Origin of the sequence: [Erwinia] mediterraneensis, assembly GCF_900604315.1 — a bacterium.
Taxonomy (GTDB): domain Bacteria; phylum Pseudomonadota; class Gammaproteobacteria; order Enterobacterales; family Enterobacteriaceae; genus Pantoea; species Pantoea mediterraneensis_A.
This window is the reverse complement of sequence record NZ_LR026978.1, coordinates 3,106,629-3,157,995: the sequence shown is the minus strand read 5'-3', so window position 1 is coordinate 3,157,995 and position 51,367 is coordinate 3,106,629. Positions and strand designations below refer to the sequence as shown.

The 51,367-nt window shown below is 50.1% G+C and carries 51 protein-coding genes and 3 pseudogenes (1 of these 54 running past the window's edge); 26 read left to right on the top strand and 28 right to left on the bottom strand.

Annotated features, from left to right (window positions below; translation table 11 throughout):
* Both E0E17_RS14860 and E0E17_RS14855 read right to left on the bottom strand, forming a co-directional pair.
* Window positions 1-1,355: pseudogene (locus tag E0E17_RS14860) on the bottom strand (IS3 family transposase); the annotation flags it as partial.
* A gap of 366 nt (window positions 1,356-1,721) precedes the next feature.
* Window positions 1,722-2,729 carry an NAD(P)-dependent oxidoreductase gene (locus E0E17_RS14855; RefSeq protein ID WP_130834788.1) on the bottom strand — a complete coding sequence of 336 codons (1,008 nt, stop codon included), beginning with the start codon at window positions 2,727-2,729 and terminating at the stop codon, window positions 1,722-1,724.
* A gap of 99 nt (window positions 2,730-2,828) precedes the next feature.
* Between E0E17_RS14855 and E0E17_RS14850 the strand changes: the two genes are divergently transcribed.
* The gene (locus E0E17_RS14850) at window positions 2,829-3,443 is read left to right on the top strand and encodes a TetR/AcrR family transcriptional regulator (RefSeq protein ID WP_130834787.1); all 615 of its coding nucleotides are present in this window, start codon (window positions 2,829-2,831) and stop codon (window positions 3,441-3,443) included.
* A gap of 268 nt (window positions 3,444-3,711) precedes the next feature.
* Here the strand turns inward: E0E17_RS14850 and E0E17_RS14845 are convergent, their stop codons facing one another.
* The 3 genes from E0E17_RS14845 to E0E17_RS14835 all read right to left on the bottom strand — a co-directional run bounded on the left by E0E17_RS14845 (window position 3,712) and on the right by E0E17_RS14835 (window position 7,190).
* Entirely contained in the window at window positions 3,712-4,581 is an 870-nt protein-coding gene (locus E0E17_RS14845; protein WP_130834786.1) for an ATP-grasp fold amidoligase family protein, read from the bottom strand.
* Complete coding sequence (locus E0E17_RS14840; RefSeq protein WP_130834785.1) at window positions 4,578-5,822, bottom strand: oligosaccharide flippase family protein; 1,245 nt, start codon at window positions 5,820-5,822, stop codon at window positions 4,578-4,580. The genes E0E17_RS14845 and E0E17_RS14840 overlap by 4 nt, the downstream gene beginning before the upstream one ends.
* A gap of 492 nt (window positions 5,823-6,314) precedes the next feature.
* Window positions 6,315-7,190 (bottom strand): LysR family transcriptional regulator, encoded by an 876-nt coding sequence (locus E0E17_RS14835; RefSeq protein WP_130834784.1) that lies wholly within the window; start codon window positions 7,188-7,190, stop codon window positions 6,315-6,317.
* A gap of 108 nt (window positions 7,191-7,298) precedes the next feature.
* Between E0E17_RS14835 and E0E17_RS14830 the strand changes: the two genes are divergently transcribed.
* Window positions 7,299-8,165: an SDR family oxidoreductase gene (locus E0E17_RS14830; protein WP_130834783.1), complete on the top strand. Its 867-nt coding sequence runs from the start codon at window positions 7,299-7,301 to the stop codon at window positions 8,163-8,165.
* Between the two features lie 159 nt (window positions 8,166-8,324).
* Here the strand turns inward: E0E17_RS14830 and E0E17_RS20650 are convergent.
* From E0E17_RS20650 to E0E17_RS14815, 4 genes and pseudogenes are all read right to left on the bottom strand, one after another.
* A pseudogene (locus tag E0E17_RS20650) lies at window positions 8,325-8,438 on the bottom strand (sugar ABC transporter ATP-binding protein); the annotation flags it as partial.
* 41 nt (window positions 8,439-8,479) lie between these two features.
* Window positions 8,480-8,629: a hypothetical protein gene (locus E0E17_RS20335; RefSeq protein ID WP_207302059.1), complete on the bottom strand. Its 150-nt coding sequence runs from the start codon at window positions 8,627-8,629 to the stop codon at window positions 8,480-8,482.
* A complete protein-coding gene (locus tag E0E17_RS14820; protein WP_130834782.1) occupies window positions 8,622-9,278 on the bottom strand; it encodes a TenA family protein in 657 nt (218 codons plus the stop codon). The genes E0E17_RS20335 and E0E17_RS14820 overlap by 8 nt, the downstream gene beginning before the upstream one ends.
* Window positions 9,278-10,123: a BtpA/SgcQ family protein gene (locus E0E17_RS14815; protein WP_130834781.1), complete on the bottom strand. Its 846-nt coding sequence runs from the start codon at window positions 10,121-10,123 to the stop codon at window positions 9,278-9,280. The genes E0E17_RS14820 and E0E17_RS14815 overlap by 1 nt, the downstream gene beginning before the upstream one ends.
* Before the next feature lie 27 nt (window positions 10,124-10,150).
* On the opposite strand from E0E17_RS14815, the gene E0E17_RS14810 reads away from it, so the two are divergent.
* The gene (locus E0E17_RS14810) at window positions 10,151-11,020 is read left to right on the top strand and encodes a PfkB family carbohydrate kinase (protein ID WP_130834780.1); all 870 of its coding nucleotides are present in this window, start codon (window positions 10,151-10,153) and stop codon (window positions 11,018-11,020) included.
* A gap of 4 nt (window positions 11,021-11,024) precedes the next feature.
* Here the strand turns inward: E0E17_RS14810 and E0E17_RS14805 are convergent, their stop codons facing one another.
* Window positions 11,025-11,975, bottom strand: a complete 951-nt coding sequence (locus E0E17_RS14805; RefSeq protein ID WP_130834779.1) for an ABC transporter substrate-binding protein — start codon at window positions 11,973-11,975, stop codon at window positions 11,025-11,027.
* Between the two features lie 343 nt (window positions 11,976-12,318).
* Here E0E17_RS14805 and E0E17_RS14800 point away from each other — a divergent pair, with 343 nt between their 5' ends.
* The 6 genes from E0E17_RS14800 (at window position 12,319) to E0E17_RS14775 (ending at window position 18,469) form a co-directional block, all read left to right on the top strand.
* The gene (locus tag E0E17_RS14800; RefSeq protein ID WP_130834778.1) at window positions 12,319-13,356 is read left to right on the top strand and encodes a LacI family DNA-binding transcriptional regulator; all 1,038 of its coding nucleotides are present in this window, start codon (window positions 12,319-12,321) and stop codon (window positions 13,354-13,356) included.
* A gap of 358 nt (window positions 13,357-13,714) precedes the next feature.
* Window positions 13,715-14,461: an ATP-binding cassette domain-containing protein gene (locus E0E17_RS14795; RefSeq protein WP_165446261.1), complete on the top strand. Its 747-nt coding sequence runs from the start codon at window positions 13,715-13,717 to the stop codon at window positions 14,459-14,461.
* An 18-nt stretch (window positions 14,462-14,479) separates the two neighbouring features.
* Window positions 14,480-15,481 carry an ABC transporter permease gene (locus E0E17_RS14790; protein WP_165446235.1) on the top strand — a complete coding sequence of 334 codons (1,002 nt, stop codon included), beginning with the start codon at window positions 14,480-14,482 and terminating at the stop codon, window positions 15,479-15,481.
* A gap of 3 nt (window positions 15,482-15,484) precedes the next feature.
* The gene (locus tag E0E17_RS14785; RefSeq protein ID WP_130834775.1) at window positions 15,485-16,564 is read left to right on the top strand and encodes a phosphotriesterase family protein; all 1,080 of its coding nucleotides are present in this window, start codon (window positions 15,485-15,487) and stop codon (window positions 16,562-16,564) included.
* A gap of 13 nt (window positions 16,565-16,577) precedes the next feature.
* Complete coding sequence (locus E0E17_RS14780; protein ID WP_130834774.1) at window positions 16,578-17,333, top strand: glutamine amidotransferase; 756 nt, start codon at window positions 16,578-16,580, stop codon at window positions 17,331-17,333.
* On the top strand, window positions 17,333-18,469 hold the full coding sequence (locus E0E17_RS14775) for a M20 family metallopeptidase (RefSeq protein ID WP_130834773.1): 1,137 nt from the start codon (window positions 17,333-17,335) through the stop codon (window positions 18,467-18,469). The genes E0E17_RS14780 and E0E17_RS14775 overlap by 1 nt, the downstream gene beginning before the upstream one ends.
* 565 nt (window positions 18,470-19,034) lie before the next feature.
* On the opposite strand, the gene bamE is transcribed toward E0E17_RS14775, so the two are convergent.
* The 4 genes from bamE to E0E17_RS14755 form a co-directional block, all read right to left on the bottom strand.
* The gene (gene bamE, locus E0E17_RS14770) at window positions 19,035-19,382 is read right to left on the bottom strand and encodes an outer membrane protein assembly factor BamE domain-containing protein (protein WP_130834772.1); all 348 of its coding nucleotides are present in this window, start codon (window positions 19,380-19,382) and stop codon (window positions 19,035-19,037) included.
* Window positions 19,382-19,900, bottom strand: coding sequence for a hypothetical protein (locus E0E17_RS14765; protein WP_237680794.1), 519 nt, complete (start codon window positions 19,898-19,900; stop codon window positions 19,382-19,384). Before E0E17_RS14765 ends, bamE begins: the two co-directional genes overlap by 1 nt.
* Window positions 19,901-20,444: 544 nt before the next feature.
* Window positions 20,445-21,155: an arsenical resistance protein ArsH gene (gene arsH / locus E0E17_RS14760; protein WP_130834771.1), complete on the bottom strand. Its 711-nt coding sequence runs from the start codon at window positions 21,153-21,155 to the stop codon at window positions 20,445-20,447.
* Between the two features lie 89 nt (window positions 21,156-21,244).
* Complete coding sequence (locus E0E17_RS14755; protein WP_130834770.1) at window positions 21,245-21,781, bottom strand: GNAT family N-acetyltransferase; 537 nt, start codon at window positions 21,779-21,781, stop codon at window positions 21,245-21,247.
* Window positions 21,782-21,920: 139 nt separating this feature from the next.
* On the opposite strand from E0E17_RS14755, the pseudogene E0E17_RS20450 reads away from it, so the two are divergent.
* Window positions 21,921-22,243, top strand: a pseudogene (locus E0E17_RS20450) (ORF6N domain-containing protein); the annotation flags it as partial.
* 311 nt (window positions 22,244-22,554) lie between these two features.
* On the opposite strand, the gene E0E17_RS14745 reads toward E0E17_RS20450, so the two are convergent.
* Window positions 22,555-22,995, bottom strand: coding sequence for a GNAT family N-acetyltransferase (locus E0E17_RS14745; protein ID WP_130835569.1), 441 nt, complete (start codon window positions 22,993-22,995; stop codon window positions 22,555-22,557).
* A 456-nt stretch (window positions 22,996-23,451) separates the two neighbouring features.
* Window positions 23,452-24,210, bottom strand: a complete 759-nt coding sequence (locus E0E17_RS14740) for a DeoR/GlpR family DNA-binding transcription regulator (RefSeq protein WP_130834769.1) — start codon at window positions 24,208-24,210, stop codon at window positions 23,452-23,454.
* 203 nt (window positions 24,211-24,413) lie between these two features.
* On the opposite strand from E0E17_RS14740, the gene E0E17_RS14735 reads away from it, so the two are divergent.
* Genes E0E17_RS14735 through E0E17_RS14725 form a run of 3 tightly spaced genes read left to right on the top strand, consistent with a single transcriptional unit; the run spans window position 24,414 to window position 27,758 of the window.
* Entirely contained in the window at window positions 24,414-25,427 is a 1,014-nt protein-coding gene (locus tag E0E17_RS14735; protein WP_130834768.1) for an SIS domain-containing protein, read from the top strand.
* Window positions 25,424-26,335: an ROK family protein gene (locus E0E17_RS14730; protein ID WP_130834767.1), complete on the top strand. Its 912-nt coding sequence runs from the start codon at window positions 25,424-25,426 to the stop codon at window positions 26,333-26,335. The genes E0E17_RS14735 and E0E17_RS14730 overlap by 4 nt, the downstream gene beginning before the upstream one ends.
* Before the next feature lie 31 nt (window positions 26,336-26,366).
* Entirely contained in the window at window positions 26,367-27,758 is a 1,392-nt protein-coding gene (locus E0E17_RS14725) for a sugar porter family MFS transporter (protein WP_130834766.1), read from the top strand.
* Window positions 27,759-28,064: 306 nt separating this feature from the next.
* On the opposite strand, the gene E0E17_RS14720 is transcribed toward E0E17_RS14725, so the two are convergent.
* The 4 genes from E0E17_RS14720 to E0E17_RS14705 form a co-directional block, all read right to left on the bottom strand.
* Window positions 28,065-28,799, bottom strand: coding sequence for a metallophosphoesterase family protein (locus tag E0E17_RS14720; RefSeq protein ID WP_130834765.1), 735 nt, complete (start codon window positions 28,797-28,799; stop codon window positions 28,065-28,067).
* A 437-nt stretch (window positions 28,800-29,236) separates the two neighbouring features.
* Window positions 29,237-29,602: an HAD family hydrolase gene (locus E0E17_RS14715; protein WP_130834764.1), complete on the bottom strand. Its 366-nt coding sequence runs from the start codon at window positions 29,600-29,602 to the stop codon at window positions 29,237-29,239.
* Window positions 29,603-29,698: 96 nt separating this feature from the next.
* Entirely contained in the window at window positions 29,699-30,178 is a 480-nt protein-coding gene (locus tag E0E17_RS14710; protein WP_130834763.1) for a PaaI family thioesterase, read from the bottom strand.
* Window positions 30,179-30,251: 73 nt separating this feature from the next.
* Complete coding sequence (locus E0E17_RS14705; RefSeq protein WP_130834762.1) at window positions 30,252-30,992, bottom strand: sulfite exporter TauE/SafE family protein; 741 nt, start codon at window positions 30,990-30,992, stop codon at window positions 30,252-30,254.
* Window positions 30,993-31,105: 113 nt separating this feature from the next.
* Between E0E17_RS14705 and E0E17_RS14700 the strand changes: the two genes are divergently transcribed.
* The gene (locus E0E17_RS14700; RefSeq protein WP_130834761.1) at window positions 31,106-31,996 is read left to right on the top strand and encodes a LysR family transcriptional regulator; all 891 of its coding nucleotides are present in this window, start codon (window positions 31,106-31,108) and stop codon (window positions 31,994-31,996) included.
* Between the two features lie 242 nt (window positions 31,997-32,238).
* On the opposite strand, the gene E0E17_RS14695 is transcribed toward E0E17_RS14700, so the two are convergent.
* The 3 genes from E0E17_RS14695 to E0E17_RS14685 form a co-directional block, all read right to left on the bottom strand.
* The gene (locus E0E17_RS14695; RefSeq protein WP_130834760.1) at window positions 32,239-33,597 is read right to left on the bottom strand and encodes an esterase-like activity of phytase family protein; all 1,359 of its coding nucleotides are present in this window, start codon (window positions 33,595-33,597) and stop codon (window positions 32,239-32,241) included.
* A gap of 401 nt (window positions 33,598-33,998) precedes the next feature.
* Window positions 33,999-34,646, bottom strand: a complete 648-nt coding sequence (locus E0E17_RS14690; protein WP_130834759.1) for a LysE family translocator — start codon at window positions 34,644-34,646, stop codon at window positions 33,999-34,001.
* Between the two features lie 77 nt (window positions 34,647-34,723).
* A complete protein-coding gene (locus tag E0E17_RS14685; protein WP_237680793.1) occupies window positions 34,724-35,590 on the bottom strand; it encodes an AraC family transcriptional regulator in 867 nt (288 codons plus the stop codon).
* 302 nt (window positions 35,591-35,892) lie between these two features.
* On the opposite strand from E0E17_RS14685, the gene E0E17_RS14680 reads away from it, so the two are divergent.
* The 5 genes from E0E17_RS14680 (at window position 35,893) to E0E17_RS14660 (ending at window position 39,655) form a co-directional block, all read left to right on the top strand.
* Window positions 35,893-36,207: an antibiotic biosynthesis monooxygenase family protein gene (locus E0E17_RS14680; RefSeq protein ID WP_130834758.1), complete on the top strand. Its 315-nt coding sequence runs from the start codon at window positions 35,893-35,895 to the stop codon at window positions 36,205-36,207.
* A 1-nt stretch (window position 36,208) separates the two neighbouring features.
* On the top strand, window positions 36,209-36,601 hold the full coding sequence (locus E0E17_RS14675) for an amino acid-binding protein (RefSeq protein WP_130834757.1): 393 nt from the start codon (window positions 36,209-36,211) through the stop codon (window positions 36,599-36,601).
* On the top strand, window positions 36,598-37,308 hold the full coding sequence (locus tag E0E17_RS14670; protein ID WP_130834756.1) for an ArsR/SmtB family transcription factor: 711 nt from the start codon (window positions 36,598-36,600) through the stop codon (window positions 37,306-37,308). Before E0E17_RS14675 ends, E0E17_RS14670 begins: the two co-directional genes overlap by 4 nt.
* Before the next feature lie 410 nt (window positions 37,309-37,718).
* Window positions 37,719-39,020 (top strand): DUF8614 domain-containing protein, encoded by a 1,302-nt coding sequence (locus E0E17_RS14665; protein ID WP_130834755.1) that lies wholly within the window; start codon window positions 37,719-37,721, stop codon window positions 39,018-39,020.
* The gene (locus E0E17_RS14660) at window positions 39,017-39,655 is read left to right on the top strand and encodes a LysE family transporter (RefSeq protein ID WP_130834754.1); all 639 of its coding nucleotides are present in this window, start codon (window positions 39,017-39,019) and stop codon (window positions 39,653-39,655) included. The genes E0E17_RS14665 and E0E17_RS14660 overlap by 4 nt, the downstream gene beginning before the upstream one ends.
* Here E0E17_RS14660 and E0E17_RS14655 read toward each other — a convergent pair.
* The 4 genes from E0E17_RS14655 to E0E17_RS14640 all read right to left on the bottom strand — a co-directional run bounded on the left by E0E17_RS14655 (window position 39,626) and on the right by E0E17_RS14640 (window position 43,090).
* Window positions 39,626-40,444, bottom strand: a complete 819-nt coding sequence (locus E0E17_RS14655) for a helix-turn-helix transcriptional regulator (RefSeq protein WP_130834753.1) — start codon at window positions 40,442-40,444, stop codon at window positions 39,626-39,628. The genes E0E17_RS14660 and E0E17_RS14655 overlap by 30 nt on opposite strands.
* A 329-nt stretch (window positions 40,445-40,773) precedes the next feature.
* Complete coding sequence (locus tag E0E17_RS14650) at window positions 40,774-41,490, bottom strand: SDR family oxidoreductase (protein ID WP_237680792.1); 717 nt, start codon at window positions 41,488-41,490, stop codon at window positions 40,774-40,776.
* A gap of 14 nt (window positions 41,491-41,504) precedes the next feature.
* A complete protein-coding gene (locus E0E17_RS14645) occupies window positions 41,505-42,251 on the bottom strand; it encodes an SDR family NAD(P)-dependent oxidoreductase (protein WP_130834752.1) in 747 nt (248 codons plus the stop codon).
* A gap of 2 nt (window positions 42,252-42,253) precedes the next feature.
* Window positions 42,254-43,090, bottom strand: a complete 837-nt coding sequence (locus tag E0E17_RS14640) for an SDR family NAD(P)-dependent oxidoreductase (protein ID WP_130834751.1) — start codon at window positions 43,088-43,090, stop codon at window positions 42,254-42,256.
* 158 nt (window positions 43,091-43,248) lie between these two features.
* Between E0E17_RS14640 and E0E17_RS14635 the strand changes: the two genes are divergently transcribed.
* From E0E17_RS14635 to E0E17_RS14625, 3 genes are all read left to right on the top strand, one after another.
* The gene (locus E0E17_RS14635; protein ID WP_237680791.1) at window positions 43,249-44,175 is read left to right on the top strand and encodes an AraC family transcriptional regulator; all 927 of its coding nucleotides are present in this window, start codon (window positions 43,249-43,251) and stop codon (window positions 44,173-44,175) included.
* Between the two features lie 417 nt (window positions 44,176-44,592).
* Complete coding sequence (locus tag E0E17_RS14630) at window positions 44,593-45,495, top strand: LysR family transcriptional regulator (protein ID WP_130834750.1); 903 nt, start codon at window positions 44,593-44,595, stop codon at window positions 45,493-45,495.
* A gap of 146 nt (window positions 45,496-45,641) precedes the next feature.
* A complete protein-coding gene (locus tag E0E17_RS14625; RefSeq protein ID WP_130834749.1) occupies window positions 45,642-46,634 on the top strand; it encodes a zinc-dependent alcohol dehydrogenase family protein in 993 nt (330 codons plus the stop codon).
* An 884-nt stretch (window positions 46,635-47,518) separates the two neighbouring features.
* Here E0E17_RS14625 and icd read toward each other — a convergent pair.
* Window positions 47,519-48,769 (bottom strand): NADP-dependent isocitrate dehydrogenase, encoded by a 1,251-nt coding sequence (icd, locus tag E0E17_RS14620; RefSeq protein WP_130834748.1) that lies wholly within the window; start codon window positions 48,767-48,769, stop codon window positions 47,519-47,521.
* Window positions 48,770-48,879: 110 nt separating this feature from the next.
* Between icd and rluE the strand changes: the two genes are divergently transcribed.
* The 4 genes in view from rluE to hflD are tightly spaced (at most 49 nt apart) and all read left to right on the top strand, a layout consistent with a single transcriptional unit that may run on beyond the window.
* Window positions 48,880-49,527, top strand: a complete 648-nt coding sequence (rluE, locus tag E0E17_RS14615) for a 23S rRNA pseudouridine(2457) synthase RluE (RefSeq protein WP_130834747.1) — start codon at window positions 48,880-48,882, stop codon at window positions 49,525-49,527.
* A 49-nt stretch (window positions 49,528-49,576) separates the two neighbouring features.
* Window positions 49,577-50,050, top strand: a complete 474-nt coding sequence (locus E0E17_RS14610) for an NUDIX domain-containing protein (RefSeq protein ID WP_130834746.1) — start codon at window positions 49,577-49,579, stop codon at window positions 50,048-50,050.
* A 42-nt stretch (window positions 50,051-50,092) separates the two neighbouring features.
* Window positions 50,093-51,205 (top strand): tRNA 2-thiouridine(34) synthase MnmA, encoded by a 1,113-nt coding sequence (mnmA, locus tag E0E17_RS14605; protein WP_130834745.1) that lies wholly within the window; start codon window positions 50,093-50,095, stop codon window positions 51,203-51,205.
* A 34-nt stretch (window positions 51,206-51,239) separates the two neighbouring features.
* On the top strand, window positions 51,240-51,367 hold the 5' portion of the coding sequence (gene hflD / locus E0E17_RS14600; protein ID WP_130834744.1) for a high frequency lysogenization protein HflD. 514 nt of this gene lie beyond the right edge of the window; 128 of the gene's 642 nt are visible here — the first part of the coding sequence; the start codon lies at window positions 51,240-51,242; its stop codon lies off the right edge, out of view.

Here is a 51,367-nt window from a genome sequence, read left to right as displayed (position 1 = left end):
ATAGGTCTGGGTTCGATATTCAATTGGACTCAGACCTTTTAATTTCAGGCTAATTCTTCTGCTGTTGTAGTATTCAATATATTCCGTAACAGCATCCTTCAGTTCGCTTATATTACTGAACTCGTCAAGATAAAAACACTCCGACTTTAAGGTTCCAAAGAAACATTCCACCACTGCATTATCCAGACAATTGCCTTTTCTGGACATGCTTTGTGTAATACCTCGTTCTTTAAGGATGTTTTGATACCTTCTCATACGATACTGCCATCCCTGGTCAGAGTGCAGAATAGGATGCTCGTGAGGCTTAAGCTTTTTGAATGCCTGATCGAGCATATTCTCGACCATGTTCATCACCGATCTTTCCGATAGGCTGTAAGAAATAACTTCGTTGTTGAAGAGATCTATTACTGGAGACAAATACAGTTTGCGCCCATTGACTGCAAATTCAGTAACATCGGTAACCCACTTCTCGTTTGGCCGCGTAGCCTTGAAATCCCTTTGGAGAACATTGGGGGCGGTTTGCCCTACCTCTCCTCTGTAGGAGCTGTATCGCTTGATCTTAATCGCTGCCTTAAGCGAGAGGGTTCCCATCAGGCGCTGAACAGCTTTATGGTTAATCCGTTCCCCGTCTCGATGGAGAGACAGCGTTACCCTACGGTATCCGTATCGACCTCTATTCTCGTGATAAATCTCACCAATACGCTTTTTAACATCCGCATACTTGTCAGGCTTGCTGAGAGCCTTTAGATGGTAATAAAACGTACTGCGCGGTATCTCCGCTGCCCTGAGAAGCTCATCAAGAGGGTAAAACTGCCTTAGCTCGTTGAGTACTTTCACTTTTTCACGGGATGAGCTAAGGCTTTCAGCTTTTTTAGATACGTAAGTCGCATTTCAAGGAATCGAACTTGCCTTTCAAGATCCTCAATACGTCGGTCTTTCGAGAGCTCCAATGCTAACGCCGCTTTTTCTGGATCAACTGACATTGTAATGTTTCTTTTGGTACCGATCTTGAGTGCGCGTAAACCAGCTTCTCCGTGCTCCTCATAGACTTTCAGCCACCTGGCTACAGAACCACTACCAGCAAGCATAAAGTGAGCAGCTGCCTGATTGAGGGACATCTGCTGCTCGGTCACGGCTTTCACGACCTTAATGCGCAACTCTGGATCAGCACTAACGCCTTTAGGTTTGGGAATTAAACCTTTTTCTCCATGTTTTTCATAGAGGGCAACCCATGTCCTGACCCGGGTTCGAGGTACACCAAAACGTGCAGAGATGATCCTGTATCCATCATCAGTTGTTAAGTAGTGATTCACGACTTCAAGGCGCTTTTCGAAGGGGTATTTTGGCTTTGACATATCAGGGACTATTCCATTTCATCGTCCAACAAAATGGGTGCAGTACAGGTTGATGAATATCTCCTGGGGCTTTTCTCTTTCTGCCGTCGGCACATGCTTAAGGCAGAAAGCCTCAAGCACCCGTCGGTATTCTGCGTTGGCTTTTACAAAGAATCAGCTGTTTTCAGATTTTATATAACCCCCACTTTTTAATATTTATAATTCTTCTTCTAATTATTTACAGTCTCAACTTTATTTACTTAACTATATTTATTTCGCCCTGTCAGTTCTTTTATTTAACCTTCACTGCAGAACAGAGGATAACCAGCGCCGGGTCACCCGGCGGGCGTGGCGCAAGCTCACCGGGTGGAAGTCTGTTCCTGATACTTATGATGGCGACAATTCCAGTAGCTGGCCTCCCTCCTGCGCCAGACGCGCCAGGTAGTGTGATGCATCCAGAATCTGGTATGGAAAATACAGGCCAGGCGCGACCGGCGGCTTTCCATCAAGCCCAACCAGTCTTTCCAGAAGCAGGGCTATCCCCATTCCTGTCAGTGGTGCCGCGCCTCCTGGATGGACTACCGCATGTCTGGTACGAAGCGACTCTCCCGCGGCATCCACACCGGAAATATCAAGGATAATCTCGGTCGAAAAGGCCCCGCCTTTACGTCGGCTCGAACTGATGCCCATGCCCAGGTCGAACTGAACGCCGGGCGCGCCCGTTGCCGATGCCAGCCCGACTACATCAATCGACGAAAAGCCCGTGGCATTTATTTCGGTTCCGTCAAGCGCGCTGAATACAGCCCTGGCATCATCGCCCTCACGCCACAGCCAGACGCCATCCCGGCGCGTGAGCGCTGCAGGCATCAGGTGGTTCAGATATTCGAAATCAGAAGCGACGGCAGGACCACCGACATCTTCTTCATCAACCAGCGCGCCAATACGAATTTCACGCACCTGGCTGAATGCGCGGGACAGATGGAGCGCAGGTACTGTGGTGGCACCTACCAGCCACTCATATCCAGGCACAATCGCTGAGGCACCCGGCGCGTGCATGAAGCTTGCAATTTCCGGGGCGATTTCGAACACGCCCGTGGAGATGCTCAGATGGGGTACGCCTCGCGATTGAGCGAAGCGGAGTGCGGCAAGCGAGTGGTCTTTGTAAAGCACGACCACAGCACTGATTTTCTGGTCGCCGAGGCCCAAATCGTCAGAGGTTGTGTCGATCAGTATTCCCTGCGCTCTTCCAGTTTCTGCCGCGGCCTTCTGCGCCTTGTTCAGGTTGCGGCCTCCGATGAGCAGGGGGACATCAGGATAAATAGCGTGCAGTGCCCGGGCTGTCTGGTGACCAATAGCGCCGGAGCCACCCAGGAGTAATATGGGATCAAAGGACATAAGCGTGATTCCTTATTTGCGTGATAAGCTATACCCATCAGGAAAGGTAGCACCTGTCATAGCGATAAGCTACTTTTGGTAGGTTATATTGTGAGGTATATGAAAAAGGACAACACGCTGGTACCCGGTTCCGCTACGCGCAGGTTAACCGGGGCAGAACGGCGAAAGCAGCTCCTGAACACCGCCTTTCTCATCGTACGCGAGGAAAACGCAGACCGACTGACTTTGGGCAATCTCGCCGTGCGTGCAGGCGTATCCAAACCTGTGGTTTATGATCATTTTGCCACCCGTTCGGCATTGTTGATCGAGCTGTACAGGTGGATTGATAGGGAGCGGGTCAGAATATTTACTGAGATGATGACCACTACACTCAGGAGTCCGCAGGAAACCGTACAGATGCTTGCGCACGCCTACATCAATTGCGCGGCAGACAAAACAGACGAGTTTCACTCGGTTGGAGCGGCCCTGGCAGGCAGCGAAGAAAAGTCAGCCGTCTTCCAGGAGCTTCTGGACAACTGCGTTGCGATGTTCGTTTCCATTCTGACACCCCATGTGAACATGTCGCCCCGATCGCTGCAGCAATGTTGCATCGGCCTGGTGGGTGCAGGAGAAGCGCTTTCCGCTGCGTTTGCGCGCGGACAACTGAATCAGAAAGAAGCCGTGGCTTCCTTCGCATCCTTAATTACGGGAGCAATTCACGTGAGCGAAGGCTGAAAAGCAGAAAGAAGGATGGCGTACTTGTTTGAAAACACACCATCCATTTATGTTTTTTCAGTAACGTGATTTGCTTGTAGTTATGATTTTATCGAATAATCTTTAGTCATGACCCTACTGACTGGTAACAGACTATGTGCCCTGTCCAGAAGAACAGGCGTGAGAAGACCGGCAAGGGAAAAGATCTGGTGAAACATCAAAGTCCACTCCGAATAAACAATAAAGCAGTTTCCTGCGCCAGAGATAACTATATTCATCACTATTCAAACTATAACTTTAGTTGACTGCCTAAAATAATATCTGCTTCCTGTAATGTCACATCCAGCCCCGCTGAAGGCGTAAATGTCAGCTCCCCAAAAACAACTTCATTATTTAACAGATAGAAATCAACCCGGACAAATTTAAAATCAGAAGCTAACTTCATCGCATAATCCTTCATTTTATCAAAACCTTCAGGCACCTCTGGATGATGATTTTTATTTATTAGCTCAATCGTATCCTCGAAAGGAAGAGGATTCCAGCTCATATCAAAATAATAAAATTTAGGCGTCCCTTTTTCCCGACCTACACAAACCATTACTGCATATGGTTTCCCGTTAAAGCAGTAAAATTTGTAATCGTCAGGAAAACCTCCACGTTCATTTTCAATATACTTTTCACATAAAATCTTTCTTTCTATTTTTTTATACTGTGGCTCAATAAAAAGCGTAGAGAAATCCTGTTTTAACCATTTCTCCAGCTGCTTGTTTGTTTTTTCAATATCCAGTGATGATTTATCATCACATATTATGTTATAGCCTGCTCCATGGTTGCATTTAAGTGCAAATTTTTCTGGTAATGCATCATAGTCAATGCTTTGTGGGTTATCGTACACACCGTATACTTCATTAAGTATTTCACCACATCCTTTAGATGAAACATACTCCCTGACCTTATATTTATCAGCACACAAACTGTAAATATCATTATTCAGTTCATTGAACTTAAGCCACTGTATTTTTTCATTGAAATTGGTAGGGTTTGATAAGTCCAGTTTTTTCTTAAATTTAATAAAATAGTGGGCTTTAGCACAAGACTCAGGGGAAATATTAGCGTAGATCTTTAGAGCTGACTTAACTGTTTCTTTTATCATTCTCATTTAAATTCTCCCAATTTGAAAATGTTAAGGTGCATTTTTATGATGGTTTTATTCCTGAAAAAGTAATTAAGTAAAGTGCAAGATAAAACCTCTACAATCAAAAAGCAGTATGCGGCACCATTAATTCCGAAGGAACTAATCATTACCCAGGACAATGGTATTGTTAATACACAACATAAAAACATTTTTTTAGCCAGGTAGCTGTACCCGGATTCTTTTATCATATACCTGTAACAAATCGTTCCCAGTGAAGAGAACATTGTACCAATAATTATTATGGGAATTATCCTGACTGAGTCCATATAATTATCGCCATACAGTAAATGGATAAAAAAATCACCAAAAAGGTAGAACCCACCCAAAGCAGTAAGGGATAACAGGATTACAATTCGATTGATTTTAATTAGCAGTTTATCAATGGTTATCTGATTTTTTTCACTATATATCTTTGAGAAAAAGCTGGTTATTAGTGAAAGCACAATAAATGACCAGGCGCCACCTATGGTTAAGGCTACGCTATACACGCCCAGATTTGAATAAGAAAGTATTTTAGCCAAAAAAATGCCGGATATCTGAGTATATATATCCGCTGATAAGCCTGATAAAATCAGAGTTCCTCCGGTATATAACATGTAGCGGTTATATACCCCAGGCGCCTTATCATTTACTTTTATTTTGGTTGTATATTTAAAATAAATGAGACGCATGATGTAAGGTATAACAGGAATTATGATAATGGGTATGGTGAAATAGTAAACTGGCAGTTTAAAATGCGCGATATAGAACCTGATCAAGAGTGCGAAAGACAGCCCAATTATATTCGTAATTGTGTTTATTTTTGATTTTAGTTGAGTGTTGTTGTAAATGGAAAAAAAGTCCATCACAATATAGTATGTGGCAATGCAGTTGGCGACCCCAAATAAAAAGACGATCGGGTCAGTGAAAAAATACAAATAAGACAAAACTGAGCCTGCTGAAAGGAGAAAGAAAATACGCCGCTGATTTTGCGTATGCATCGCCATTGCGATCCCGGACTTCGTATTTTCACTCATGCGTTTAAAAATAATGTTCTGGCCGCCAAACCACGACAGTGTTTGAACAAAAATAAAAAGCGACGTTGAAATATTTATTTTACCAAAGTTATCAGGTCCAATATATTTTGCCATAAGTGAGTTGATATATATCAGCCCGATAATATTAACTGCCTTTTCCAGCATGATCCATATTGCGTTAGAGTACATCTCATATCTCACATATACATGTTTTTGTTAACATTATTACATTTTGTCTGAGATCTGTTTTCAGCAAAAGCTCAACCCTTTACCTTCACTCATCATTTCACATACTCATTTTATTTAATTAATAGTGTGGCTTTTTATAAAAACATAGTGAACCTTTTTCTTAAAGAATCAGATTATTTGCAGAAATTTTCGAGGAATGATTCCACTTATTATTAGTTTTTTATAATCAGAGCATGTGATAAATCGGATAAAGGCTATCGATTTTATTTTGGCTGCTACCAGCAGGGTCTATTATGCAGACATGGTAAAAAACGAATGAGAACGCGTATTAACAACGCCCTGTCAGTATCTGCCTGTCATTACCGCCTTTACTGGTCGCCTCCCGCCCTGCCGACCAGGTTGTTATGTTTAATCCTGGTATCTGGATAAACACGTTACGCCAGGGCCTCCCGGTGAGCGGGTGAAACGTGAGAGGGTTAACCCGCGCTTGTTTCAGGTATAGAACCAGCCTGCAGGATATTGTTCACAGATGAATTTCACGAAAACCTTCACTTTTGGGCTCTGAAGACGACGGGATGTGTGCAGAACCCAGAGCTCAGTCAGGCTGGCGGCCTCTCCCCAGGATACGAGCTCTCCTTTTTCCAGCTGACTGCTGACAACAGAATGCGGCAGCATAGCCGCTCCGGCACCTGCCATCACCGCATCCCGGACTGTCAGAAGAGAAGAGAGGCGCATTACGGGCCGTGGTACAAAGCTACGCTGTCCGTTCTGAACGGTCCAGATGTCCCCTTCGGCATAAGTTGACATGACAATCGCCGCAATCTCTGGTGCGTTTTCCATATCGCTGGCTGGCATTTTAAACGAGGGAGGAGCAACCAGTACCTGTCGGTCTTTGGCAAAGCACCTGCCAACCAGCGAACTGTTTTTCTGTGGATTGATACGAATAGCGACATCAAAATGCTCATCCACCAGATCGTTCATCCGGTTTTCAGAAATGGCTTCGATCCGGATGTCAGGATAGCGGAAATGAAATTCGGCCAAAAGCCGCCCCAGCGCCAGCTGCGAAAACAGTAAGGGTGCTGCAATACGAAGGCATCCCGAAGGATTTGCCGAATCTTCCCGCGCCGCCACAACCGCTTCATCAATTTCACGTATTGCCCCGACAGTTCGGGACAGAAGCTGTTCGCCAGCCTCGGTAATTGTCAAACGGTGGCCGCCGCGCTCAACAAGACGCACACCAAGCATTTCTTCAAGATCAGCAAGTCTGCGCGAAAGGGTCGCCTTTGGCCTTCCACTGGCGCGACTGGCCGCACCAATTCCTCCCCAGGCCGCAATAAGATGGAAATCTTTTAACGCATCAATATCCACAGGCCGTCTCATTTATGGAACAAAGTATCCAGATAATAGCATCTTCATACAACATATGGATCGGGTTAAGGTTTAATCACACCCACCCCAATGTTATGGAGTCCCATCATGACAATACTTGTTACCGGAGCTACTGGACGCGTCGGTCGCCATCTTGTCGATCAACTGCTCATTCGCGGAGCCGACTTCCGTGTTTTATCCCGCGACCCAGCAAAAGCGGGCTTTGCTGACAACGTGGACGTTGTCAGGGGCGATTTTCTGGATATTGATTCCCTGCGTGCCGCCTTCAGCGGCATCAGAACGCTCTTTTTACTGAATGCGGTCGCGGCTGATGAATACACTCAGACGATTATCACGCTCAACATAGCCCGCGAATGCGGCGTTGAGCGGGTAGTTTATCTGTCTGTCTTTGGTGCCGATGTTGCCGTCAATGTGCCGCATTTCGCCGTCAAATATGGTGCCGAGCGCATGCTCAAAGAGATGGAATTTAGCGCCACTATTCTGCGGCCAACCTACTTTATCGACAATGAAGTGATGATTAAGGATGTCATCATGAATCATGGCGTTTATCCCATGCCTGTCGGTGGTATTGGTCTGGCGATGGTGGATACACGCGATATCGCTGAGGTTGCGGCTATTGAACTGATGCGTCGCAATCAGGCTGACGAGATGCTACCTGTGGAGACTATTAATCTTGTTGGCCCCGATACGCTTACGGGAGAGGATGCCGCCGCGATCTGGAGCGAGGTGGTGGGCCGTCAGATAATTTACGGCGGCGATAATCCGGATGCCTTTGAAGCAAGCATGGCGGAGTTCATGCCCAAATGGATGGCGTATGAAATGCGTCTCATGGCTGAGCGCTACGTCAGTAATGGAATGCTTCCCCGGCACGGCGACAGAGAGCGTCTGGTCAATATTCTTGGCCGTCCGCTCTATTCCTACCGCAGTTTCGTCACGGCTCTGGCAGGAGCGTAAAATTTTTGTCACCGCGACACCGCTGAAAGTTAAAGCGGTGTCGCGGTGATGTGATATCAGGCTCTGAGGCGGTGTTTTTCCATGTGACATAGTTGCAGCTACCGCCAGCGCCGCGGTAGGCTCATCCATAATGACCAGTTGGGCATTGGGATTGAGCGCACGACAAATCGCGACTACCTGCCGCTGGCCACGGGATAAGCTACCAACCGGCGCTTCCGCATCGGAGACAGGCGTATCAAGATCTTTCAGCAACAAACCCACCTGTTCATGCATGGCGCGGCGTCAGAGACACGAAATACCTCACACAGGGCGTTTCAGTTCGCGTCCGAAAAAATGCGCTCTGCAATAGTAAAGTTTTCCGCCAGGGCCCGTTCCTGATAAATGGATAAATTGACCTGGTTCAGCGCGGTTAACGCGCCAAAGCGTTTGCGGATATTGCGCGCTTCGATGAAACAGCTATTCATCCTCACTCTCCGGATAAGCAGCACTGTGAAAATCAATCTCCCACTGCAGCACTGTGCCGTAGAGATCGGAGAGGGCCTGCTTCTCTTCCGCGCTGAGCGTCAGCGCACACGCATCCAGCTCCGCTTTTAACCAGCTTGCCTGTTGGTGGAACTCTTCTTCGGCGTGCATCTCAACCCAACGACGGATATGGGGATCCTGTTGCGGTTGTGCGCTGACGCGTTTGCACCAGTGGTAGTACATCCACTCCGCGCCAAACATCAGCGTGATGATGTCGGCATAGCTGCCCTGCTGCGCTACCTTGAGCATGCCATCGCGGAACGCTGTCACACCGGGCAGATCGTCAGGGTAATCAGCCGGATTAATATTACGCCGCGCCAGTACCTCCTCGAACCAGGCGATCTGGGTATCCACCAGTGCGTTCAGCACGCCAATCAGCCAGCGCTGCTGGCGAATACCGGGCGCTTTACTTACCGCAAGGGCAAAGATGGCGATGGCGGTAGCGACGAAATTGCCCTCAAACACCAGATAGCGATTAAATACCGCATCAGGCAACCGATCCTGCCCGATATCCTGTACAAACCGGTGCTGCTGCATGCGCTGCCACACATCCTGATGCTGTGCCAGCAACTGATCGGAGAAAGCGGTCATCAGGCCTCCTCCAGCGCGGCTTGCGCGACAGACATAAAGTGTTTAACCCGTGCCAGTTCAACCTCGTTCCACCACACGCCATCGACTTTCAGCGTACTGGCGACAATCACACCCTGAGTGCGCCCCAGAATCTGACAGATATTTTCGGGTGTTACTCCGGATCCCACCAGCAGCGGCAGCTCAGTGGCGGCGCGAATTTCATCGATTTCATTCATGGTGGCGCTGTCACCGGTCCGCTGTCCGGTGGCGATGACTGCATCAGCTTCAAAAAAATCCACATCGCGCGTCAGTTCCTGGATAGAGCGATCGGCCACAATCGCGTGACTACCATGTTTCACGTGGCTGTCAGCAAACACACGAATATGTTCGGCGCGCAGCTGGTTGCGATAACGCAGCGCTTTCGCCGCCGCGCCTTCAATAAAGCCTTCGTTGGCGATATAAGCATTCGCCCACTGGTTTACACGCACAAAATCAGCCCCACTGGCGAGCGCGGTAGCAATTGCCGGGATCGCCGCGTTGGCTAATACATTAATGCCGAGCGGTGCGCCAAAACGCTCACGGATTTTTTCGGTAATCACCGCCATAATTGCTGAGGTTTCAGGGCCGATATCGTCAGGCTTGGCAAAGGGAATATCGCCATGGTTTTCAACGATTAAGCCATGCACCCCACCGCACAAATAATTATCTGCGTCGCGCAGTGCGCGATCAATAATATACTGAACGGGTTTTCCCTGGTATTTTGGCGCCCCGGGAAAGGCATCGCAATGAATAACACCAATCACGGCCTTCTTACGTGAAAAAATATCTTGTATCGCATTACTTTTTTCTGCTGATATAGAAACCATCACTTTCACCTTATTAACGAGGAAACTATGCGTGTATATGTTGCAGGCAATATTGTTGTGGATGAAACCTGGTCTGTTAATGAACTCCCGCAAAAAGGTGCATCAATTCACGGCAAAAAAATATCCCTGGATATAGGCGGCAAAGGCGCCAATCAGGCAATAGTTATTTCCCGCTGCGGCATTGACACACAATTAATTGCCGCCACCGGCAATGACAAAAGTGGTCAATGGATTCGCGAGCAAATTTTACGGGAGCCGCTTAATTTATTTCCCGGAGAAGCGTTATCCAGTCATAGCGATACCTCAATTATTTTTAACAGCAGCGATGGCGACAATGCCATTATTACCACTACAGATGCTGCTGATGCGTTGCTGCTCGATACGGTTCTGGCCCATTTAGCCGGGGCGACAACAGGTGATGTGCTGTTGCAGCAGGGTAATTTCTCGGCAGAGAAAACCCGGGCGCTCTTTGTCTGGGCAAAAGCCAGAGGCTTGATCACTGTCTTCAACCCTTCACCGGTAAACCCGGATTTTGCCAGCTTATGGCCCCTGGTTGATATTGCGGTTCTTAATCAACTGGAGGCCGATCTCCTCAAACCCGCTGGCGTCAAAACCCTGGTCATCACTCAGGGCGCTGCCGGTGCCTGGTTGATAAACCATGATCAGCGCCAGTTCTGCCCGGCGCTTTCGCTGCAGCCGGTAGATACTACCGGCGCGGGCGATACCTTTCTCGCCGTGATGCTCGCTTCCGCACTGTTACGCGGCGTTGAGCCTGATCGACTGGCCCTGCAACACGCCAGCGCGGCGGCAGCCATCACCGTGAGTCGTACCGGAACCGTTAACGCTTTTCCGACTCAGGATGAACTCGCTGCACTGCTGAAGACAGGCAGCGAGTAGCACCTTATTTAAACAGCGAACGGTAAGAATCGACGTTCGCTTTGGTCACCACAGTGGCGGGCACCAGAATGTTTTTCTCGATGGTTTTCCCTTCGGTCAGCGCGTTCAGAGCCTTCACGGCCTCTTCCCCCATTTTTTTCGGGTCCTGCTGCAAGACGGCAGCAACATAGCCATCATCAATAGCGCTGATAGCTTTGGCGGTGAGATCCCAGCCGAAAACTTTGATATCGTTCTGACGCCCCTGGTTTTCTACTGCCGCGATAGCGCCGAGCAACGCGGGTTCCCCGGTCGCATAAATAGCCGTCAAATCCGGGTTACCGGTGATCAGGTTTTCCGCTGCAGTCATGGCGGTATCCTGCACATTCTGACCATCAACCACATCCGCCACGGTAATGTTGCTGTTGCTCTTGATCGTCTCTTCAAACCCTTTCTGCCGCTGGTTTTGTATCGCGGAGTTCAGCGCACCGACAATCCCCAGGCGCGCTTTGCCATCCATCTCTTTAGCAACGTATTCGACAAAATAGTTGCCGAGAATCTGACCGCCTTCGAGATTATCAACGCCAACCTGAGCGGCCTGCGGACCTTCAGGTAATACGGCATCAATGGCGATAACCGGAATTTTTGCCGCTGCTGCTTCTTTAATCGCGGGCATAATGCCATTAACGTCAATTGCATCAACCAGAATGCCTTGCACGCCCTGTTGAATATAGTTTTCGATTGCATCATTCTGCGCAACCGGGTTGTCGTTGGCGTTGTAAATAACCAGTTTTTTACCGCTGGCTTTGGCAGCTTCCTGTGCTCCCTGGTTCATCTGATTAAAAAACAGTGCCTGTTGGTTTATTTGCACCAACGCATAGGTTTGTTCTGCCCGGGCCAGTGAAAATAATGAACCTGCAAAAATGAGAGCTGTAGTAAAAAAAACTGAACAGGGTTTTCGGGTGAAGGATGACATCATTGAGTTCCTCATCGGGAATTAATAATAATCAGCGTTTCCCAGCATCCGGATGCTGAGGGAATTTTTTTGGCAGGCAAATATCGTATAAACCATTAAGAACACGGCAAACAACCCGTCTTTTTGAAGCCACCGGAATCCTTTATTTCGGCACCCCTTCCGTTGGGTATGCGGATTGAAATAAATTCAGCCAGCCTGGGAAACGTGTCCCGGTACAGCGGTAAACTGTTTATACAATTCTCCGGGTTAATTTTTTTGTCAAGTGTTTATTTATCCGGCAGCGAAAAAGGGAAAGCACTGTATCAGCTGCGCTTACCTGTGTTACAGATAAATCCCCTGAGTAAAGATGGCTGAATTGATGAGTACAAAACGCGTGTTGTTATCTGATGTTGCGAAGCTGGCCGGGCTGTCAAAAGCCACGGTTTCACGTTACATGAATCACAGCATCGTGCTGCCTCAGGACACCATAAACCGCATTGAGATGGCGATTCGTACACTTGATTATCGCGGCAACAGCCTGGCGCGGCGCTTAAGCAAGGGCGGAAGTGAAACTCTCGGTCTGGTGCTGCCTGATATCACTAACCCCTTCTTTGCTGAGCTGGCGGACGCAGCGGAGGAAGCCGCTTCCGCACGCGGTTACAGTCTGGTGCTGTGCATTACGCGCAACAATCCGGACAAAGAGGCGCAATTTGTCCGCTGGCTGGATACCCGCCAGGTTGATGGTTTGCTGTTCACCACTAACCGGCCCGATAACGGCATATTGCGCAAAGAGGTTCAGCGTCAGCACCATGTGGTATTGCTGGACGAAGATATCTCCGGCAGTAACGTACCCAAAGTGTTTGCGGACAACGTGCAAGGTGGGCGCATCGCCACTGAGCAGCTGATTGCAGCCGGGCATACCCGTATCGCCTTTATTGGCGGGCCGGAGAAGTTGATGAGCGTTCGGGAACGTTATCTCGGTTTTTGCACCGCGATGAAACAAGCCGGTTTGCCTGTTCCGCCGGAGTGGGTGATGTATGGCAACTACTCACGAGAGTTTGGCCAGCAAGCATTAAATCACTTATTCCGTTCTCCTCAACGCCCCACCGCTGTCTTCGCCGCCAGTGATTATCTGGTGCTGGGACTGCTTGACGGATTACGCGCCAGCGGCCTGCAGGCACCCGCCGCGCTTTCCCTGGTCGGTTTTGATGACGCCAACTACGCCGACTTTACCCAGCCACGCATTTCCACCATCCGCCAGCCTGCCCGCGAAATGGGCCATACCGCCGTAGATATCATGCTACGTCTGCTGAATAACGACCCCGATGTCCCGATGGAAACCCGTTTACCTGTGGAATGGATAGGACGGGATTCAATCGGATTTGTTAACAACGTCCCAAAATGATGCAAAAATGCACGAACATAGAGCAAAAAATCATCTTCCTGTGTTATTTGTGTATAGTAAGTAAACCGGTTTACCCCATGCTCTCATCAATATTCTTTGTTTTCTAAGGGGTTAGGCCGGAATGCAACGCCTGTAAATCAGGCTGGCATGGATGCTGCAATGTCGTAACTGGCGAGTAAATATCATTGTAGCGTTTGTTCCGGTTGTTTTGAAAAAAGCTTTACCCCGCAGGTAAACCGGTTTACTAGCTTGTAAACCGTGCAGGATTTGACTTTTTCTCAACCAGACAAATATTCCCCATAGTGATAATGGGAGTTATCCAATGCAGCAGTTACAAGCTATCCCGGCACGGGTTGAAATGGAAAACATCACCAAGACCTATGGCGCAATACGTTCGCTGCGTGGTGTCAATCTGCAACTGGCGCCCGGTGAAGTGTTAGGTCTGGTGGGTGATAATGGCGCCGGAAAATCGACACTAACCAAAGTCCTTTCCGGTGCTGTCGTGCCCACCAGCGGCACAATTCGCATCGACGGCATACCGCAACACTTCAGCAATCCGGCGGATTCGCGCCGTTGTCACATTGAAATGGTCTATCAGGATCTTTCCCTGTGCGACACTGTTGATGTTGCCGGCAACCTGTTCATGGGCCGTGAGCCGATGAAATCCGTGTGCGGTATCCCCTTTCTTGATCAGGCCAGAATGCATGCCGAGGCACGTGACATGCTGAAAGGGTTGGGCATTTCCATTCCTGATACGCACCTGCTGGTGCGTAATCTCTCTGGCGGTCAACGTCAGGCTATCGCCATTGCCCGTGCGGCAGCGTTTGATCCCAAAGTGCTGATCATGGATGAGCCAACGGCCGCGCTGGCGGTAGCGGAAGTGGAAGCCGTACTGGAACTGATCCGCCGTGTTTCGGCACGCGGCGTCAGCGTGATCCTGATTACTCATCGTCTGCAGGATCTGTTTCTGGTGTGCGACCGTATCATGGTGATGTACGAAGGCACCAATGTTGCTGAGCGTCGGGTAGCCGATACCAACCTGAGCGATATCGTTAACCTGATTGTTGGTGAGAAATTTACCGCTCACTCCGCAGCAGCACATTGAGGTGACAGGATGAGCATCATGAATTCAGGCAATTCACGTATGGTTCAGCACTCTCTGCCACGCCGTCTGTTACATAACCACTCGGGTGTGGTGAGTATTGCGCTGTTTTTTATTTTCTGTTGCGTGGTGTTTTCATTTATCACCAGTAACTTCCTCACCGCCACCAACTGGCTGAACATCATTCGTCAGAGCGCGCCGCTGCTGATTGTGGCTACCGCCATGACGCTGGTGATCACCACCGGCGGGATTGATTTGTCGGTGGGATCGACGCTGGCGCTGGTGGGTGCGCTTTCCGCTATCGCACTCAACAACTGGGGATTGCCGTGGCCGGTGGTATTGATCGGTGGTCTGCTGCTCGGCGCTCTGGTCGGCGCGATTAATGGCTTCTTTATTGCGTTCGAGGGCATTCCGGCCTTTATCGTCACGCTGGCGACACTCGCGGTGGTACGCGGTATTGCGCTGCTGATTACGCAGGGATATTCAATTCCGGTCCCTGCCGACAGTCTGTTCACTTTTATGGGCCGGGCCTGGGTACTGGGGATGCCGATGCCTGCGCTGATTGGCATTGTGGTATTGCTGGCCGGACATATTCTTCTCAACCACATGCGTTTTGGCCGTTATGTTACTGCCATCGGGGCTAACGCCGAGGGCGCGCGTCGCAGCGGGATCAACACCAAAGCCGTCACCATGAAGGTCTATATCATCAGTGGTATGGCGGCGGCGCTGGCGGGCATGATCATTACTGCACGCCTTGGCAGCGGCTCTTCGAATCAGGGCGAAGGTTTTGAATTGCAGGTGATCGCCGCCGTGGTGCTCGGCAGCACCAGCCTGTTTGGCGGCTTTGGCACTATTATCGGTACGCTGCTTGGTGCGCTCTCCATTGCCATTATTCAGAACGGACTGATCCTGTCGCACATCTCACCTTTTTATACGCAAATCGCCACCGGCACTATCATCCTGCTCGCCATCTGGCTGAATACCCGCATTCTTAACCCGACCCGCGCCCCCGCGAAAGGATAGCTGATGAAAGGATCAATTTTTCGCCATCCGGATCCTTTGCCGCTTGGCGTGAGCAGTGGTTATGTGATGACAGTGCTGGGTCCTTTACCGCTGGCAAAAATGGGCGTCACGCTGATGCATGAACATATTCTGCTGGATGCGTCGGGCAAATGGGTTCCGCCCTGCTGTTGCAGCGAACGCCATATGGCTGAAATGCCGGTCAGAATAGAGAACCTCAGCGAACTCTCGCTCAATCCTTTAATGAGCCGCGATAACTGTCAGCTGTTTGATGTCGATACCGCCATCGATGAGCTGATGAAATATCGTGCTCTCGGCGGCGAGACGGTTGTCGATCCGACCAATATTGGTATCGGGCGCGATCCTAAAGGCTTACAGCGCATCGCACGATTAACCGGATTAAATATCGTGATGGGTACAGGGCTTTATCTGGAGCCGTCGCATCCGGAATGGGTGAAAAGCATCAGCGTGGAGCAACTGACTGAGAAGCTGGTCTATGACCTCGGCGGTGCGGAGGAAAAACCCGACGTGCTTGCTGGTCTGATCGGTGAGATCGGTATCTCCAGTCGTTTTACCCCGGACGAAGAGAAATCGCTGCGGGCGGCCGGACGCGCTAATGCTGTTACCGGCGTGCCGGTTCAGGTGCATTTGCCCGGCTGGGAACGTTCCGGCCATAAAGTGCTGGATATTCTGGAACAGGAAGGTGCCGATATTCGCCATGTGGTGCTTTGCCATATGAACCCGAGTTTTGCTGATAAAAACTACCAGCGCGAACTGGCCGGACGTGGGGCATTCCTGGAATACGACATGATCGGTATGAGTTATTACTACGCCGACGAGTCAGCACAATCCCCTTCTGATGAAGAGAATGCCCGCGCTATCCGGGAGTTGATTGATGACGGCTTTATTCAGCAGATCCTGTTATCGCAGGATGTCTTTCTGAAAACCATGCTGACCCGCTACGGCGGTCATGGTTACGGCTATATCCTCAAACATTTTGTGCCGCGCCTGAAACGCCACGGCGTCAGCGGCGAACAACTCGAAACATTAATGATTGCTAATCCGCAGCGGGTATTTGGCGGATAAACGGAGAGATATCATGCAGAAGCGCGTTTTGCTGGTTGGCGAGTCCTGGAACAGCACCTCAACCCATGTAAAAGGTTTCGATCAGTTCTCCACCGCAACCTGGCATAGCGGTGCGGTCGATTTTATGGCGGCGTTAAAGGAGAGCGATTATGCTGTGGCGCATATGCCTGCCCATGCCGCAGCAACTGATTTTCCCCTGACCCTGGCGGAGCTACAACAGTGGGATGTGATCATCCTGTCGGACATTGGCGCGAATACCCTGTTGCTGCATCCCGATACCTGGCTGAAGAGCCGCCGCACGGCCAATCGTCTGAGCTTAATTCACGACTATGTTGCCGCAGGCGGCGCTTTAATGATGATTGGCGGCTATTACAGTTTTCAGGGGATCAACGGCGGCGCGCGCTATCGCAATACCCTGGTGGAAAAGGTGCTGCCGGTGCGTTGCCTCGCCTGGGATGACCGTATTGAAACCCCCGAAGGATGCAGCGTGGAGGTAACAACAACGCATGCAGTGCTGGCAGATATGCCTGACGACTGGCCGTGGCTGCTGGGTTACAACGAAGTCGAGATGCAGCCGGAAGGTACTTTGCTTGCGACGGTTGCCGGCACCTCGCATCCACTGCTGGCGGTGCGTGAGTATCAGCGCGGACGCTCCCTGGTCTGGACCAGTGATATGTCTGCTCACTGGTTGCCGGAGGAGTTTGCCAGATGGCCCGGCTATCGCCAGCTGTGGATTAACTGCCTGGACTGGCTGACGGAGCGTGGCTGATGCAGCCCGTCTCGCTGGATCTCGCCCGGAAGCTGCTGGGTTTTGATACCATCAACCCACCCGGCAACGAAGCGGCCTGCATGCAGTTTTTCGCGGGCTGGCTCAGTGAGCGAGGATTCGATATCCGGCTATCAAGGTTTGGCGACGGACGAACCAACTTGATCGCACAACTGCCTGGCGAGACCGCAGGTAAACCGCTGGCGTTTACGGGTCATATTGATACGGTGCCGCTGGGTAATCAGCCCTGGCAGCGCGATCCTTTTGGCAGTGAGATTGACGGAGATCGGCTTTATGGCCGTGGCGCCAGTGATATGAAAGCGGCGCTAGCTGCTTTCGCTTGCGCCTGTGTACAGCAGCAATCCACGATACGCGCCGGCTCTGGCGTGGTGCTGATCATTACGGGGGGTGAAGAAACCGGATGTGACGGGGCAAAAGCACTGATCAAGGCTGGCCCTTTGCCACAGGCTGGCGCACTGATTGTTGGAGAGCCAACGGCTAATTATCCGGTGATTGGCCATAAAGGAGCCTTGTGGTTACGCTGTGAGACGCGCGGAAAAACGGCCCATGGCGCCATGCCGGAACTGGGCATCAATGCTATCTATCTGGCAGCTGATGCGCTGGGTAAAATCCGTCATTTTTCGCCCGGGCCTGCACATCCTTTGATGAAACATCCCACGCTTAATGTCGGCCGCATTCAGGGGGGATTAAATATCAATTCAGTGCCGGATCGCGCAACTTTCGATGTTGATATACGAAGCGCCCCCAATCTCCATCATGCGACGATCCAGGAGCAGCTTGCCGCGTTATTGGGCGAGTCGGTTGCCATCACCACACTGGTCGATCTGCCTGCCATATTAAGCTCAGAAACCCACAGGTGGATTCAGTCCGTTTACCGGTTATGTCAGCTCCTCTTTGATTTTCCACTCGAAGCCAAAGTGGTGCCCTACTTTACTGACGCCTCGCTGTTATTACCTGCGCTGGGACATCCACCCTGTGTGATCCTGGGTCCCGGTGAACCCACAATGGCGCATCAGACTGATGAGTATTGTCTTCTGAGCAAACTCGCAGAAGCAGAGCAGCTTTACGGCCAGATTATCGGGGAATGGATGTGCGGAATGACAGATGCCAGGGGATAATCTTCTGGCGGGATTTGAGGTTCACCCTGGCTGCTACCGCCTGATCCTGACCGGTCAGTACGCGCAATGCCATATCAGAGTAACTCCCTCCCGCTGCACAGGCTGTCTGCGCTTTTGCCACATCCGCAACCTAATCCGCTCCGCCTGATACTGCACGAAGATGAGCTGGCAGAAAGGATTATGCAGCTTTAGGCCAGACGTAGTGACTGTATAAGGATGTTTATTAACCTGAGCGCAAATGCTCCTCACAATCCGCCTGGTGCCAGAAGTGGGAGTTGCTAAAACTACGCTGTTTTAATCTATGGGGAACGACAGGTCAATAAAGGTGTTGAACAGATCAGGCCCCGCATTGCTTGTGACGATGAGCGCGCCCGGTACGTCTATGAAACCATAGGTTTGGGGGGCAGGAATCAACATGAGCAAAGTATAAAAGTTTAAATAATGCGAGCACTGCGGAAATGGACCTGTAAGCCTGAAACACTGCAGGAATCGACGAGTAACTGCTAAGTCTTTTTCTCCACGGCATATGAGTAAAAGCCCGGCAGGCATTACGCCTGCCAATGAATCACTTCTCGGTGTAATCCATTTTGCTCACTACACCAGCATCATTGAATTTCAGCAACAGCAACTGATCCCGATCGCGGAAGACCGGGATAAAAAAATAAAGGCGGCGATCCACCACCTTAGAGGCGTAAATCCAGGTGTTGGCAGTTTTAAACTCTTTTGGCGTGGCAGGAGCGCCAAGTAATAGCAGCACGTCCTTTTTGGTGGATTTACCCACCACGATACTGTCCCGGATGACCTTCTCTGAATAATTATTTAAATCGGACATACGTGTTCTGTCCACGTTCGCAACACAACCGCTCAACGCAATGGTACTGAACACCAGCAGAAGAAAATTTTTAATTTTCATTACACATTCCCCTCGTAATATATATCCATATCCGAGTCGTATTTAATTTCTTTTGCATAAATGACGCAATAACCGGACTTATCTGCATAGCTGTAATGGATCTCATACAACGCTTTTTTCTTCGGGGTAATCTCCAGATTAACACTACAACCACCGTATAAAGAGTGGTGAATGGTTGTCAGACGATCCGGGAGCAAGGTCGTTTCGAAAAATTTGCCACTATAATCTTTATTTTTCAGTTTAGGGAATCCCAAATCATGAGTATTCCCAAAAAAAATATTGACGTAAGCACTATGTTCCTGCACCCACCCTCCGGTTTTCTTACCATCACTATCTTTTTGATACAGGGCATAGCTCATGGGAGCCCCCATCAAGCGAATTTTCGCGACATCTGGCGAGTTTGCCGGGGGAACATACAGTGCCGGTTCAGGAAAATAAGTGCTACAGCCAGCTAATAATAAACTGACAAATAACGTAGCAGTTTTACCCACGCCACTCCGGATAACCAAATGATTCATTATTGTAATTTCCTTGCAGTAGTTTTTTTAAATTTTATTATTGCTAACAGAAAGGTGGCTCATTCGCATTAATAATATGCAGCAATATACTCATTTTTTTAGCACAGCCTGTGCAGAGCTCTACGGCGAGTGTGCTACCCTGGATTGAATTAACGTATCTTCTTTCCATCGTCTCCTTCCCTGCCTGGAGAATAGTATCGGCAGTACTCTCCTGTTCTTTAGGATAAAATAAATGTATGGGAGGGACAGCCTGTTGTTTGTACGCTGTTGCTTTCGTGAAGTGGCGCGATTACTTATTCCAGCACCATGACATTTATTTACTCCCTGTCAACCAATGAGGAAATCTGGATATAGCCTGTTGAAAAAATTATACGCTGAAGCTCAGACATCAGACTTTAAACTCTAATTTGAAAGATATGATATCTATAAAACCACGGTTAAGTAGTCATTGTTACTTACGGGAAACGCGTCATCCACTGACTTTTCAGCGGCCTGCCAGTATAGCGACGAACCTGAAAGTAAGCCGACATTCTGTCGGCCTTTTTCATATGCTGCGCTGATTGACCCGCTCTGAGAGTTGCGCAGCACTTTCTTTTCTTTCGCTGTACCGGTCCGTCAGATATTCACTCCGTCCGCGCGTCAGCAGAGTAAACTTCATCAGTTCTTCCATAACATCCACGATGCGGTCGTAATAGGGTGAAGGCTTCATCCGGCCATCCTCGTCAAATTCCGCCCAGGCTTTTGCCACAGAAGACTGATTCGGGATGGTGATCATACGCATCCAGCGCCCCAGAATACGCATCTGATTGACAGCATTGAACGACTGGGAGCCGCCGCTGACCTGCATCACGGCGAGGGTTTTTCCCTGGGTCGGGCGGACTGCGCCGGAAGACAAAGGTATCCAGTCAATCTGCGACTTCATGATCCCGGTCATAGCACCGTGACGTTCGGGAGAGCACCAGACCATTCCCTCTGACCAGAGCACAAGCTCGCGCAGTTCTGCGACTTTCGGATGCGTTTCGGGAGCATCGTCCGGCAGCGGCAGACCAGATGGATTAAAAATTCGCACTTCCGCGCCCATCGCCTCCAGCAATCTCGCTGCTTCTTCTGTGGTGAGGCGGCTGTAGGATCGCTCACGCAGCGAGCCATAAAGCATCAGAATACGCGGCGGGTGTTCCACAGGCACGGCGTTAAGCTTTGCCTCTGTAACCGGGCCATCAAAAATTGTCGGTTCTATATTTTTCAGTTCATTCATCTGGTACACGATGTGTTCTGTTTTTTGGTTAAAAGGAGCAGGAGCGCTATCAACTTTAAGCTGCGCCTGGTTACCAGAAAGGCATCCTGTTACTTATTACGCTGAGTTATTTTCGGAAGTGCGCTGTCACCTTCGCCAAGCGTGCGCTGCAGGATCACCGTATCGAGCCAGCGACCGTGTTTAAAGCCTACGGATCTGAGCGTTCCAGTGATGCCGAAACCTGCAGAACGGTGCAAAGCAATTGAGGCAATATTTTCACTGTTGCCTACAACCGCCACAAGTTGACGAAAGCCGTTCTGCTCTGCCCATAATACCGCGTGGGATAAAAGCCTTTTACCGGCACCCCGGTTCTGATACTGGTGGTCAATGTAAACAGAGTCTTCCAGTGTGAACTGGTAAGCGCAACGTTCCCGGTAAAGGGTCAGGTAACAATATCCACGGACCTTGCCGCCATCAATAGCCACAAGCCAGGGAAGACCTGCTGCACGAACTTTCTTCAGGCGGGCTAACATTTCTGCTTCGTCTGGCGGCTCTGTCTCAAATGTGGCCGTTCCATTAATTACGTGGTAAGCATAAATCCGTTGTATGGCAGGGATATGCTGTTCATCTGCTTCGCAAATTTCCATAAACAGGGCTCCAGGTTAAGATCTGCCCCCAGCTTAACCTGTCTGGGGAAATTTCGTCAGTTACTATGCTTATTTCCACCAGAAAAAATCTTTTGATACTGAGTCTGTGCAAGCATCCAGCTACGCTGAATGCCTGTATATGATAGTGATTACTCACAACCCGATCCCAGTTATCACCACAGAATTATCAGCGCAGTTATATAATACAAAGCCAAAATATCCCCGATAACTTTTTGAACAGCGCACCACGCTTCGTTGCCGGAAAACATTACTTCAAAACTGAAAAGGCCGGGCTGCGTGATTTTAAAAACAGACCCGAAGTCATCGGGTTATTGCTAAGAATGCTCGCTCCCTACTCCGCTGGTCAGAACGTGGCGCTGCCAGGCATGCCAGGATGCTCGCAACCGACCAGGCACAGGAGTCTTCGAGAAACGGGAGGTCAGCTATTTCAGCCAGCTTCAGCCAGCACACAACCCCCTGCCCGTTAACCTGCCGCACAAAGACTGTGACTCCCGCATTCTGTATTATCCGCGTAATGGCGTTAGCCTCTCTACCATGAAATTGCGTGAAGAGGAGCTGCCAGGCAGGATTATGCAGCTTCAGGCCAGGCAGTAGTGCCTGCACCAGGAATGCTTGTTAACCTGCACCTTACAGTCCGCTTCGTGCTGTGAGTTCAACTGGTCGATGCAACGCTATCCTTAAATGAGGAGGACGCTGCCTTACACGCATGTCCGCTCTGTGCCAGAAGCGGACTGTGCTAACACCCTGCAGGGTTAATAAACCTGGGGCAGATCAGCAAGGAGCTTTACAAAGCGCTTCCTTACTTCTTTGTATCCGTTATTTTCATAAAATTTGTGTGCTCTGGTTCTCTTTTCACTGCTTGAAAGCTCAATCTGAGAACATTTTTTATCGAGGGCCAGGCGCTCAGAGGCAATCAGAAGTTGCTGGCCTATCCCCGCCCCACGTAACGACTCATCTATGACCAGAGCTGAAATTAATGCCCATAAGCCATTTTCATGAACAGGTGTGATAAAGTTTATAACAACAACTCCACAAACTTCCTTATCTAATTCAGCCACTAAAGTACAAAGCGTACTCTGCGCCTCACAGATACGTTGTTCCAGGCTCTCAGTGTCTGTCTGATAGCCCAACTGTAGAAAAAGCTTTTTTAGAGAGGGAACATCTTTTGATTCTGCCGCCCTTATTAAAATCATTGTGATCATTTCCTTGAGTAGGGTTCAACAAAAATATCCAGGTTTCATCAATCAAATCAATAAAATTTGCTAACCGCACGAGAAAAAAGACAATTCAAAATAGACGTCCAGGAAACAGGCTTAACCAACCTGCTGTCATCCAGTATGCATTTTGATGTGATGTCCGCTTTTCGCTCATACCGGACTGTAAACCAGTTGCTGGAGTTGCTCCTGCAGTCAGTCATCAGATTTCAGACTGGAAGCCCGGAACGCCACCGTACGGCGGAGCTTACCGGCCCTGCCGGTAAGCGCAGAAGAGCAGATAATACGGCAACACAGAGGAACTGAAGGCAGTCATAAGAACTTTCATGCTGGCGTCTGTCATATGCTGAAGTTCAGCGGGTCAACGCAACGCTATTCTTAATCGAGGCGGGTATTTCCATACCAGAAGAATACTTAATAAACATACGCAGGGCCTCAACTCGCAAAGCGTATTTTACCTTTAAAACTGACAGATAAATTCTCGTTCTTTTTTTTGTCAGTAATGACCATGTCAACGGTATCCAGACCGCAGACATGAGACAGTGCGCGATATCCAATTTTTGATGAGTCTGCAAGAATGACCTTTGTGCGTGCAGCATTGAGAATGGCTTTTTTAGTAGGTATTTCAATAGCATTTACATTAGTTATCCCAGCTTCTGCATGTACGCCTTCCGCGCCCATAAAGGCCCAGTCGGCATAAACCTCACCAAACTTGCGAGTCGCATCCGGTCCTACCAGGGTGAACGAGTTCCCTGCTACCGCGCCTCCAGTGACATTAAGATTGATAGCCGGATACTGGCAGAGCAGCATCGCAATGTTCAGGTCATTCGTGATAACGGTCAGATCCTTTTTTGATAGCAGATGGACTGCAAGCTCATAAACCGTTGAGCCGTTGTCGAGAATGACTGAATCTCCGTCAGAAATAAGCGATGCAGCATACTTCCCGATGGCGACCTTCTGTGCATGATGACGACTTTTGCGAATACTGTAAGGCGTGTCCTGCCCCTCTGTTGACAGGACGGGTAAAACACCACCATGGGTGCGAATGATCCGACCCGCTTTCTCCAGAAAAATCAGATCTCTTCTGACCGTTGAACTGTCAACGTTGAATTCGTCAGCAAGCTGATTTGCGTTGAGATAACCCGTTGAAACAAGCATCGAAAGAATCCTGTCCCGCCTCTCATTTGCCAGCATTTATCGCCTCCTTACACACTAAATTGCAGTCGATATTATCACGTAAAAGCGAAAAAAATAAGCTTAAATCCATATGTTTCATGACGTTAAAAGTCTTTTTCAAAAATACAAAATTCATATCACATGCACGATATCGTGCATTGACATGAACGATATCGTGCATGTAGTTTAAAATGCTTTCAACACCAATCACTGAGGTATTTATGTCAAATCCATATGAGAACGATATTGCAATGCAGCCTGAAGCCATCATGGCGCAGCTTAATAATCCTCTGCCGGAGCGCCTGAGCACAGTAAAGCTGAGCGACTATGATCGCATCATTCTGGCTGGCATGGGCTCATCGGACTATGCGCTGATTCCGGTAGAGCGTGCGCTGATTGCACAGGGCTATCCGGTATGGCGTATGGATGCAGGTCGCTTACTGGATATGCCAGACCTTATCACTGAAAAAACCTTGTTGTGGGCAACATCGCAGTCGGGCATGAGTGGTGAGATAGTTGCGCTCCTGAACCAGGATAAGCGTCCAAAAACCATTATCGGCTTAACCAATGATGAGAGCAGCGTACTTGGTAAAAGCGCAGATATCCTTATCACGCTGAAAAGCGGTGATGAAGCGACGGTCAGCTCCAAAAGCTATCTGAACACGCTTATTGCCTGTTACAGAACGCTGGCCATGCTGCTGGGAGAAGATGAGAAAGCCGTGTGCGAGTCAGTCGCCGGCATACTTCCCGGTATCGGGGGTCTTGTCAGGGAAAAAACCATCGTGGACGATTTTGCGGACCGGCTGTTCACTTCAGCGCGCCCACGTATCGCTTACATTGCCACGGGCGCTTACGGCTCAAGCGCATTGACCGGGGCTTTGATTACCAAAGAAGCATCCAAGGTCAGTGCAGAAGGCTTTATTGGAGGAGAATTCCGCCACGGGCCTCTGGAGACTTCTGGTAAAGGCATGCTCGCCGTATTGCTGGGTAAACCAGGCGATGAAACGCTCGAAAGACTCGCAACTGAACTGAAGGCAAACGGGACGGACGTCGTCACCATTGGGGAACAACCCTTTGCAGATTCAGCGTTGCTCCCTGTCCCGGCAGAAAATGAACTTTGCCAGCTGCTGTGTGGCTTTATCTATATCGAACACCTGACCGTGGCCCTTGCCCGCAATAACGGGTTTGTGCCGGGCCAGTTCCTTTATGGTCAGAAAATCACGGTGGCCGTATGACAGGAACTGTAAAAGCAGGCATTGATATTGGCGGAACAGGTACTCGAATTATTATTCAGGCGGAAGCTGGCACGCTGAATTCAAAAACTATCCCAACCGCAGAATTCGCCAATATCAGTAAGAAAGAACGTTCGGCAGTTTTAGCCTCACACGTCCTCTCTCTAATCCCTGAAGGCATGCAACTAGGCAGTCTTGGTATTGGAGCCAGCGGGCCGGTGGATACCACACTGGGCGTGATTAATAACAAAGACACGCTTGAATGCTTTTCTTTCTTTCCGCTGGTAAATGAGCTCAGTGAAAAGCTGGGTGTTAAGGTCGGCATTGATAATGATGCCGTTGCGGCTGTACTGGGCGAGTATTATTTCGGGGCTGGTAAAAACAGCAAACGATTGCTGATGGTCACGCTGGGCACTGGTATAGGTGTGGCCCTCCTTGATAACGGTAAGCCTTTCCGTACCAGCGATGGTCAGCATCCTGAAGCCGGGCACATACCGGTATCCGGAAACCCGGTGACCTGTTACTGCGGCCTTAAAGGCTGCTGGGAAACGCTGGCGTCCCGGACATGGTTACAGCAAAACCTTGAAGCCCTTTTACCCGACACGCCGTTTGAAAAGCATGATGTGAATTTCTATAAAACCATTGCGCTTGAAAGAGAAGACGTGGCGAATGTTTTTCACCGTTACGGTAACTATCTTGGCCGCGGCCTGGTGACGTTGCTTACCCTTTACGGCCCCGATTTGACCATCCTCAGCGGCAGTGCTGCACATTATTACCCGCTGTTCAGGCCCGGTCTGGAGGAGGCCCTGACTCGCGCAGATACCTATGCCATAAACAAATCGATAGTCCCTTCCGAACTAGAGGATGTTGCCGGAGCGCTCGGTGCCACAGTAATTCCAGAGTTAACTTAAAAATCATTATCATAAATGACGGGGTAACATCATGGTAAATACAGAAATCAGAGAAGGACAGGATAGTTCAGGGAAAACACATAAGGTCAGTATATTTATTATCATGTCCATAATTATCTCGTCGGTAGGCGGGATAATATTTGGATACGACACCGGAATAATCGGTGGTGCTATTGTATTTATTGGGAAAGAATTTCAGATAAATGATTATATGCAGGGTATTATTGTCAGCATGTCGTTGCTGGGGGCAATGATTGGTGCCCTTGCTGCGGGCCCGCTTGCTGACAGGTATGGACGAAAGATAAACCTGTTAATTTCAGGGGTCTGTTTCGCGGCAGGTGCAGTGATCTCCGGTTACAGTCACAGTATTGAGCTCCTGACTGCTGCGCGTATTCTACAGGGTATTGGCGTGGGGGCATCATCGGTTCTTGTTCCCGTCTACATTGCTGAACTTGCCCCAGCGAAAATACGCGGCATGCTGGTTACATCGTTCCAGCTCATGATCACAGTGGGTATCGTCATTGCCTATGGCGTAAATACCGCTGCTGAAAGTCAGGGGGAATGGCGGTTCCCGGTGGGTGTTGCCAGCGTGTTTGGTATCGCTCTTGCAGTCGGTGTGCTGTTTGTGACGGAATCACCCCGTTGGCTCATTGCTGTCAACAAGCATACCATTGCACGCAGGACGCTGATAAAGCTGCGTGGAACGGATGATATTGATGATGAAATCAAGGAAACAGAGCGGCTGAATGTACTTGAGCAGGACAACATCAATTGGCGTGACTTGCTGAGCGGACACGTTCGCCCCATGATCCTGATTGGCGTACTGGTTGCTTTCTTTTCCAACGCCTGCGGAATTAACCTCGTCATCTATTTTGCTCCTCAAATCCTTCAGACCAGTGGATTCAGCTCTTCTGCCTCCTGGATTGGTACCATGGGTCTGGGTATAACGAATGTCATTTTCACCGTGGTGGGCATGCTTATAGTCGATCGCGTTGGACGGCGGCCGTTGTTGATACTTGGGGCAATCGGCCTCACCGTAAGCCTTGTGACCCTTGCACTGATATTCTCAGTACCGGCTTTTGAAGGCAGCGGCTGGCTGGCACTGGGGGCGCTTCTATTTTATATCGTCATGTATGCGGTCAGCCCTGGTATGTTGGGATTCCTGATGATTTCAGAAATTTCACCGCTCAGAGCACGTGCAAAAGTAACCAGTCTTTCAATTTTTATTATTTTTGCTACTAACCTCGTTATTGCGCTTGTATCGCTGCCAATGTTGAACGGAATGGGGACGTCGGCGACATTCTGGCTGTTCTCTGCGATATGCGTTGTTTTTACTATCTTCAGTTTCTACGTTCCAGAAACTAAAGGAAAAAGCTTAGAAGATGTGGAAATGTATTTTAAAGAAAAATACAACGCCAGATAATTTATTGATGGAATTTTCCTGACACTCTCTACTCTTCAGAATAAATCCAGCCCAACAGATTTTTGCTGGGCTCTCTTCGCTTCCTCTTCCGTTTGCCATCAGACCCTGGCGGGAGGCCTGGAACGCGTCTTTTCGCTGCAGGAGGAGCTTACCAGCCCCGCCTGTAAGCGTAGCAGGGCTTGCCAGGGTGTAGGTGCAGGAAAAGACCATCAGGCAGTTGGCGCTTATGTCCCCTTTGTGCTCAAAGCGGACGTAGAAAAATCCATAATGGTTCATAAAATGACAGGGAATAAAGCAGGACAAAGCTTACATACGCCCTGTTCTGAGCGCATTTAACCAGTCGGGACGGTTATTGCTGAGCGCAACTAAAGCTGCTGATTCCCAGTCATACTCAACCGCTTTGAACTCAGCTTTCCATAACCCGTTATGTCGCTCCACAATTGCATAGCGGGCATGGGGGGAACCACTTTCCATTACATGCGCACAGGGGGTGACATCATCATAGGCCTGCAACCCTACGCTGCCGGGGTTGACAATCAGTCGGCCGTCAGCCAGCCGCAGTTCTCGAGGGATATGCGTATGGCCGCACAGGATCAGCGATTCGCTTCTGTTTTCAATAAGCGCTAAAACGCGCGCTTCAGACGAGGGCTCCACACCTGAAGCAGTGACCTCTTCAAGAAGATAAATAAGGTCATCGCCTGGGGCGCCGTGCACCATCAGTATGTCTCCATTAAAAGTTAACTGCGCCGGCAGGTTTTTAAGCCATTCCCAATGCGCAGCCTGAAGGCTTTTGAACGCATGGCTGTCAGACAAACTCATATCTGAAAAATCCTGTTCGAGGAGTTGTCGTTCGTGATTACCTCTTACAGTTGGAATGTTAAGAGACATTAGCCTGTCAGCGGTTTCCGCAGGGAATAGTCCTCCCGAAACGATATCGCCCAGGTTCACAATCTGATCGACCCCCTGAGATTGAATGTCCGCCAGCACAGCATCCAGCGCCGGAAGATTCCCATGAATATCTGATATCACTGCCAGTTTCATACTGCTTTCCTGTTATGTTTAATCTCACAGATTCACTCACCTGAGCGGCCTGCAAAGCGGATAAAGACACTGTCTGCAATTAACCTTTCCCGGAGAATAACGCGGCGTCTGTCCTGATGCATTGTTCAGATAAACAGACTGAATCGCTACGGAAATGTTCAACAGGTAACAGGGTGCGGTTCTGAGCTTACTCCTGGAAGTGAGCGAATTTATCCTGAACCCGTCACCGTCAGGAATAATGTTCAACATAGTCAATGGTATGCAGGAAAAAGCTTCCTGAGCACCATAAGTATGGGGAGCGACGGCAACCACTCGCACGCCACTTGCGTTACCGGCACGTATCCCCGCAGCCGCATCCTCAAAAAACAACACAGTCACGAGCCGGGTAACCAGGAAGCAATGCTTCTCTTAAATAGCCTTCAGGTGAGGGTTTACCTTCAGCGACATCCTCTGCACACCATAACAGGCGGAAGCGGTAAGCCAGCTGCTTTCATCCTGTTTACAGCTAACTCCCGGCTGGCAGAGGTAACAAGCGCCCAGCGATCCTGCGGGAGTCGTTTTAACAAATCAGTCGAACCAGCCATGGCGACAATACCATCAAGGATGACCAGTTCACGCTCATCCAGCTCATCTGCAGCCGCCACGGTCTCTTCACCCGTTCCAATAAAATGGATAACCGTATCAATCGTTTGCCGGCCATGTGCAAAAGCGATAACCTCTTCTGCGTTTAGATCAAAACGTGTACTGAACCTGCGCCATTCATTCTCAACTACCGCCGTTGAGTCTACCAGGGTACCGTCCATATCAAACGGAAGCGCTTTAGCATGTAACGCATCATCCTCCTTATCTAAAGGGTATTATCCGATCTTCGTGCAGGTCTCGCTAATGCTGCGAAAATGTCATCGTCCGGACGCCTTGTCCCCCTTAAGGGTCATGACTGTGCTCTGTACGATGGCGACGATCTTACCGTCGTCCCTTTTGATTTCACAGCAATAGTGGCTGATGGTCTTACCCTGATGAATGGCATAAGCGTGTGATGTCAGCGTGGATTTCCATACAGGACGCAGAAAAGAAGCTTTAATATCGATACTCGTAAAGGTTTCCCCTGGCCCCATAAGAGTAGAATGTGCCGTTCCGACGGTGGCATCGGCCAATTCTGTTATTAAACCCCCGTGCACCGTACCCTGCTGATTCCCATGTATTGACGCATCGGCATACATCTCCAGCGTGGCAGTTCCCTCATTAATGGCCACCAGATGAAAACCCAGAAGCTGTGATATTGGCGTCGGATAGTTCATGTGCGTGGTGTCGCCGGGCTTTAAAGTACCGTTCAGCTGTGACTCAAGAAAGCTGAGTATCGACAATTGATTGCTGCTCATTACATTCTCCCGGTTATTGACCCTGCAGAGCCGGCAACCAGTCTGCTGCACCCGGCACTTCGGTTCTGATAAATCAGATAAAGGGGCGTAGAATCAGTTCCATTCCCAGTACAATCAGGAACAAAAGAAAACACTGCCTGAAACGCGTGGCACTGATGCGTGCCCGTACCTTCTGCCCCAGCCACATCCCAGCCAGAGCAGGGAGTATGGACATAAATGACAGCGAAAACTGCGCTATTCGGAACGCGTTATGAAGATAAAGCCCTGCGGCCAGCGCAACCGTAGAAACGGTAAATGACAGCCCAAGGGCCTGGACGAGTTCATCTTTACTGAAGCGAAGCGACTGAAGAAAGGGAACGGCCGGCATAACGAATACGCCTGTCGCACCGGTTATTACGCCTGTAACGCCGCCAATAACGGGTGACAGCCATTTCTCCCGGGCCTGAGAAACTGTAACCGACGGCGAAACCAGCGCAAAAACAGCATAAACGATTAAAGCCACACCCAGGCCGAACGCTGACCAGGCGGGATTAATGCTGATAAGAAGCGAAGATGCTGCCACCGTACCAGCCAGTATAAGCAACATCATCAGCCAAAGACGTCTGATGATAAGCATCACTGAAGGGCCGGTAAAAAGCTGCAGCACATTCGTCACGAAAGAAGGAATAACCAGCAGTGCCGCCGCGCTCGGGAGAGGCATAATCATGCCAAGTAATCCCATTGCCACCGTTGGCAAACCCATTCCGGTCACGCCTTTTACGAAACCGGCGAGGATAAATATTAGTAAAAGATAGATATACAGTTGTTCGCTCACGAAATTTGCCCTGACGAAGGATTTCCAGAGATTCAAACATCCCGGCCGTTAGTGGACAATCTGGTTTAAGCGCGTCATGCTTCGGATGGTCCGAAGGCTTAGGTGAATATCTTATGAGACTGGATCTTTCTGATTTGAAACTTGTCGTCTGCATCGCTGACGCGGGAAGCATTACCCATGGTGCCCGGTACGCCAGCCTGGCTGCTGGCTCGGCCAGTGAGAGGCTGAAAAGCATAGAGGAAGACACCGGGGTGAAATTGTTCTTTCGTCATCCGAGAGGCGTCAGCCTTACAGAAGCCGGTGAGATCCTTATCCGCCATGCCCGTGAAATACTGTCCCAGCAGGAGCGACTTAAAGCTGAACTCGGCGCTTACGTTAAAGGAGTTAGAGGGAAGGTGCGATTATATGCCAATACTTCAGCGATGGCCGAATTTCTGCCTGGAAGGCTTGCAAAGTGGCTTACAGAATACCCCGATGTGGCCATTGAGCTTGAAGAGAGAACAAGTGCGGATATCATTAATAGCATAAGCAATGGTATCGTTGAAGCAGGGCTCGTCTCAGATGCAGTAGACGCTGGCGAACTCAAGCTTGAACCCATAGCAGATGACAGACTTGCTCTTATCGTTCCCGTCACTCACACTCTTGAATGCAGAGATAACGTCTTTCTCTCGGACGCGATCAGCGAACCTTTTATTGGGCTTTACCCCGGCAATGCGCTGCAGGATCACATCAGTGAGCATGCAAGAGAGCTTGGTCATCAACTGACTTACCGCATCAGAATGAGCAGTTTTGAAGGTATTTGCGAGATGGTCAGTAGCGGCATTGGCGTGGGGATTCTTCCGGTATCTGTAGCTGAGCGCTTCAGCAAAAAGCTCCCCTACCAAATATTGCCGCTACACGACCAATGGGCGCGCCGGAGAATCTGCATTTGCTATAAGAACCAGAATTCACTGAGCCCGGCCATGGCAGGATTACTCGAGTTTCTAAGAGTACTGGATTTATAAATATCCCTGTTATGCCAGCTTAACGCAGCCCAACGTGATTTGCATAAGCAGTTCCAGCCATGCCTTGATTGTGGGTCAAACTGCGAACTTCCGCTCCTCGCTCATAGCGGACGATGTCTGGCCCGTAGCCCGCTGTGACCAAACGCCGAGGAATGATCTGTCGATGGCAAAACTGGGCTGCATCCGGCTCTTTTACAAAAAGTGATGCAATTAAGGGACGCAGCCTGGGGTGGGGAAAGCGTTTATTTCAGCGGTGCCGCCAGCGTGACAATCCACAATTCGCTGTCCGATTCAGGTTTCTTCAGCGGCTTTACACCGATAGTCGTTGCAACCGGCTTATCATCTACCGTAAGCGTCCCCTGTTCGGTCACCCGATAATCCTTACGCTTCTTACCTTCAACCGGATTTTGCATGACCGTTCTCACGCCGAAGTCATTGTCATTGGTGACCGCCAGCGTTTTATTGTCGATCAGCGCCAGACCTTCGGCCTTCTCCTGCTGCCAGCCGAGTTGACGTAAATCGACCACCAGCGTTTTAGTGGCGAGCTTAATGCCGCGCTGCGCCAGCGCTTTCTCGTCGTCAAACTCCGGATACTCGCCAGGCTTATCGAACGCTGCAAGCTCGGTAGCCGGGCTAAGATCCACCTTATAGATAAGATTGCGCATCGCATCGTCTTTGTCGCTGCCTTGTTCAATCAGCAGGATATGCTGATTGTCGAGCGCCACGATATCGCCAATTTTTGCGTCGCTGTTTTTACCGTAAGCGGCGCTGTCGATAGGGTAACCATACATCGCGGTTTTCCCGGTCGCCGGATCGAAGCTCACCAGGCGGGTAAAGCGCGCCTGCTTTTTACTTTTACCGTTGATATCCAGCGTGCTCTGCACCGCGGCGATGATACGCCCGTCCGGCATGCGGGTGAGCCCTTCAAATCCACGATTTGGCTGACGCCATTTGAGAACGTTCGGCAGACCGCCCGCGATGGATTTCTCCCCCTCTGCTGCCTGCGGCCCGTGAATTGTCAGGATCTTGCCGCGCGCATCAACGTTAATCAGGAACGGACCATACTCATCGCACAGCCAATACCCTCCCTTGCCGTCCGGCGTAATGCCTTCCGAATCCAGACCGCGGTTATCGCCATGCAGCACTTTCAACGTATCGCTTAGCGCGATTTCATTGGTTGATCCGATGACGCCATCCTGCAGCGGCAATCCGTTAATATTGCCCTTATCGTCATGCAACGGTCGGGCGTCCGTGGCCTCCGCTTTGCCGTTCTGCACCCGAATATTCATCAGCAGCGGGGCGAACTCTGGCGTGACGAAAATTTTTGCCTCTCTCTTACCCATATCAGGCGAGTCAGCATTCGGCCCACGATCGGTGACGGTTGCGAAGGTGAGTGCATCCCCCTGCTTGCCGGTAAACAGCAAGCCGGAGCCGATCCCCACCGGCAAACCATTTGGAAACGCGCTGGCAAACGCGCCGTTGTAGCTTACGCGCGTACCTTCGGGAAAACTGACGATATAGCGCTCGACCTGCGGCTGCGCCGCTAGCGTTGATGAAGAGAGCGCACAGCCGATAACCAGAGAAATAGCTTTCATTTTCATTTTGTTAATATCCATGTAGGGAAGCTAACAGCGTAAAGAACAAAAATGACAGAAAAATGAAATCTCCGGGAAACATTGGCTGCTAACAGGTTGATTTCTTCACCGTTAAGAAGGTGGATGGTGAGAGAATGAACCCTTATGTTTAGATAGTATGGTCAAAATTTCAGGACAAAGGCGGTGACATTGATGCGGATCCTGGCCCGTAATGCCTAAGGCAGAAAGTTCACTGACACAGGCATCGCCTGGCAAGGTAGCTAAAGATGTTCAGCCTGGTGGCGTCTTTTCCCTGAACCGGTAACGTCCGCTTTTCGCTCTAAGCGGGCATTGACCTGCTTGTCAGGCCGCTCTGTGCCAGAAGCGGCCCCCCAATTTCGCGTAAAATTGAAGCCAGCCACTGGCTGTCAGGCCAGTGCGATCAGATTGACCATGATGACACTCAATGCCAGACCGATTAGAATGACGCCTGAGACACGCTCCAGCCAGGGCAACGTCTGCGAAAAGTATTGCAGTATGACGCGGTTGCCAATGAAGATGGCTACCAGTAAATCCCACAGTAGCACAATGCTGAACATCCATACGCCATAGACGACCTTCAGACTAACCACGGTTGTGCCGCCAATAAGGGTGGCCAGACTGACATAAAACAGCGCATTTTTTGGATTGAGAATACCGGATAAAAATCCCATGCCGAACTCACGGCAATGCCTCCATACGCCAGCAGACTCTGTGACTAAGCCATGGTTTTTTACATTGTATTCAGAAACAGAATTTGCACCCGCAAAGCAAATAAAAAGCACACCGATATAGAGCAGATAAGCACAGCCCGTGAGCTGAATAACGATAAAGCTGATGCTGTCAGGACTAAAAAGCGTGATACCGCTGAAGGCAGCAAGAATGAACACCCCGTTCGCTATTGCTATTCCCAGACAGACATTTGCAGCGTGACGCCAGCCAGCTCTGATGGAGGTGCGCGCAACGAGAAAAAAATCCGGACCGGGTGACAGCAACGCCAGAAAATGCGCTGCAGCCACAAAAAGAAATTGCTGCATCTCGGTATTACCCTCTTAAAAGTTTTTAACAGGGTGCAGTCTCCGGGCAGGATTGTATTGAACAAAATTGCAGGTTTTCAGCTCCGAAAACAGCCTGGCGTTACACCGGTATGCGTCTTGAATACGCGCTGGAAATGACTCTGATCAGCGAAACCCAGCCGGTAAGCAATATCGGCCATATCATGACCTGACAGCAGCCACCGCCGCGCCTGATTGATGCGCACATTAAGCTGGTACGCATGCGGTGTCATCCCGGTCGCAGCGCGAAATGCTCTGATGATCTGATAACGACTCATGCCTGACAGATTTGCCAGCTCCGCTAAGGTCCACGGCTGCCTTTCGGTCTGTTGCATCATATCAATAATGTTTTTCAACGTCCGCCTCACCTCAGGCGACATGACAGGAAAAGCTTCCGCCACACAAGTGTCATATTCGCAGTCGCCTATAAACTCAATTAACGCCACATTTTTGTCTTCTGCACTGACTGTTGAAAACAGGGTGGCATTCAGTTCACAGAAGCGACGATAAAGGTCCTCATCAGCCGTCACCCGAACAATATCGTCACTAATAAGGCTGCCTGAAAAATCATTCATTTCAGTAACCAAAGCCCTTAACCACGCGGCATCGATATGCAGCATCTGATAGCTCCAGTGCTGATCGGGTAAGGGATTACAGGAATGAACAGCGTCGGCTGGAATGAATACCATCATCCCCGGTCGCAAAGACCAGGGATCACCCGTCGCCCCTGTGAACACACTGCTGCCCGCGTCCACAGCGCCCAGAGAAAAAGTCGGATGACTGTGTAGCTTATAACACGCGCGGCTGTGACAGGCGCGACGACTTTCTACAAAATCCATAGACGAATCGCGCCAGAATTCTGCAAGGTTGCCGGTGCTGCCATTATCGCACCTGCAGCCAGAAGCACATGGGGACAGGGTGAGCATACTGGTTCCATCCTGGTACAAATTATTGTGGTGATGCCTGCAAGGTGTTGAGCCAGACACGATACGATTAATTAAGATATTACCTCAGGCAGGCCTGCATATACCTATTAATATGTCCGCTTTTCGCTCATAGCGGACCTTGCGCCCGGGTCAGTCCGCTCTGTGCCAGAAGCGGAAGTTGCTAAATACAGTTTGTATTAATCAACGGGGAGAATGTCACGCACATGCATACTTCGGCGCCCACCGAAGCAACATGCCTTCGTCATCATTAAACTGTCCGTAAATTAACAACGGAGCGGACCATGATTGCAGTACTTTTTGAGGCAGATGCCCTGCCCGAGGCTCAGGAAAGATATTTTCAGCTCGCTTCGGAGCTGAAACCTCTCTTATCCGACACGCCCGGATTTATTTCAATTGAGCGCTTCCAGAGCCTGACTACCCCCGGAAAAATTCTTTCTTTGTCATGGTGGGAAGATGAGGAGTCTGTAGCCGGATGGAAGCAAAATGTGGCGCATCAGGCCGCGCAGAAAGAAGGTAAGCAATCGATTTTTTCATTCTACAGAATACGGGTAGCCAACGTATTCCGTGATTACTCTTCTGATAAGGGAACAAATTAGCATGTATGACATTCACGTTATTCTCAAAAATAGTCCGGGTTCACTTGGTTCACTGGGGAGTGTACTGGGTGAAAACGGAGTGGGACTTGAAGGCGGTGGCGTATTTACAACACCTGAGGCCGGACATGCACACTTCCTGGTTGAAGACGGTGAAAAAGCCCGCAGGGTGCTGACTGAAGCCGGTTTTGAAGTCTGCGAGGTGTGTCGACCTCTGGTAAGAAAATTACCTCAGGAACGACCAGGTGAGCTGGGAGAAATAGCTGACAAAATTGCCCGGAACGGCATCAATATTCTGGTACAGTACAGCGACCACAGCAACCGGCTCATTCTCATTACGGATGATGATACACGGGCAGCTGAAGTCACCCAAAAATGGGCAATACCTTCTGAATGAAACCCCTTAAAACACAGTGCGACAGTGAGCCGGATGATGCTCTTGAAACATCAATGGCAATGGTAGCTTCTGCCCTGTCTGACCCGTCCAGGGTCAGCATTCTGTGCGCCCTGATGGATGGGCGCGCGTGGACAGCCACCGAACTCAGCGTAGTAGCTGGCATAGCAGCCTCGACAGCCAGCGGGCATCTGAACCGACTTCTCAGCAACGGTCTGGTCATTTGCCTGACGCAGGGGCGTCATCGATATTACAGCCTTGCGGGGCATCATATCGCCGGACTGCTGGAAAACCTGATGGGCGTTTCCATGCGTACTCATAAGCCCCCCGCTTCCAGTACGCCGGTCTATCTTCGGTACGCACGCACCTGCTATGACCATCTGGCAGGCGAGCTTGCTGTCAGCCTTTATGAATGTATGCTGCGGGAAAAATGGCTTGAAGCAGATGGCTCGGAACTGACATCAGCGGGCAAAATACATTTTGAGAAAATGGGCGTCGTGCTTAACGCACGCACGCGCCGCAAGCCCTGCAGCCCCTGTCTGGACTGGAGTGAGCGACGTTTCCACCTCGGCGGTGACGCTGGCTCAGCATTGTTTACGCTATTCCTGCAAAAAGAATGGGTAACGCGTATGCCGGGATATCGTGAAGTGAACGTAACCGATCCAGGACGAATTGCAATTTATCGGCTGTTTAAGCTGAAAATTACCTGATCTTAAGTCCTGTACCTGATGCCTCGACCGGATGTCATTGAATTGCCCAATATTTTCACCCGTTTTGACGAACACAGGTCCGCTTATCGCTCATAGCGGACCTTGCGCCCGGGTCAGTCCGCTTTGTGCCAGAAGCGGACATTGCCGTAACCGAAACCCGTTAATTTATGCGGTGCAGGGCAATTCTCCCGGGTATAACGCCCCGTGTCGCTCTATCACTGCGTCAGACTGCCTGGCCCCGCTTGATCATGCTTTTCTATACGCCTTTTAATTTACTGCTAAGCGAAATAGTCGGTTATGGTTCTGAAGTGCACCGTTCTTTCCGACCTCTTCGCGCAATTCCTTCCAATACTGATTACAGATGCAATGGTTAAGTAAACTTCTCGTTACTGATAATGGAAGGGAATTTCATGTTTACGACACCGTTCTGGCCCGCTGCTGACTCATACCATATCCACATGATGGATATCCCTCTGCCTGACTCACTTTCGCCCGCGGCGCTGGATCTTATCCACCAGGCTACGCGTCTTGCAGAGGCGGCCAGTCATATTCACCCGGCTTCCACTCGAACCGGGAGTACGCTGCTTCAATATGTTGAAGAAAAGCTCAGCATTATCTGTTTCAAGCTTGCGCAGGAATTTGACGATCCGGATACCTACAAAGCGCTGCAGTTACGCGCAGAAATCCTCTCTGACGCCAGCACAGCAAAAGAACTTCTCCCGCAGATAGCAGGTCTGGATGAACAGGAGCTGGTGCAGGGAATAGGTTACATGTCGACATGGGTAGGTAAGTCTCGCACGCAGCATTATTCCGCCTGGTTTGGGTTACCCGATCGCGAGCTGCAGGAAGTTTCGGATGTGGTGGATGAGCTCTTTCCGGACAATCTGTGCTGGCTGCAAAATCATATCGACCAGCGGCTGGTTGCGCTGCCCGGATGCCGCTACAAAATTGTCGATCTGTTTGCCATTGCTGGCGAAGCTAACAGCTATCCTAAACATTTCGCCTATTTTTTTCCTGAAGATGAAGGGGTGAAATACGCCCCCCAGAAGCGCACCATTGTGTTTGCAAATACCTATCTGAACCTGTTTGAACGTTTTGCCCGGTCCCAGGCTTCTCTACTTGGCTGGCATCATGAATTTATCCCGGACAGCGCTCTCTGTGCTCGCCACCTGATTGCCTGGTTCCGCGGTCATGATCTGGGGCATTCTGTTGTTCTTGAAAAGATGATGTTTGGCAAATTAAGTAAACAGGACAGATGGGGATCAATGGTTGTGCAGGAAGCACTGGCCGATGTCTTTGGGCTGCTGATGTGCCTGACAGAGCCTTCCCGGCAGGCCCTGCAGCTGAATGAGACGCTGCAGTTAAAAATTTTCCTGCTGGAAATGCTGCGATATTTGCGCCGCGGCCCATGTGCTTATCCTGACGCAGGGGCAGCCTATATACAGCTTAAATGGCTAACTGAACACCAGTGCCTGAACTGGAGTGGGACGCATTATGTGGTAGAACTCAGCGCGGTGAAGCCTGCTCTGACGGCACTGGCAACAGCAATGACCCGCTCTGTATTGCAGGGTGATACAGAGGCAGCCCTGACGTTCCTGCAATGCTATTCACCTCACCATCAGCGTGAAGAGGCGGATCTGCTGCTAAACCGGCTGGGTAAAACTGTCGACATGATCGAGTACGACCAGAAGATAAAAGGCTTTACGTTATGATCGAGTTTTCAAATGGTTTCTTACTGAGCCTTTCGCTGTGTCTTGATATCGGGATTGCCAATATCGCCATGATTACCCTTGCCATGCAACGCGGGTATTTTCATGGTTTCTGGCTGGGAATGGGGACTTGTGTGGGTGACCTGGCATATGCATTACTGGCGCTGGCGGGAATGGCCGTACTGCTTCAGTATGAAGCCGTACGCTGGCTACTGTGGATTGGCGGTGGCGCGATGCTTCTATGGTTCGCTGGCAAAATGCTGGTGGCCGCTTTCAGGAAGGCTTCAGAGCTTAACGTGAGCGAAACCCATCAGTATCGCCCGCTGCTGCGTGAATTTGGCCGGGGCGTGGTGCTTGCCATGTCCTCCCCCACGGCTATTCTGTGGTTTGCGACAGTGGGCGGTGCGCTGATATCCCGGATGGGCCAGCACAGCGTTACGGCAACGTCCTGGTTTCTGAGTGGCTTTTTCATTGCGGGAATGTTCTGGACCTGCGTCTTGTGCCTGGTTGGGAGTTTTGGTGGCAAACTGCTTGGTCACCGTCTGCTTAAATATTCCTACATAGTCTCAGCGTTTATATTCAGCTACTTTGCGCTTTACGTGATTGTGTCAGGGTACCGGGAGTTTATGGTGGCCTGATCTGACCTGCGAAGCATAGTGATGGGGTGTTGTTCCCATCACTTTGCGAAACGCATTAATAAAATGACTCTGATCGTAAAATCCCAGCATTATTGCCGCATCGAGCGGATGCACGTTTCTGCGAAGCAAGTCGCGGGCATGGTGCAGACGAAGCTGCATATGATACTGCAGAGGCGGCATACCCGTATGCCGGGTGAAGAAGCGAACAAGATGATACTTGCTCATCCCCGCCAGCTGCGCGAGCATCTCCAGCTGCGGTTTTACGCTGAGGTGCTCTCGCAAGTACTCGATAACAATGTTGATTTTCTGTTCATCACCTCTCTGAAGTAGAGCTGGCATCTCAAGCAGCTCACCACAAAGTAAAATCAGTTCCTGCTCCTCATCCATGCCCTTCTCCAGCCGGGCTGATGTTGCAAAACGGTACAGCGCGTCAAACAGGCGAGTGTTATTGATTATGCCTTCTCGCAGAACAGGGGCTTCATGATCGCTATTGAGATTGTCCTCATCTGCAAGCATTTTTATCACTGGCTGGGGGATGTGCACGCTGATAAATTCCACGGCTTGAGTATCAAAACGCGAAGCCTGAGTGGTTCCCGGATTATATAAGGTAACCTGACCACTTTTAACATACGCGGTTTTCCCTGCCAGCCAGATTTCCTCCACCCCCGTCAGGTTTGCGCTGATGACATATTCATCGTGAAGATGTTTCGGAAAGCCAGAATTACAGGCTCTGACCCGTGAGCACTCTATACCATTTCGGCTAAACCACTCTGCAGACTCTAGTGACAACGTATCTGACCTTATGCAGCAATAGTGAATAATTATTAATGAATGATAAAACCACTAACTGAACACTTTTTCAACTGTTGGTTTTAGGGCTCCAGCGAATAAATTACCCTCCGGGCGCAGTCTGTCAGTAATCAGACATGCCCTTTCCTGACCAGACCGTGCCCGCGCGGCCTGGTAAATTTTGCTGGCTTTGTCGGTTAGCCACCAGGATACACTGTCTGGCAATGCAGGAAAGTAACAGAAGGACGTTGTTCCTTGTGTCCGCTCTGTGCCAGAAGCGGACATTGGAAGGAAATAGCCAGCAATATTGCTGGCTCGTTTCGACATCTTTACCAAGGCCAGGTATTGTTCTCAAAGTCGAGGAACAGATGTTTTTTATCATTGCGGTGTAGCGCAATGACATCAACCATTCCGTTGACGCTGGTTTTCACATCAATCTCTGCTTCAACTGCGCCGTCCAGAGTGCCCATTGCTGTCACTGCCCAGCCCGGATGGATACACAGGACAGTATGTTCCCCCTGACTAAGATCCATATAAATACAACGAGCCAGCATATTTAAGGCCGCTTTACTGGCCCGGTAAAGCTCAAGACCTATTCCCGGTTCGGTATTGCCGGCAATGCTACCCCGGTGCGACGACATAAAGACCAGCGTGCCGGCAGGTTTAAGCATCGGCAGGAGGTGCCGGGCCAGACGGGCTGGACCAAAAGCATTGGTCATCATAATCTGCTGGAATTCAGCATCAGATGCCTGCAACACTGACTGATGTAAGGGACCGTAGATTCCGGCAACCATAAAAATAATGTCAAACCGCCGTGTACTGAGCCTGGCGACAAGGGGCCCGATATAGGACGAATCAGTTACATCAATCTCGCCGGTCGTGAGGCTGTCCGGGTAAGCCTCTGCCAGGGCGAGCAGGGGAGATACATCAGCATCCGGTAAATGCGTGGCAAAAACTTCCCAGCCCTTTTCCAGCCAGGCCTCAGTCAGGCCCAGCCCGAGCCCTTTCTCAGACCCGACAATTAAAATAGTTTGTTTTTTCATCATTCATGTGCTCCAGATTACTGCGCGGTATAACCGCCGTCAGCCAGTAAAACCGTTCCCGTAACGAAGCTGGCTTTAGGTGATGCAAGCCAGATAATTGCTTCAGCAATTTCTTCCGGCTGAGCCACTCGTCCAAGTGGATGAACATGACCATAGCTGGCCAGCGTGGCCCGGCTGTCTGCCACAATGCCGGAAAGGATATTCGTTTCGACGACGCCGGGTGCGACAGCATTCACCCGGATACCATACTCAGCAGCTTCCAGAGCCAGAACTTTTGTCAGCTGGACTATTGCGCCTTTAGAGGCCGAGTAGGCGGAGGTTGCGTTCATGCCAACCATGCTCACTACGGACGCTACGTTGACAATCGTTCCCTGCCTGCGGGGCTGCATGACCTTCAGGCTTTCCCTGCTCAGGAGAAAATACCCTCTGGCATTAATGGTCATAATGCTGTCCCATTCTTCAGCCGATGTCTCGGTAGCAAGTTTATTCAGGGTTTTGCCCGCATTGTTGATGAGAACATCCACGCCACCGAATTCTGTCTGTGCGAACGTCACCGCGCCGATAACCTCATGTTCCTGGCTGACGTCGCAAATTTGTGTCATCACCTGATTGTTCTGTGCCAGTGAATGGACTTCCGGATTAATATCCAGAGCCAGCACCTTCGCTTCATGACTCACAAGTAACTTTACTGTCGCCCTGCCAATATCGCCTGCGGCGCCCGTGACAATCGCCACTCTGTTTTTAAGACCCAAAAAGTCTGCCATTTTTACTCCCCAATTGCTGTGTCACGTTGCCAGAGCGTCATCTCATTCATCAGCCGGTACTGAAACTCTCTGGTGCGGATAAAAGCATCCCCGCCCAGAACCAGTGTCCGGGGAGGACTGGGGGAGCTGACGGTTTCAATAATGATTCTGGCTGCTTTTTTCGGACATCCGCCTTGTCTGCCGTGACGCAGCTTCATCTGATTAAGTTGTTCAGTTACTGCGGGATAGCTGCCTGCCTCCTGCAATCCGACGCTGACTGAGTAAGGGGAGAGAAAATCTGTGCGAAATCCGCCGGGTGCGACAGACGTCAGCGAAATGCCCCAGGGCGACGTTTCCTGTCCCAGGCCATGCGAAAGGGTATCAAGCGCAGACTTCGCCGCAGCATAAACAGCAGATCCGGGCAGCGGATCAAGAGCAGCGACTGACATGATATTAAGAATATGACCGCTGCGCTGACGACGCATGACGGGCAGCACGGACTGTATCAGATGCAGGGGCGCATGAAAGTTAACCTGAAAGTTAACCTGGAAGAGGCGGGCAATATCCGCCTCAGATGTTGTCTCAACTGGCCCCAGCAAACCGTAGCCTGCATTATTTTCGAGCTCGTCTATCCTGCCAAAATGCTGCAGGACATCACTGACAAGGGCCTGCTGCGATTCCTGTTCTTCCGCATCCCATTTGAATACCCGCAGCTTCTCAGATGTAAAAGGAACGTTGCCATCACGGGTCATTCCGGCAACGCTATCACCGGTGGATAGCACCGCCTTTGCCATTGTCAGTCCCAGGCCACGGCTAATTCCTGTAATAAGCCAGACCCTCGATTCAGAATGACGTTGCATAACCTCTCCTCCTTTCTTTTATGATTAAAAGGATATGAGGAGCAGATAAACGTAACAATGTTGTTTACTGTACAATCATTATCGTTTTCTCTCAGAATTACTTTTAGTAAACTGCTTTCATCCGTAAAAATTATCCTTTCGTATTTTCAGGGGGTGTAGTGCCCGGATTTCCCTCAATACTTACGCGAAAAATGATTTCTGCCTTTCTGCCGCTTGCACCGAATGAAGGCTACTCACGCACCTGTATGAAAGCGGTCAAACTGTTACGGGTAAATGAGTCTATGCCCCATACGCCCGTCCTTTATGAGCCGTGCATAGTGATTGTTCTGCAGGGAAAGAAAACAGGTTTGATGGGCGGACGAGAATTTATCTACGATGCCGGGCATTATCTGGTTGTCCCGGTTCCTCTTCCTTTTACCAGCCAGACGACTGCCAGCCAGGAGCAACCTCTTCTGGCTATATCGGTATCGCTTGATGTCACCCTCATTGCCGAATTACTCATTGAAATGGGAGAAGGGGGCATAAACGATACTGAGAAGGCGGGAATAATGTTTTCCACCCCGCTGGGAGAAGAGCTGGCCGATACGGTTTATCGCCTTCTTACAGTACTTTCTGATGAAGAGAAGGCCAGGATTTTGGGGCAGGGTATTCTGAAAGAACTTTATTATCATGTACTGATTGATACTCAGGGAGCCTCAATAAGAGCTGCGCTCTCCGGAAAGGGGCATTTCAGGCAAATTGCTGCAGCTATCCGTACGATGCATACCCGGTTTATGGATAATATTGACATTGATATGCTGGCGAAGGTGGCCGGGATGAGCGCTCCTTCTTTTCACCGCCATTTCAGGACATTCACAGGCACAACACCAAAACAGTATCTGATTTCCATCAGGTTGCACCAGGCGCGTTTCTTAATGGTAAAAAGGAATGTGACCGCCAGCGAAGCCGCATTAAAGGTTGGCTATGTCAGTCCGACACAATTCAGCAGAGAATTTAGCCGGTTCTTTGGTTGCCCGCCCCAAAAAGAAGCTCATCGCTTACGTCACTTGTTAAAGGTTAAAGCTGAATCATACTGGCCTGAATAATATTATTCTGGTCACGACCTTAGGGGCATTTAAAAATTGATCAGCTGTCAGTATGTCATCATCAAAAGGTATACCAGACAAACTGAGTCACCATAACGGTTGTACAACGAAATTCTTATTATCGTAACGGCTTTGGGTCCGCTGTTCGCTCATAGCAGACATAAGCATCTACAAAAGTCCGTTTAGTGCCAGAAGCGGACACAGAAGCCCGGCAACCTGGAAGCAGGCTTGTGAAATTCAGTTATAATCACGCCACTTTTGATCTTTTCTATCCGCCTGAAGTCAACAAGACAGAGTTAACGTAGCGTGATCAATGATAAATTTCCCGTCTGCACATACTTTCAGGTGTCAGATAAGCGAATCCAACTGATAAAACGGACCGGTGCGGCAGGCAGATGAGGATGTTAAGGTAGTGCCATGCGTTCTAACATATTTGAATATATAAGTATTTTTATACAGGTTGTTGAGCAAGGAAGCTTCACCAAAGCTGCTGATATTCTGCAGTTGCACCGCCCTGCCGTGAGTAAAGCGATACAGCAGCTGGAGGATGACCTCGGCGTAAAACTCATTCACCGTACCACCCGCAAGCTGAGCGTTACGGCTGAAGGCGAAGATTTTTATCAACGGGCCAGACACGTTCTGGCTGAAGTTGATAACATGATAGCCAATTTTTCACCTACCCTGCCCCCGCGTGGACGGCTCAAGCTTGATGTTCCGCTGGCACTGGCTCATGCCATCATTATTCCTCACCTGATGGAATTTCAGTCGCTATATCCTGATATTGAAGTGGTACTGGTTTCATCGGATAAAAAAACCGATCTGATCACCGAAGGCGTGGACTGCGTGGTGCGTCTGGGCGAACTACAGGATTCAAGCTTTATTTCCAGACGTCTCGGAGAAATCAGGATGGTCACCTGTGCTGCCCCTTCCTATCTGCAACGACACGGGCGGCCGAAAACACTGGCAGAACTGGAGCAACACCGGGCGGTTAACTTCTTCAGCGAGCACAGTCGTGACGTAATGGAATGGAAGTTTATAGAGGATGGTGTGATTGTTTCGCGGCGCCCTGCCAGCAGCATTCTGGTAGATAACTCCGATGTTCTGTTGTCCTGCGGCCTGGCCGGTCTGGGTATTATCCAGGCCTCTTATGTTGCCCTTGCTCCGCATATTGCTTCCGGTGAGCTTGAAGCAATCCTGACGCAATACCGCTCCGTTTCTAAAACCGTGTCGGTGATGTATCCAGACAGACGCTATCTCTCCCCCCAGGTGCGTGTATTTATCGACTGGTTCAGTGAAATTTTTGCCAGAGAGATGAGCTGAGGCCGCTGATTGTTACTGGATAAATAACACTGAAGTTCCTGAGCAGCTATTTTTACTCCGGTTACAACCACGTAGATTGTGCGCAGATGAATCGCATATATCTTTCGCGCAATTCAAGGTATACCGCTAACTGACGAGGTCTCAATATGTCTAAAGTTGTTACGTTTAACCGCACCGGTGGTCCTGAGGTTCTGGAAATTGCTGATGTACAGGTACCTGCACCAGCTGCCGGAGAAGTCCAGATTCGCGTACATGCTATTGGTCTTAACCGCGCGGAAATTATGTACCGCAATGGTCAGTATGTGATTGAACCCGAATTCCCGGCGCGCCTGGGTTATGAAGCTGCTGGCGTGGTTGAGGCTGTCGGTGAAAATGTCGGGACGTTTGCCAGAGGGGATTTGGTCAGTGTGATCCCTTCTTTCATGTTTAACGAATATGGTATGTATGGTGAGCTGGTTAACGCACCTGTGCACGCAGTGGTGAAACACCCTGAGAACCTCTCCTTTGAGGAAGCCGCCGCAAGCTGGATGATGTACGTAACGGCATACGGAGCGCTGGTTGAGTACGGTAACCTGCAGGCTGGTCAGAATGTCGTTATCCGTGCAGCATCAAGCAGCGTTGGGCTGGCAGCTATCCAGATAGCAAACATGATAGGTGCAAAACCTGTTGCCCTGACCCGCACCAGCGAAAAACGCGAAATGCTTCTAAAAGCGGGGGCTGCCGCTGTTATCGCTACTGCGGACCAGGATATGGTAGCTGAAATTAACCGGGTGACGGATGGTGAAGGTGCCCATATTGTTTTTGATCCTGTTGGCGGCCCGGATGTTGCGAAGCTGACTAAAATCATGGCCCCACAAGGCATGTTCTTTCAGTACGGAGCGCTCGACAGCCGTGACATGCTTGTGCCTGTATTCGATATTCTTGGTAAACATCTCACGCTACGCGGCTATGAGCTGTTCGAAATTACTACCGACCCGGAAAAAATGGCGCGTGCGAAAACCTTCGTCACAGAAGGCCTGCGTTCCGGCAAACTGAAACCGGTAATTGATAAAACCTTCAGGCTCGAAGATATTGCAGATGCGCATCGCTATATGGAAGCAAATGGTCAGGTAGGTAAAATCGTTGTAACTATTGGATAATACTGCTCTCTACGCCTCACCGGCGGGAGAAAATGTCTTCCGGGGAACTCCTTTATTATTGTTTATTAACTTTTCATGGCCTGGCCGGGATTCGGCGGCCATGTTGAGGCTCAAACAAATATATTGCCCCGGGATCTCAGCAGGACTACGCCTGGGCTCCAGAGTAATGGGAGGCTCTATGGAGCGATTTCAATGCATTTGATGCAGGATTTCACCATATGGGTTACATAGTTCTGCATCAAAAGAGCATTATCAACATCAGGTTATTGACGGGCGGCAGCGCCTGGTCACTCTGTCTGTCAGAGTTCTGGCTGCTATAAAGGCCATCAAGATTTAATCAAAAGATGAGAGAAGGTAGCTGAAAATATTGAGCGACTTGCTGAACTCACCAGGTCGTTTGTAGGTAATAAAAATTTCGCTTCATTAAAAGTGATTAGCAGCTTGATTTAAAACAGAATAATAAATGGCACCTCCAAAAAAATACGCTCAGATATAGTGGAAAAAACAAATAATTAAGATTTCCAATGAAAAACAGGGCAAGTAAAAACATAAAAAATAAAAAAACAAAGACCATTTTCGGCTTTGTTATATTGAACGAACTCACTTTAGCCTCATTTTAACAACCTGTTTTGATAAAATTTTGATAATCGTCAGCTCATTAGTAAAAATCCGCCTTCATAGAAGGCGGCTTTGATTGCACCCCATAGGGGTGTACCAAAAACCTTAAAAAGCAGTCTCTGCCTGTTCCGTAAGATCCAAATCCAGAGACGATAAGGCAGAGCCAAAACGTATTGATGACCACGCCCGCAGGACGTGGTTTTAAGCTGGCAATAAAAAAACGGGAGCCCACAGGCTCCCGTTAGGGTAATCCGCTAAAACCCGAATTACATGTTTTCGATGATCGCGTCACCAAACTCTGAACATTTCAGCAGTTTAGCGCCATCCATCAGGCGTTCGAAATCGTAAGTCACAGTTTTGTTGGCGATAGCGCCTTCCATGCCTTTCACGATCAGATCAGCCGCTTCGAACCACTCCATGTGACGCAGCATCATTTCTGCGGAAAGGATCACTGAACCCGGGTTCACTTTATCCTGACCCGCATATTTCGGTGCCGTACCGTGCGTTGCTTCAAACAGCGCGCACTCATCACCAATGTTAGCGCCCGGTGCAATACCGATACCGCCAACCTGCGCCGCCAGGGCATCAGAGATGTAGTCACCATTCAGGTTCATACAGGCGATAACGTCATACTCTGCCGGACGCAGCAGGATCTGCTGCAGGAACGCATCGGCGATGACATCTTTAACGATGATCTCTTTGCCGGTGTTCGGGTTTTTGAACTTCATCCACGGGCCACCGTCAATCAGTTCACCACCAAACTCTTCTTTTACCAGCTGGTAACCCCAGTCTTTGAAAGAACCTTCGGTGAACTTCATGATGTTGCCTTTGTGTACCAGCGTCAGCGAATCACGATCGTTGGTGATAGTGTATTCTACCGCTGCGCGCACCAGACGTTTGGTGCCCTCTTCTGAACACGGCTTCACACCGATACCGCACTGTTCCGGGAAGCGAATTTTCTTCACGCCCATCTCTTCGCGCAGGAACTTGATCACTTTGTCCGCTTCCGGCGTACCCGCTTTCCACTCGATACCCGCATAGATATCTTCGGAGTTCTCACGGAAAATTACCATGTCAGTATCTTCCGGACGTTTTACCGGGCTCGGCGTACCTTTGTAGTAACGGACCGGGCGCAGACAAACGTAAAGATCCAGCTGCTGACGCAGTGCCACGTTCAGTGAACGGATACCGCCACCTACTGGAGTAGTCAGCGGGCCTTTAATGGCAACGCGATATTCTTTGATTAAGTCGAGGGTTTCTTGCGGCAGCCAGACATCCTGACCATAGAGTTCTACAGACTTTTCACCGGTGTAAATTTCCATCCAGGAAATTTTTCGCTCGCCGTTGTAGGCTTTCTTCACAGCGGCATCAACCACCTTCAGCATCACAGGGGAAACGTCAACACCAATACCGTCACCTTCGATGTAAGGGATGATCGGGTTATTGGGCACGACCAGTTTTCCCTGATCCAGGGTGATTTTTTGACCTTCCGCCGGAACAACTACTTTGCTTTCCATTAACCTCTCCTTCGAGCGATTTTTTGTTAATGATTTGTAAGATGCGCGTCAATACTACTTGAATATTTCCGCCGCGCCAATCACCGCAGTTTCGCGTTATAATGCGCTGATTGTTTCTCACTGCAAAGCCTATGCGTAAAACTTCTCAGCGAATTCACCAGGATAAACGATTCAGCCGCGCCCCGCGCGCCACACCGCGTCCGGTCGTCCCGCGTCGTGTTATTTTATTTAACAAACCCTTTGATGTACTGCCGCAGTTCACCGATGAGGCAGGCCGCCGCACACTGAAAGATTTTATTCCGGTGACGGATGTCTATGCCGCAGGCCGCCTCGACCGCGACAGCGAAGGCCTGATGGTGCTGACCAATGACGGTGCGCTGCAGGCAAAGCTCACCCAGCCGGGCAAACGGACCGGTAAAATCTATTACGTTCAGGTAGAAGGTGACCCGCAGGAAGCGGATCTGCAGCGGCTGCGTGATGGCGTTACTCTGAAAGATGGCCCAACGCTGCCAGCTGGCGTAGAAAAAGTGGCGGAGCCCGCCTGGCTCTGGCCGCGCCAGCCCCCTATCCGCGAGCGGAAAAATATTCCTGATCGCTGGCTGAAAATCACGCTTTATGAAGGCCGCAACCGTCAGGTGCGCCGCATGACGGCCCATATTGGCTTTCCGACATTACGCTTGATCCGCTATGCCATGGGCTCCATGATGCTGGAGAATCTGGCACCCGGCGAATGGCGCGATATCAGCGATCGGCTGTAAGCAGTGTCACAGCTATCGATAACGACAGGTTAATGCTTAGGGAGGAACGATGTTTAAACCGCATGTCACCGTCGCCTGTATTGTTCAGGCGGAAGGTCATCTGTTAGTGGTAGAAGAACGCGTGAAGGGTCGCCCTACCCTGAATCAACCTGCCGGACATCTGGAAGCGAATGAAACCCTGTTGCAGGCCGCACAGCGTGAATTGTGGGAAGAGACCGGCATCCGCGCCGCTGTTCAGCATTTTCTGGGCGTACAGCAGTGGATCGCCCCGGATAATACACCTTTTGTGCGGTTTCTGTTTGCGCTCGATCTGGCAACCAGAGCGCCCACAACGCCCCAGGATAGCGATATCGATCGCTGCTGGTGGCTGACGCCAGAAGCGATTTTGCAGGCAGATAACCTGCGTTCGCCGCTGGTCGCCGAGAGCGTACGTCTGTGGCAGAGTGGCGTACGTTACCCGTTACAGATTATCAGCGCGTTCCAGTGGCCGTTTCATGAGGGTGCACGCATCCAGGACGCGTGATAGAATGCGCCGCCAGTTTTTTATACTAATTGTGAGTGTGTCATGTCTGACAACAGCCAGAAAAAAGTGATCGTCGGTATGTCCGGCGGCGTCGATTCTTCCGTTTCCGCCTGGTTACTGCAGCAGCAGGGCTATCAGGTGGAGGGCCTGTTCATGAAGAACTGGGAGGAAGACGACGGCGAGGAGTATTGTACCGCCGCGGACGATCTGGCGGATGCGCAGGCAGTGTGCGACAAGCTCGGCATTAAATTGCATAAGGTCAATTTTGCCGCCGAGTACTGGGATAATGTCTTTGAGCACTTTCTCGAAGAGTATAAAGCCGGACGCACGCCCAATCCCGATATTCTCTGCAATAAAGAGATCAAATTTAAAGCCTTTCTGGAATTCGCGGCAGAAGATCTCGGCGCGGATTTCATTGCGACCGGCCATTATGTGCGTCGTCAGGATGTGGCAGGTAAAAGTCGCCTGTTACGTGGCCTCGATAGCAACAAAGATCAGAGCTATTTCCTTTACACCCTGAGCCATCAGCAGGTGGCGCAGAGCCTGTTCCCGGTCGGTGAACTGGAAAAACCGGAAGTGCGCCGTATCGCTGAACAGCTGGATCTGGTCACCGCGAAGAAAAAAGACTCTACCGGCATCTGCTTTATCGGCGAACGTAAATTCCGTGATTTCCTTGGACGCTATCTGCCTGCTCAGCCGGGCGAGATTGAGACGGTGGAAGGCAAGGTGATTGGCGAACATCAGGGGCTGATGTACCACACCCTCGGCCAGCGTAAAGGGCTGGGTATTGGCGGCCTGAAAGAGAGTAATGACGATCCCTGGTATGTGGTCGACAAAGACGTGGCGCGCAATCGTCTGATTGTGGCGCAGGGGGCGAACCACCCGCGTCTGATGTCCGTAGGGCTGATTGCCCAGCAGCTGCACTGGGTCGACCGTGAGCCATTAACGGCACCGCTGCGCTGTACGGTAAAAACCCGTTACCGCCAGAACGACATTCCATGTGAAATTATTCCCCTGGATGCCGATCGCATTGAAGTGCGTTTTTCTGAACCGGTCGCCGCCGTTACCCCCGGCCAGTCTGCCGTGTTTTATCTTGACGATGTCTGCCTCGGCGGCGGCATTATTGAACAGCGCCTGCCGTGGGTCGCTGCATAAGGTCGGCGCTGCCGATGCGTATACAGGAGTAACCGTGGCTAAAAACTATTATGAGATTACGCTGGCGCTCGCCGGGATCTGTCAGGCGGCGCATCTGGTGCAACAGCTGGCGCATCAGGGGCAATGCCACACCGACGCCCTGCGCGTCTCGCTGCGCAGCCT

What these genes read in the sequence shown, in the direction of transcription:
- E0E17_RS14855 (WP_130834788.1), bottom strand. Translation starts at nt 2,729, where the DNA reads ATGTCCTTTGATCCCATATTACTCCTGGGTGGCTCCGGCGCTATTGGT.
- E0E17_RS14850 (WP_130834787.1), top strand. Translation starts at nt 2,829, where the DNA reads ATGAAAAAGGACAACACGCTGGTACCCGGTTCCGCTACGCGCAGGTTA.
- E0E17_RS14845 (WP_130834786.1), bottom strand. Translation starts at nt 4,581, where the DNA reads ATGAGAATGATAAAAGAAACAGTTAAGTCAGCTCTAAAGATCTACGCT.
- E0E17_RS14840 (WP_130834785.1), bottom strand. Translation starts at nt 5,822, where the DNA reads ATGTACTCTAACGCAATATGGATCATGCTGGAAAAGGCAGTTAATATT.
- E0E17_RS14830 (WP_130834783.1), top strand. Translation starts at nt 7,299, where the DNA reads ATGACAATACTTGTTACCGGAGCTACTGGACGCGTCGGTCGCCATCTT.
- E0E17_RS20335 (WP_207302059.1), bottom strand. Translation starts at nt 8,629, where the DNA reads ATGAATAGCTGTTTCATCGAAGCGCGCAATATCCGCAAACGCTTTGGC.
- E0E17_RS14820 (WP_130834782.1), bottom strand. Translation starts at nt 9,278, where the DNA reads ATGACCGCTTTCTCCGATCAGTTGCTGGCACAGCATCAGGATGTGTGG.
- E0E17_RS14815 (WP_130834781.1), bottom strand. Translation starts at nt 10,123, where the DNA reads ATGGTTTCTATATCAGCAGAAAAAAGTAATGCGATACAAGATATTTTT.
- E0E17_RS14810 (WP_130834780.1), top strand. Translation starts at nt 10,151, where the DNA reads ATGCGTGTATATGTTGCAGGCAATATTGTTGTGGATGAAACCTGGTCT.
- E0E17_RS14805 (WP_130834779.1), bottom strand. Translation starts at nt 11,975, where the DNA reads ATGATGTCATCCTTCACCCGAAAACCCTGTTCAGTTTTTTTTACTACA.
- E0E17_RS14800 (WP_130834778.1), top strand. Translation starts at nt 12,319, where the DNA reads ATGGCTGAATTGATGAGTACAAAACGCGTGTTGTTATCTGATGTTGCG.
- E0E17_RS14795 (WP_165446261.1), top strand. Translation starts at nt 13,715, where the DNA reads ATGGAAAACATCACCAAGACCTATGGCGCAATACGTTCGCTGCGTGGT.
- E0E17_RS14790 (WP_165446235.1), top strand. Translation starts at nt 14,480, where the DNA reads ATGAATTCAGGCAATTCACGTATGGTTCAGCACTCTCTGCCACGCCGT.
- E0E17_RS14785 (WP_130834775.1), top strand. Translation starts at nt 15,485, where the DNA reads ATGAAAGGATCAATTTTTCGCCATCCGGATCCTTTGCCGCTTGGCGTG.
- E0E17_RS14780 (WP_130834774.1), top strand. Translation starts at nt 16,578, where the DNA reads ATGCAGAAGCGCGTTTTGCTGGTTGGCGAGTCCTGGAACAGCACCTCA.
- E0E17_RS14775 (WP_130834773.1), top strand. Translation starts at nt 17,333, where the DNA reads ATGCAGCCCGTCTCGCTGGATCTCGCCCGGAAGCTGCTGGGTTTTGAT.
- bamE (WP_130834772.1), bottom strand. Translation starts at nt 19,382, where the DNA reads ATGAAAATTAAAAATTTTCTTCTGCTGGTGTTCAGTACCATTGCGTTG.
- E0E17_RS14765 (WP_237680794.1), bottom strand. Translation starts at nt 19,900, where the DNA reads ATGAATCATTTGGTTATCCGGAGTGGCGTGGGTAAAACTGCTACGTTA.
- arsH (WP_130834771.1), bottom strand. Translation starts at nt 21,155, where the DNA reads ATGAATGAACTGAAAAATATAGAACCGACAATTTTTGATGGCCCGGTT.
- E0E17_RS14755 (WP_130834770.1), bottom strand. Translation starts at nt 21,781, where the DNA reads ATGGAAATTTGCGAAGCAGATGAACAGCATATCCCTGCCATACAACGG.
- E0E17_RS14745 (WP_130835569.1), bottom strand. Translation starts at nt 22,995, where the DNA reads ATGATTTTAATAAGGGCGGCAGAATCAAAAGATGTTCCCTCTCTAAAA.
- E0E17_RS14740 (WP_130834769.1), bottom strand. Translation starts at nt 24,210, where the DNA reads ATGCTGGCAAATGAGAGGCGGGACAGGATTCTTTCGATGCTTGTTTCA.
- E0E17_RS14735 (WP_130834768.1), top strand. Translation starts at nt 24,414, where the DNA reads ATGTCAAATCCATATGAGAACGATATTGCAATGCAGCCTGAAGCCATC.
- E0E17_RS14730 (WP_130834767.1), top strand. Translation starts at nt 25,424, where the DNA reads ATGACAGGAACTGTAAAAGCAGGCATTGATATTGGCGGAACAGGTACT.
- E0E17_RS14725 (WP_130834766.1), top strand. Translation starts at nt 26,367, where the DNA reads ATGGTAAATACAGAAATCAGAGAAGGACAGGATAGTTCAGGGAAAACA.
- E0E17_RS14720 (WP_130834765.1), bottom strand. Translation starts at nt 28,799, where the DNA reads ATGAAACTGGCAGTGATATCAGATATTCATGGGAATCTTCCGGCGCTG.
- E0E17_RS14715 (WP_130834764.1), bottom strand. Translation starts at nt 29,602, where the DNA reads ATGGACGGTACCCTGGTAGACTCAACGGCGGTAGTTGAGAATGAATGG.
- E0E17_RS14710 (WP_130834763.1), bottom strand. Translation starts at nt 30,178, where the DNA reads ATGAGCAGCAATCAATTGTCGATACTCAGCTTTCTTGAGTCACAGCTG.
- E0E17_RS14700 (WP_130834761.1), top strand. Translation starts at nt 31,106, where the DNA reads ATGAGACTGGATCTTTCTGATTTGAAACTTGTCGTCTGCATCGCTGAC.
- E0E17_RS14695 (WP_130834760.1), bottom strand. Translation starts at nt 33,597, where the DNA reads ATGAAAATGAAAGCTATTTCTCTGGTTATCGGCTGTGCGCTCTCTTCA.
- E0E17_RS14690 (WP_130834759.1), bottom strand. Translation starts at nt 34,646, where the DNA reads ATGCAGCAATTTCTTTTTGTGGCTGCAGCGCATTTTCTGGCGTTGCTG.
- E0E17_RS14685 (WP_237680793.1), bottom strand. Translation starts at nt 35,590, where the DNA reads ATGCTCACCCTGTCCCCATGTGCTTCTGGCTGCAGGTGCGATAATGGC.
- E0E17_RS14680 (WP_130834758.1), top strand. Translation starts at nt 35,893, where the DNA reads ATGATTGCAGTACTTTTTGAGGCAGATGCCCTGCCCGAGGCTCAGGAA.
- E0E17_RS14675 (WP_130834757.1), top strand. Translation starts at nt 36,209, where the DNA reads ATGTATGACATTCACGTTATTCTCAAAAATAGTCCGGGTTCACTTGGT.
- E0E17_RS14670 (WP_130834756.1), top strand. Translation starts at nt 36,598, where the DNA reads ATGAAACCCCTTAAAACACAGTGCGACAGTGAGCCGGATGATGCTCTT.
- E0E17_RS14665 (WP_130834755.1), top strand. Translation starts at nt 37,719, where the DNA reads ATGTTTACGACACCGTTCTGGCCCGCTGCTGACTCATACCATATCCAC.
- E0E17_RS14660 (WP_130834754.1), top strand. Translation starts at nt 39,017, where the DNA reads ATGATCGAGTTTTCAAATGGTTTCTTACTGAGCCTTTCGCTGTGTCTT.
- E0E17_RS14650 (WP_237680792.1), bottom strand. Translation starts at nt 41,490, where the DNA reads ATGATGAAAAAACAAACTATTTTAATTGTCGGGTCTGAGAAAGGGCTC.
- E0E17_RS14645 (WP_130834752.1), bottom strand. Translation starts at nt 42,251, where the DNA reads ATGGCAGACTTTTTGGGTCTTAAAAACAGAGTGGCGATTGTCACGGGC.
- E0E17_RS14640 (WP_130834751.1), bottom strand. Translation starts at nt 43,090, where the DNA reads ATGCAACGTCATTCTGAATCGAGGGTCTGGCTTATTACAGGAATTAGC.
- E0E17_RS14630 (WP_130834750.1), top strand. Translation starts at nt 44,593, where the DNA reads ATGCGTTCTAACATATTTGAATATATAAGTATTTTTATACAGGTTGTT.
- E0E17_RS14625 (WP_130834749.1), top strand. Translation starts at nt 45,642, where the DNA reads ATGTCTAAAGTTGTTACGTTTAACCGCACCGGTGGTCCTGAGGTTCTG.
- icd (WP_130834748.1), bottom strand. Translation starts at nt 48,769, where the DNA reads ATGGAAAGCAAAGTAGTTGTTCCGGCGGAAGGTCAAAAAATCACCCTG.
- E0E17_RS14610 (WP_130834746.1), top strand. Translation starts at nt 49,577, where the DNA reads ATGTTTAAACCGCATGTCACCGTCGCCTGTATTGTTCAGGCGGAAGGT.
- mnmA (WP_130834745.1), top strand. Translation starts at nt 50,093, where the DNA reads ATGTCTGACAACAGCCAGAAAAAAGTGATCGTCGGTATGTCCGGCGGC.